Genomic DNA, 57,671 nt, shown 5'->3' on the forward strand with positions numbered 1-57,671 from the left:
GCATGCCTGAGCTCCCGGAGGTGGAGGCCCTGCGCGGCTTCCTCGCCGACGCCTGCGTCGGCAAGACCGTCGCCCGCAGTGAATTGGCCGCCTTCACGGCGCTGAAGACCTTCCGGATCCCGCTCAGCGCCCTGAACGGCCTCGAGGTGGACGGGGTGGAGCGCCGCGGCAAGTTCGTCTGCCTCTCGATCGGCGGGCTGTGGCTGGTGTTCCACCTCGCCCGGGGCGGCTGGCTCACCTGGAAGGACGCCATGCCGGTGGCGCCGGCGCGTCCGGGACGGGGGCCCCTCGCCGCACGGGTGGTGTTCGACGACGACACCGGGTTCGACCTCACCGAGGCCGGCACGCAGAAGCGGCTGGCGTTGTACGTGGTCGACGCGCTCGACGAGGTCCCGGGGATCGTCACGCTCGGCCCGGACCCGCTGGGCGACGACTTCACGGCGCAGACGCTGGACGGCATCCTCTCGGCCGCCGGACGCGCCCAGCTCAAGGGGGTGCTGCGCGACCAGCGGATCATCGCCGGCATCGGGAACGCCTACTCCGACGAGATCCTGCACGCCGCCCGACTCAGCCCGTTCAAGCCGTCCAACGGCCTGGACGACGCCGAGCGCGCCACCCTGTACGCCGCGATCCGCACCGAACTCGCCGATGCCGTGGCCCGCTCGGCGGGGCTCGCGGCCAGGGAACTCAAGGGCGACAAGAAGCTGAACCTGCGGGTGCACGGCAAGACCGGCCAGCCCTGCCCGGTGTGCGGAACCCCCATCGCAGAGGTCTCCTTCGCCGACCGCTCGCTGCAGTACTGCCCGGGCTGCCAGACCGGGGGGAAACCGCTCGCCGACCGCCGGCTCTCGCGGCTGCTGAAGTAGCCGCCGGGGGCAACAATCCCCTGTGCAAGGCGGGGTGCTTCGGCCTACTCTGGCGCCCACACCACTGTGGGGGGGGCGGGGATGGACGTCGAGATCGCCGAGGAACGCATCGTCGTGCTCACCGACCGGTTCAGCCTCGACCATGCCGAGGGACGCGCCTGGTCACGCCGTGCGGACGCGTTCGGCACCGTCGCCAAGCTCGGCGGGCTGCTGAACCGGGCCGCGTCCGAGGACTACGAGTGCGTGTACCGCGAGCGTCGCCTGCAGCCGTTCTGGCGCCTGCACGCCGTCGCGGTGGCCGAGTACGAGCGGGCGCGCTCCTACACCGTCGCCGTGGCGCCGAGCGTCCGCAGCGTGGAGCTGCTGGGGCAGACGGTGGCGGCCGAGCAGGGCCGGCTCCGGCTGTCCGGCGTCGAGTCCTGCCGGGACGAGACGACGCGCGAGTACCTCTTCGACGGGCTGAGCCGTGCCGAGAACCCGGCCCTGGCCGCCTACCTGCAGTTCCCCGGCGCCGCGCTGGACGCGGAGGCGCTGGCCGAGGCCGCCCGGAACGGCACGGTGGTGGTGCCACCGGAGAACAAGGCCTCGATGCTCGTGCGCGAGGTGGTGTCGTCCGCCATCGGCAAGATCGACGCCGACCGGGTGCTGGAGGAGCGGGTGAGCGTCGACGTGGTCGACCTCGTCTACCGGCCGGTGTACGCCTTCCGCTACCGCCACGGCGGCAAGGAGGCCGTCATGGAGTTCGACGGCCTGACCGGCGAGATCCGTCCCGACGGCGCGACGTTCGAGCAGTACCTGGGCAAGGTCCTCGACCCCCGCTTCCTGCTCGACGTCGGCGTGGAGGCGGTGAACATCTTCGTCCCCGGCACGCAGTTGGTGCGGATCGTCGTCGAGCAGGGTGCCAAGCACCTCGCCCAGCAACGCGACTCCGGCCAGGACGGCTGACCCTCCACATCGCGGGACGGCGCGGCCCGGCTGACACCGTCCAGCCTCGAGACCCCACCGTTATCTCGTACGGGTAGCCTGCTGGCGACGACGGGCGATTCGAGGAGACGAGGTGGCGGTGGCGGGGGTGCGGGAGCGGCTGCGCAGCATGCTCCGGGCACCGTGGACGCACAACCCCGTGCTCGGGCTGTCCCTGATCGTCGCGGCGTCGGTGGTCACGCTGGCCGTCGCCGTCTGCGGGCCGTCGTCGGTGGCGCTGAAGCTCGGGCCGCGCGTCGACCTCCTCCCGCCGTGGTACCTGCCTGTCGGCACGGTCGAGCTCAACGAGTGGGTGGCCGTCCCCGCGCTGTGGCTGGGCCTGGTGGCCGGCACCATCGGTCTGTGGATCTGCTGGCGGGCGGTCAACTCGGGCTGGCGCCCCAACAACAAGCGGCTGTTCCTGCTGGGTTCGCTGCTGAGCGTGCTCACCTGCCTCGTGCCGCCGATGACCTCCGCGGACGTCCTGATGTACGCCGCGTACGGACGCATCCAGGTGCTGGGTCTCGACCCGTACAACATCACCCCGGCCGAGATCTTCCGCCAGGAGTACGACCCGCTGCTGATCTGGACCGAGCGTCCCTGGCAGGACACGCCGAGCGTCTACGGGCCGCTGGCGTCCGGCTCGCAGTGGCTGGCGGCGTGGCTGGGCGACGGCAACATGCACAACACCGTGTTCTGGCTGCAGATGTTCGCGCTGCTGCCGTTCCTGGTCATCGGTGCGGTGACCGTGATGCTCGCCCGCGACGACCACAAGATCCAGACCCGGACGATCCTGTTCACGGTGCTCAACCCGCTGATGATCTGGTCGGTGCTGGCCGGGGCCCACAACGAGGCGCTGACCCTGGTGTTCGCCATCCTCGGGCTGCTGTTCATCCGCCGGAGCCCGTTCCTGGCCGGCATCGGGATCGGCATCGCGGGCACGGTCAAGGTCTCGCTGGTCTTCTACGGCATCGCCATGGCCTGGGGCTACCGGCGTGACTGGCGGAAGCTGGTGCAGCTGTTCGTCGGCGCGGCCATCCCGCTGGCGATCGGCTACGGCCTGATCGTGCCGCGGGCCCTGCTCGCGGCCAGCCGGAACACCGGCTACATCTCGGCCGGCTCCTGGGCGCCGTGGCTGCAGTGGCCCCTCGCCCAGGTGATCGGGGACCCGTCCTCGCGCGGGTTCATCGGCTGGGCCGGGTGGGGCCTGATGGTGGCCGTCGCGTGGATGCTGTCCCGGGTGCTGCCGTGGCGGCTGGTGCCCGGCGTCCCGGACCACGAGGACCCGCGGCGCGACCCCCTGACCATCGCGGTGCGCACGGCCGTCATCCTCACCGCGTCCTGGCTGGTGACCTCGCCCTACACGCTCAGCTGGTACGACCTGACCACCTGGGTGCCGCTGGGCCTGATGGTGGCCTCCCGGCTGGACGTGCTGATGATGTGGCGCGGGGTGTGGCTGTCGCTGGCCTACGTGACGGGCCGGTCGGTGGAGTTCAGCAAGCCCATGCAGGACGTCGCCGGCTTCGTGCGGGACGGGCTCTGCTCCGGTGCGCAGGTCGCCGTGCTGGTGGCGATCGTGTGGTGGTGGTGGACGTGGGGCCACGAGCTGCCGACACTGCCCCGCTGGTCGCTCCGCCGGCACTCGCCGGCGCCGTCCGTCCAGCCGGTGCCCTGATCCCCGGCCCGCGCCCGTTGCGGACGCCTGTTCCGGACGCCGTACGGAGCACCCTAGGCTGAGCGCCGTGCTCGGATACTTCGGCCCCGCGGGGACCTTCACCCACGAGGCCCTGCTGACCCTCTCCGAGGAGCCGGCGATCGCCTACGCCAGCGTCCCGCTCGCGCTGGACGCCGTCCGCTCCGGTGAGGTGGAGGCGGCGATGGTGCCGATCGAGAACTCGGTCGAGGGCGGCGTCTCTGCCACCCTGGACGCGCTCGCGGCGGGCAAGCGGCTGATGATCGTCCGCGAGGTGCTCGTGCCGGTGCAGTTCGGCCTCTACGGGCGCCCGGGGACCACGCTCGACGACGTCCGCCGCGTAGTCACCCACCCACACTCCGCGGCCCAGACGCGCTTCTGGATGGCCGCGAACCTGCCGGACGCCGTGGTCACGGAGGGCGGCTCGAACGCCGCGGCCGCGCAGGCGGTCTCCGACCCCGCCTCCGGCTACGACGCCGCCATCTGCGGGCAGGTCGCCGGGGAGCTGTACGGGCTGGTGCCGATCGTGGACGGCATCTCTGACAACAGCTCCGCGGTCACCCGCTTCGTGCTCGTGAGCCGGCCGACCGAGCCCCCGCGTCCGACCGGGGCGGACAAGACGACGCTGGTGGCCTACATGCACACCGACCGGGCCGGTGCCCTGCTGGAGATCCTCGAGCAGTTCTCCGGCCGCGGTGTCTCGCTGTGCCGCATCGAGTCGCGTCCCACCAAGACCGGGATGGGCAACTACTGCTTCAGCATCGACGCGGAGGGCCACATGCGCGAGCCGCGCATGGCCGAGGCCATGCAGGGCCTGCACCGCATCTGCGAGGACGTGATCTTCCTCGGCTCGTATGCCCGTGCCGACGGCATCCGTCCCGAGGTGGCCCGCGGCTTCACCGACCAGGACTTCCGCGCCGCGCGCGAGTGGTACGCGTCCCTGGTGAACCCCGAGGACGAGTAGCCGTCCGGCCCTCCGTCCGCACACTGGCCGGCCCCGGCCCTCACGGCGCCACCGTCGGTTCACCCGGCGCTACTGCCCGTCCACCCGGCGCTACAGTCCGTCCACCCGGCGCTGCAGTCCGTCCACCCGGCAGCTCGGCCGTCTGGTCAGCGAGGGCCAGCCTTGTCGCCGAGGGCTCGACCCCAGGTGCTGGCCCTCGGCCGCAAGGCTGGCCCTCGAGCGGGGCGCGGGCAGCGTGGCCACCGCCGACCGGACGACCCACACGTGCTGCCGACCCACACGTGCTGCCGACGCCGACTCCCGCGACCCGCCGCGCTCTCGCTGCCGAAGGCAACTCTCGCTACCGGAATTCCGGTAGCGAGAGTTGCACTCGGCAGCAAACGCGGGAGGGAGGGCCGTGGGCGGGCGGACGCGGGCCGCGCTCGTGCGGGGCGATAGGCTTTCGCCTCGTGATCGACCCGAAGCTGCTGCGCACTGATCCCGACCTCGTCCGGCGCTCCCAGGAGGCGCGCGGGGAGTCCGTGGAACTGGTCGACCAGCTGGTGTCGGCCGACGAGGCACGCCGGGCGGCCATCGTCGCGTTCGAGACCCTGCGCGCGGAGCAGAAGCAGCTCGGTGGCCAGGTCGCCAGGGCCCAGGGCGAGGAGAAGGCGGCGCTGCTGGCCCGCACGAAGGAGCTCTCCGCCCAGGTGAAGGCCGCACAGGCGGACGCGGACGCCGCGGCCGCCGCGTACGACGACCTGATGGGCCGGCTGCCGAACCTGGTGTTCGACGACGTCCCGCGCGGCGGCGAGGACGACTTCGCCGTCCTGGAGACGATCGGGACGCCGCGCGACTTCGCGTCCGAGGGGTTCGAGCCCCGCGACCACCTCGAGCTCGGTGAACTGCTCGGGGCCATCGACATGGAGCGTGGCGCCAAGGTTTCCGGCTCCCGCTTCTACTTCCTCACCGGGGTGGGCGCCCAGCTCGAGCTGGCGCTGATCAACCTCGCGCTCACCAAGGCGATGGGCTGGGGCTTCACCCCGATCCTGCCGCCGGCGCTGGTGAAGCCCTCAGCGATGGAGGGCACCGGCTTCCTCGGCCAGGCTGCTCAGGACGTGTACCACCTGCCGGCCGACGACCTCTACCTCGTCGGCACGTCCGAGGTGGCGCTCGCCGCGTACCACTCCGAGGAGATCCTCGAGGCGTCCACGCTGCCGCGACACTACGTCGGCTACAGCCCCTGCTACCGGCGTGAGGCCGGCTCCTACGGCAAGGACACCCGCGGCATCTTCCGCGTGCACTGGTTCGACAAGGTCGAGATGTTCGTCTACTGCGACCCGGCGGACGCCCACGCCGAGCACCAGAAGCTGCTCGGCTTCGAGAAGGACTTCATCACCGCGCTGGAGATCCCGTTCCAGGTGCTCGAGGTCGCCTCCGGTGACCTCGGCCTGAGCGCCGCCCGCAAGTACGACTGCTACGGCTGGCTGCCGACCCAGGGCAAGTACCGCGAGATCACCTCCACCAGCAACTGCACCGAGTTCCAGGCACGTCGGCTGAACATCCGCCTGAGGGACGCGGACGGCGTCCGCTCTGTCGCAACGCTGAACGGCACCCTGTGCGCGATGACCCGGATGATCATCATGCTGCTGGAGAACCACCAGCAGGCCGACGGCTCGATCTACGTCCCCGTCGCGCTGCGTCCGTTCCTGGGCGGCCTGGAGTACCTGCGTCCCTGAGGTTCGGCCCGTGGCGTGAGCACTGTTCGTGTGGTGTTCACCGCCCTGTCATGGCGGCGAGCTACCGTAGAACCCAGATGAATACACAGGAAATGGCGGCCTGGAGGCCGCAGGTGGTCGCACTCGACATCGACGGGACGCTCGTCGACCACGAGGGAGTGCTACCCCACGAGGTGCGTCGATCGGTTCGACGCGTGGTGGACGCCGGGGTTCCGGTCGTCCTTACGACAGGGCGCAGCTGGCATGCCACCCGCCCGGTCTTCGAGCAACTCGGGCTGCCCTCGGGCCCCGCGGTTGCGTCCAACGGGGCGGTGACGGTGACCTTCCCGCCCTTCCAACTCGAACAGGTGGTCACCTTCGACCCGTCCGACGTGGTCGAGAAGGTGCTGCGCGAGCACCCGACGGCTGCCCTCGCGGCCGAGGTGGTCGGCCAGGGGTACCGCGTCACCAAGCAGTTCCCCGAGGACGAGCTCTCCGGCGTGATCGAGGAGGTGAGCGTCGAGGAACTGGCGGGCAGCGATGTCACCAGGATCGTCGTGCGCGACCCGAACGCCTCCGACGAGGAGTTCATCCGGCTGGCCGACCGGCTCGGACTGCACGGGGTGAGCTACTTCGTGGGCTGGAGCGCCTGGCTCGACATCGCCCCCGAAGGGGTGAACAAGGCCTCGGCACTGGCCGACGTGGTCGACGGGCTCGGCTTCACCGCCGGTGACGTGCTCGCGATCGGCGACGGTCGCAACGACATCGAGATGCTCACCTGGGCCGGACGGGGCGTCGCCCTCGGCGACGCGTCCGCAGAGGTGCGCGCGGCGGCGGACCACGTCACCGCCCCCTTCGCCGAAGGGGGCACCGCGAGGGAGCTGGACCGCTGGTTCGGCACCCGTGCCCGGCGCGCGGCGCGCGAACTGAGCGTGCTGGCCTCCTGAGCCGGCGCGCCCCCACGCCCGCGACCCACGCCCTAGGGTGGGATCGTCCCGGCGGACGTCGCCGGGCGATGCGCCCGGGGGTGGGGGTGGACGAGGAGCTGCACACGCGCCGGTTGCTGCTGCGGCGGTTCCGGGCGTCCGACGGACCGGCCCTGCACGACTACCTGTCGCGCCCGGAGGCCGTCCGCTTCGAGCCCTATCCGGTGCAGGGTGCCGACGACTGCGCGCTCCTGGCGTCCCAGCGGGCCGCGGACCCGGACTTCTGGGCTGTCTGCCTGGCCGGCGGCCCCCTGGTGGGCAACCTCTGGCTCCACCGTGACGAGCCGGCATCCTGGCTGACCTGGGAGCTGGGCTACGTGTTCCACCCCGGGCACTGGGGGAACGGCTACGCGTCCGAGGCGGCGTCCGCCCTGCTCACCACGTGTTTCGGCGCGTGGGGAGCGCACCGGGTGCACGCGGAGTGCGATCCGCGCAACACCGCGTCCTGGCGGTTGCTCGAGCGGCTGGGGTTCCGCAGGGAGGGCCACCTGCGCGCCAACGCCAGCTTCGCCACCGCGCCCGACGGCGCCCCGGAGTGGCAGGACACGTACCTCTACGCCGTCCTGGCCGGCGAGTGGGCCGCGCCCGCCGAGCAGGACGCGCGCGCAGGCATCGGCGAACCTGCGCCCGACAAGCCGTGATCCGGGTCTACCCTGATCCGGTACATCGAAACAGGGGGGTCCAGGGTGGTGCATCCCTACCTGCGTGAGCCGGAGTTCCTCACGCAGCTGAAGGACGGCACGGTCAAGCAGCTCAACCCGTTCAGCGGGACGGAGGTGTGGACGGTCGCCGGGCGCGGCAACCGTCCCCTCGGCGTCGTGCTGCCGGACCCGGTGCCGATCGACCCGGCACAGCACGGCCGCCACTGCGCGTTCTGCGAGGGACGCTACCTCGACACGCCGCCGGAGAAGTCACGGGTGGTGCGGCTTCCCGACGGTTCGTGGGAGACGCGCTACCGCGTCGCCGCGGAGGACCTCGAGTCGACCGTGGCCGAGTTCCGGCGCATCCCCAACCTGTTCGAGATCCTCTCCTACGACTACTGGCACGCGAACTACGGCTACGAACTGCCGGCGCGCGTCCGTGACCGCAAGTCCGCCTACCTGGCCTCCCCGGCAGGTAGGCAGCACGTCCTCGCCGTCGTGCGCAGCAAGCTCCGGGCCGGTGGACGCAGCGACGCCGCCATCGACGCGATGGGCGAGGACGGCCAGCTCGAGGCGGCGTCCGGCTTCTTCGGAGGTGGGCACGACGTGATCGTCGCCCGGCGCCACTTCGTCGACGGCGCCACGGACAACACCCAGCTGTGCGCCTCGGGCACGCTGACGCCGGAGGAGCACTCCCAGTTCATGGCGTTCACCGCGGAATCGGTGGCCGCGCTGTTCGACCTGAACCGGTACGCCCGCTATGTCGCGGTCTTCCAGAACTGGCTGCGTCCGGCGGGGGCGTCGTTCGACCACCTGCACAAGCAGCTCGTGGCGATCGACGAGCGCGGCGTGCAGCACGAGCTGGCGATGGAGCGGCTGCGCGGCAACCCCAACATCTACAACGAGTACGGGCTCAACTACGCCAGCTACAAGAACCTGGTGATCGCGGAGAACGACCACGCGGTGGCGTTCGCCGGTTTCGGCCACCGCTACCCCACGATCGAGGTGTACTCGAAGTCGGAGGCGTGCGACCCGTGGAACCACACCCCGGAGGAGATGCGGGGGATGTCCGACATGGTGCATGCCATGCACGCAGCCACCGGGGTGGCGGTGCCCTGCAACGAGGAGTGGCACTACCGTCCGGTCGACACCGACCTGGCGATGCCGTGGCGGGTCATGCTGAAGTGGCGCACCTCGACCATCGCCGGCTTCGAGGGCGCGACGAAGATCTACCTGAACACGATCGACCCCTACGGGTTGCGCGATCGGGTGGTGCCGCAGCTGTTCGCCCTGCGCGACGCGCGCGCGATCGCCGACATGCGCATCGCCACCGAGTGCCCCTGCCGGCCCAACTCGTTGCGGTACCGGGCCAACCGCTCCTGAAGAACCCCGAAGGAGGAGCCCGGACCCGGCCCAGGCAGGGGGAGATCCCGGGACGTGCGCGGTGTCGGAGCCGGTGGTTAAGGTGGCCGGGTGCCTGTGATCGAAGCCCGCGAACTCACCAAGACCTACGGCGAGTTGAGGGCCGTGGATGCGATCTCCTTCGAGGTGAGCCCCGGGGAGTCCTTCGGCCTGCTCGGGCCGAACGGCGCCGGCAAGTCCACGACGATGCGGATGATCGGCGGCACCAGCCTGCGTTCGTCCGGGACGCTGCTGGTGAACGGCCTCGATCCCGAGGTCAACGGGCCGGAGGTGCGAGCGAGCCTCGGCGTCGTGCCGCAGCAGGACAACCTCGACAACGAGCTGCGCACCCGCGACAACCTGATCATGTACGGGCGCTACTTCGGCCTGCCGTACCGGTACCTGCGCCCGCGTGCCGATGAACTGCTCGAGTTCGCCCAGCTCACCGAGAAGGCCGGGGAGAAGGTCGACAACCTCTCCGGCGGCATGAAGCGACGCCTCACCATCGCCCGGGCACTGGTGAACGAGCCGCGGATCCTGCTGCTCGACGAGCCCACCACCGGCCTCGACCCGCAGGCCCGCCACATCCTGTGGGACCGCCTGTTCCGGCTCAAGGAGCAGGGCGTGACGCTGATCGTCACCACGCACTTCATGGACGAGGCCGAGCAGCTCTGCGACCGGCTGGTGGTGATGGACCACGGGAGGATCGTGGCCGAGGGCAGCCCGGCCGACCTGATCCGCCGCTTCTCCACCCGCGAGGTGCTGGAGGTGCGGTTCGGATCCGACCGCAACGCCGCCCTCGTCGACCGCCTCCGGGCCTTCGCCGACCGCATCGAGCCGCTGCCCGACCGCGTCCTGCTCTACACCGACGACGGGGAGCGCGCCCTGGAGGCCGTCCGCCACGCCGGGCTCACGCCGCTCACCTCGCTGGTGCGGCGCTCGTCGCTGGAGGACGTGTTCCTCCGGCTCACCGGACGGAGCCTCATTGACTGACTCCCGGGGCTCCTCCCTCACTCCTCGTCAGGACTCCCCGCTCCGCGGCCGCGGCCGGCCGCGGGGGGTGTCGTCCGAGCTCGTCGACTCCAACGACCTGGCCTACACCGGCCGGGCGATCGGTGCCGGACGCCAGGCGGCGCTCGTGCGGCGGTGGGGGTGGTGGTTCCAGGCCGAGTGGCGGCTGGCCTCCATGAAGGCCTACTGGACGACCGTTGTCGGCTACGCCGGGCTCACGCCGCTGCTCTACGTGGTGGCCATGGGGGTGGGCCTGGGCACGCTCGTCGACGGCGCGTCCGGTGGCATCGGCGGGGTGCCGTACCTGACCTTCGTCGCACCCGGACTGCTGGTGAGCACCGTGGTGATGTCGGCAGGCAACGAGTTCATGTGGCCGGTGCTGGACGGTTTCAAGTGGGGCAAGCTGTACTTCGCGCGGGGCACGTCGCCGGCGACGCCGGGCCAGGTGGCCGCGGGCGAACTGGTGGCCGTCGGCATCCGGATGGCGGCAGAGGCGACGCTGTTCTGGCTGGTGCTCGTCCTGCTCGGCGCGACCGATCCCGCGTGGTCGTGGCTGATGATTCCGATCGCGACCCTCGGCGGCATGGCCCTCGGCGCCCCGATCATGGCGTTCTCCGCCACCCGCGAGGAGGAGGGCTTCGAGTTCTCGATGATCCAGCGGTTCGTGCTCATGCCGATGTTCCTGTTCGCCGGCACGTTCTACCCGTTGGAGACGATGCCGGCCTACCTGCAGTGGATCGGCTGGATCTCGCCGATGTGGCACGGCACCCAGCTGTCGCGGGCGGTGAGCTTCGGGCTGCCGCTGGGCGGTGCGGAGGTTGCGCTCCACGTCGGCTTCCTCGTGGCGCTGCTGGCCGTGGGCGCGACGCTCGCGGTGCGCAACTTCCGCAGGAGGCTGACCCGATGAGCGTCTCCACCAGGGTGGCCGCCCCGAGGGCGGTGCGGGGCTGGCTCGCCGCCAACTCCTCGGGGAACGTCGGAGCGGTGATCGAGCGCGGGTTCGCGGTGATCCGCAACCAGAACTGGGTGATCATGGTGTCCGGCTTCTTCGAGCCGGTGTTCTACCTGCTCAGCATGGGCATCGGCCTGGGCGGACTGATCGGCACGGTGGCCGGTCCTGGCGGGCGTCCGATCTCGTACGCGGCGTTCATCGCGCCGGCGCTGCTCGCGTCCTCTGCGATGAACGGGGCGCTGTACGACTCCACCTGGAACGTGTTCTTCAAGCTGCGGTTCGCCAAGCTCTACCAGGGCATGCTGGCCACCTCGCTCGGGCCCCTCGACGTGGCGGCGGGGGAGATCTTCATGGCACTGTTCCGGGGCTTCCTCTACGCCGTCGGCTTCACCGGGGTGATCGCGGTCCTTGGCCTGGCGACGTCGTGGTGGGCACTGGCGATGATCCCGGTCGCGCTCCTGATCGCCCTCGGGTTCGCGGCCCTCGGTATGGCGGTGACCAGCTACTTCACGACCTTCCAGCAGATGGACTGGATCAACATCGTGCTGCTGCCGATGTTCCTGTTCTCGTCGACCCTGTTCCCGATCAGCGTCTTCCCCGAGGCCGTGCAGTGGTTCGTCATGGCGATGCCGCTGTGGCACGGAGTGGAGTTGATGAGGCAACTTTCGGTCGGCCACTTCGAGGCCAGCACCGCCGTGCACCTGAGCTACTTCCTGGTGATGTCCGTGCTGGGCGTCGCGTTCACGACCCGGCGGCTGCGCTCGCTGTTCCTGCGCTGAGGACCACGCGCCGGGCCTGCTCGCCGGCGTCCACCCGGAACGGGGCGGACGCGGTGGGAGCGGCGGCCGGTGACACGGCGTACTCCCCGCGGAAGCCGCGGACGCCCAGCCGTCCGTCCGCGTCGGTGCGGGCCGGCGTGGGCGCGACCCACCACTGGCCCTTGAGCAGGTCCCGCAGCGCGTGGAAGGAGGGCTTCGCTGTGCCGTCCGCCCGGACCAGCCCGATTGGGGCGCCGAGCCATGCGCCGCGGTCGGTGATGCCCCAGTAGGTGACCGCCTCGACCGCCGGATGGGAGAGCAGGCTGCGGTAGTGGCGCACCAGCTCGTCGGCCTGGCGGGCCTCGCCCTCGGGCGTGCTGGGCCAGGAGTCGACGACGTGGTCGTTCAGGTCGACGATGTGCGCGGGCATGAGCTCGCCGGAGACCAGCGAACTCTCGGTGAAGTGCAGCGGCAGCCCGTACCGGGCGAACCGCTCCACGATGCCGAGCACCTCCTCCTCGCCGCGGTAGCCCTGGTGCATGTGGGTCTGGAGCCCGATGGCGTCGATCGGCACCCCGGCCTCGAGCAGCCCCTCGATGAGGCACTCGTAGGCGCTGGAGAGGTCGAAGTCGTTGATGAGCAGGGTGGCCGCCGGGTTGGCGGCGCGGGCCTCCTCGAAGGCCAGCCGGACGGCGGCGAAGCGTCCCCGGGCACGGGAGAAGCGGGTGACGGCGTTGTCCTCGGCGGTGAACACCGGCAGGATCACCACCTCGTTGATCGCGTCCCAGGTGTCGACGAGGCCACGGAAGTCACCGACCTCCCGCCGGACGCGCTCACGCAGGCGGCGCTCCACCTCGGCCACGGGCCGGTCGAGCAGCCACCGTGGCGCGAGGGTGTGCCAGACGAGCGGGTGGCCCTTGAGCCGGACGCCGTGCCCGGCGAACCAGCGGGCGGCTGCCTGCAACTCCGCCGTGCGCGGCGCGCCGGGGGTGGGCTCGAAGTCCCGCCAGTAGAACGGCAGCGTGGCGGTGTTGAACAGCTCCAGCCACTGTCGGGCGAGCTCGTCGTCACCGTCGGACGGATGACCGTTGGCGAGATCGACCAGGTCGAAGCCGATGTTGCCGAAGGCGAAGTCGTGGCGGCGCTGCGCCACGATGACGTCGGCGCCGCAGAGAGGGCGACCCTCCCCGTCCACGACCTGCACGACGGCCTGCCCCACCAGGTGGGCCGGGGTGGTGTCCGGCGCGCTGACCTGCTGCACGTTGAAGACCCGTCAGGCCCGGCTCGGGCCCTCCCACAGGTTGATGCCGCCGTCGGTGGCGTAGCCGTCGATCTCGGCCAGCTCCTTCTTGCTGAACGCCAGGCCGCGGAGCGCGTCCAGGCTGTTCTCGAGCTGGGCGACGCTGGAGGCGCCGATCAGCGCGGAGCTGACGCGCTTGTCCCGCAGCACCCAGGCGATGGCCAGTTGCGCGAGCGTCTGTCCGCGGCCCTTGGCGAACTCGTTCAGCGCCCGGATGTGGGCGAGGTTCACCTCGTTGAGCCAGTGCGTCGAGAAGGACTTGTTCTGTGCGGCCCGGGAGCCCTCCGGGATGCCGTCGAGGTACTTGTCGGTGAGCATGCCCTGGGCGAGCGGCGAGAACGCGATGCACCCCAGCCCGGTCTCGTCGAGCGCGTCCAGCAGGTCACCCTCGATCCAGCGGTTGAGCATCGAGTAGGAGGGCTGGTGGATCACGAGTGGCGTCCCCAGGTCGCGGGCGATGGCGACCGCCTCCCGCGTCCGTGCCCCGGAGTAGGAGGAGATGCCGACGTACAGCGCCCGCCCGGACCGGACGGCGGTGTCCAGCGCCAGCATGGTCTCCTCCAGCGGCGTGCTGGGGTCGTAGTGGTGGTGGTAGAAGAGGTCCACGTAGTCGAGGCCCATCCGCTCCAGCGACTGGTCGAGGGATGCCAGCAGGTACTTGCGGGACCCGAGGTCGCCGTACGGGCCGGGCCACATGTCCCAGCCTGCCTTGGTGGAGATGATCAGCTCGTCGCGGTAGGGACGGAAGTCCTCGCGGAAGTGGCGGCCGAAGTTCGTCTCCGCGGCGCCGTAGGGCGGGCCGTAGTTGTTGGCCAGGTCGAAGTGTGTGACGCCGAGCTCGAACGCCCTTCGCAGGGTCGCGCGCTGCGTGGCGAACGGGACGTCGTCGCCGAAGTTGTGCCACAGGCCCAGCGAGATGGCCGGCAGCCTGAGGCCGCTGCGGCCGACCTGGCGGTACGGCATGCGCCCGTCGTAGCGCTCGGGATCGGGACGGTAGGTGTCGAGGATCGGCATTGATCTGGCCTTTCTTGGTCCTCCCTGATCCTAGGCCTCCGGGAGGCGCGTTGCGTCCGCTCGTTCGCGCCGGTGCGCCGTCCCTTCCCTCCTCCTCGAGGGCCAGCCTTGTGGCCGAGGGCCACGACGCCGGTGCTGGCCCTCGGCGTCAACGCTGGCCCTCGCGCGTGGGGGCTGGCCCTCGCGGGGGGCGGGTGCCCGTGTGGGGCGGTGGCCCGTGGGGGAGGCTGGCCCTCGGTGGGCGTCTTGATGGGAGACGGGGGGCCGGGTGGACGGGGGCGCCTCAGCACTCGATGACGTTGAGGGCGAGGCCGCCGCGGGCGGTCTCCTTGTACTTCACGCTCATGTCGGCGCCGGTCTGGCGCATCGTCTTCAGCACCGAGTCGAGGCTGACGATGTGACGGCCGTCGCCGCGCAGTGCCGTCCGGGCGGCGGTGACCGCCTTCACCGCCGCGATCGCGTTCCGCTCGATGCACGGGATCTGGACGAGCCCGCCCACCGGGTCGCAGGTGAGTCCGAGGTTGTGCTCCATGCCGATCTCCGCGGCGTTCTCGACCTGACCCGGCGTCCCGCCCAGGACGGACGCCATGCCGCCGGCGGCCATGGAGCAGGCGGCCCCGATCTCTCCCTGGCAGCCGACCTCGGCGCCACTGATCGACGCGAGCTCCTTGATCACGACGCCGATGGCGCCGGCGGTGAGCAGGAAGCGGACGACCCCCTCGTCGCTCGCCCCGTGCACGAAGCGGCGGTAGTACATCAGCAGAGCCGGTACTACGCCGGCCGCACCGTTGGTCGGTGCGGTCACCACGCGCCCCCCGGCCGCGTTCTCCTCGTTCACCGCCAGGGCGTAGAGGGTGATCCAGTCCATGCCGCGTAGCGGGTCGCCGGTGTCGGTCTCCACCTGGAGGCGGTGCAGCAGCTCGGGCGCCCGCCGTCGCACCTTCAGCCCGCCGGGCAGCACCCCCTCGGTGGTCATGCCGTGGTGGATGCACTCCTGCATCACGTCCCACACGTGCAGCAGGCCGGCGTCGATCTCCGCGTCCGTGCGCCAGGACCGCTCGTTCTCGCGCATCAGCCGCGCCACCGAGAAACCTGTCGCCGCGCAGTGCGCGAGGAGTTCCTCCCCGCTCCGGAACCGGTAGGGCAGCGCCGTCGCGTCGGCGACGATCCGGCCCGGACCGGTCTCGGACTCGTCGAGCACGAACCCGCCGCCCACCGAGTAGTAGGTCCGCTGCGCCAGCTCGGCGCCCGCGGCGTCGCGCGCGGTGAACAGCATCCCGTTGGAGTGGACGGGCAGCGTGCGGCGCCGGTGGAGCACCAGATCCTCTTCGGGGTCGAAGGCGATCGTGGGGCCGCCGGCGAGGGTGAGGAACCGGGTGTCGCGGACCGCGTCCACGAGCGGGCGGACGGACGGCGGGTCGACCGTCTCCGGGTCCTCGCCCATCAGCCCGAGGACGACCGCCGCCACGCTACCGTGGCCGTGCCCGGTGGCCCCGAGTGAGCCGAAGAGCTCCACCCGCACCGAGCCGACCCGCTCGAGGTGCCCGCCGTCGGCGAGGGCGGCCACGAACCGCCGCGCGGCCTTCATCGGCCCGACGGTGTGCGAGGAGGACGGTCCGATGCCGACCCGGAACAGATCGAAGACGCTCAGCGCCATGCTCCGACCCTAGTCCCCGTCCGGCGCCGGCGCCCGCAGCCCCGGAGCACCCGTCCCGGGCCTCCCGCGCGCACCGGCCACAATGGGTGCATGACCCGCTACGCGATCGATGCCGGCACCGCGCTGCGCCTGGTGGGCGACGGCGCCCGGGCCCCCGAGGACCACCAGTTGGTGGGCCCGTCCCGGCTGCGCTCCGACGTCATGGTGAGGCTCTACGCGATGGTGCGCTCCGGCGAACTGGACGACGCCGTGGCCCGGGTGCTGCTGGACCGGCTCGCCTCGTTGCGGATCCGCCTGCTGGGTGACCGGGTCTCCCGCGCGGTGGCGTGGACGATCGCCCGCGACCACGGCTGGGACGACCCCGGCCCGGCCGAGTACCTGGCCGTGGCGAGGCTCCAGGCCGATCGCCTGGTGACGACGGACGCGACGCTCGCTGCCGCTGCGGACGTCCCCGTCGCGCCGATCGAAGAGCTCTACGGGCCGCCGGGGGAGTCCGGCGGGGGAACGGGGAACTGATGGAGATCCTGATCGCCCTGGTGATGGTCGGGGCTGCGGTCGGCGTGCTCGTCGCCGCGCGCCGGGCCGACCGGGACGAGGTGTTCGCCGGGCTGACCCCGGGACTGCTGCCGGCCCCGGGGCAGGAGGTCGAGCGGCGGCCGTTGGAGGGCGCGGGACCGCCGGTCGCGGTGCGCTTCGAGCCGCCAGCGGGCCTGCGCCCGGCCGAGGCCGGCGTCGTCGTGGACTCCCGGTACGACCCGGTCGAGCTCTCGGCCACCCTGATCGACCTCGCCACGAGGGGCTGGCTGGTGCTGCACCCCGTGCCGGGTGCGGCCACGCCCGCGGGCCCCACTCCGCCGTCGGACTGGGAACTCCACCGCGTCGAGCCCGCGCCGGACGAGCCGCTGGGTGCCACCGAGCGGGCCGTGCTGGACGCGGTCTTCGCCGACGGCCCCCGGACCACCCTGGCGCGGGTGCGCGCCGACCACCGGCTCGGCGCGGCCATGGCCGTGCTGGAGGCCGACGTCGAGCGGCGCGGCTGGTTCCGCGAGCGGGGCTGGCCGGCGATGGTGCGCCCGGCGGGCGCGGTCGTGGTGCTGCTCGGTGGCTGGCTCTGGGTGACCGGCGGCCCGGTCGCCGGACTCGCCACCGTTGCCGCCGGCGCGCTGCTGCTGTTCGCACCTCGTCGACAGGGCCGCCCGCTCACGGCGGAGGGGTCCGCCGCACGCACGCAGGCGCTCGGCTTCCGGCAGTACCTCGCCACGGCGGAGGCCGACCAGCTCCGCTTCGAGGCCGGCATCGACCGGTTCAGCCGCTACCTGCCGTGGGCGATGGTGTTCGGCGTCGTCGACCACTGGCGCCAGGTCTTCGCGGACGCGCTGCGCGCCGATCCCGACGCGCTCGCCGGCCTGCCCGCCTTCGGCTGGCTGGCGGTGGACGATGTGCTGACCACCGTCCTGCTGCTCGACCTGCTCGACGGCGGGCTGTTCGACAGCCTGGCCGGTGACTTCGGCGGTCTCGACGGCTTCGACGGCGCCGCCCTGGACGCAGCGGACGCGTCCGTCGCCGACGGCGGGGACGGCTCCGGCTGGGGCGGCTTCGACGGGTGGGGCGACGGCGGCGGCTTCGGCGACGGCGGCGGGTTCGACTTCGGCGACTAGGGACGCGGGCGTCGAGGGCGCGGCGGTCGACGTCGGGCCCGCGGCGGCGAGGACGGGGCCGGCCAGAGCCCGACGTCCTCCTCGCGGTGCTGCGCGGATCGTCCCCGCGGACGACCCGGTCCGCCGACAGGGAGGACGCGCGGGGCCCCGTCCGGTTCCTAGCGTGGCACCGTGACCATCTCTGCTCCGACCCTGCCCGACCAGATTGCCGCGGCGACCGACCTGACCAAGACCTACGGCGCGGGTGAGGCCGCCGTGCACGCCCTCGACGGCGTGACCGTCGGCTTCGAACGCGGCTCGTTCACCGCCATCATGGGACCGTCCGGCTCCGGCAAGTCCACCCTCATGCACTGCCTGGCCGGGCTCGACCGGCCGACCTCGGGCGATGTCGAGCTGGGCGGGAGGACGATCACCCGCCTCACCGAGCGCGAGCTGACCGCGGTGCGCCGCGACCACGTCGGCTTCGTCTTCCAGGCGTTCAACCTGCTGCCCACCCTCACGGCGGAGCAGAACATCGTGCTGCCGCTCGACCTCGCCGGACGCCGTCCCGACGCCGGCCTGCTGGCCGAGCTGGTCTCGTCCCTGGGGCTCGAGCGCCGCCTGCGGCACCTGCCGTCCCAGCTCTCCGGGGGCCAGCAGCAGCGCGTGGCCATCGCCCGGGCGCTGATCTCGCGTCCCGCCGTCGTGTTCGCCGACGAGCCGACCGGCGCCCTCGACTCCACGTCCAGCCACCAGTTGCTGGAATACCTGCGCCACACCAGCCAGGCGTATGCGCAGACGATCGTGATGGTCACCCACGACCCGAACGCCGCGGCGTACGCCGACCGCACGCTGTTGCTCAGCGACGGCCGGATCGTCGACGACCTCGTCGCGCCGACGGCCGACACGGTGCTGGCCGCGATGAAGCGGCTGGGGTCCTGATGCTGCGCCAGGCATGGTCGGAGGTGCGCCACCACCCGGGCCGGTTCCTCTCCACGATCCTCGCGATCGCGATCTCGGTGGCGTTCCTCAGCGGATCCGCCGTCCTCGTCGCCACCGAGGGACGGGCCCAGGGCAAGGCCATGAACGTGTCGATGGCCGTGGCCGACGTCGTGGTCAGCGTCCCCCGGGACACCGCGGTGGCCGGCGTCGGCGACGTGATCGCCGCCACCGCGGGCGTGGCCGCGTTCGCCCCCGTGCTCAGCGAGTCGGAGGTCGTGAGCTCCGGCGTGGTCTCGCAGGCCCTGCAACTGGTGAACGTCCCACCCGCGGAACTGCGCTGGGCGAACCTCACCGCAGGGCGCTGGCCGACGGCCGCAGACGAGGTCGCCCTCAGCGGTGGTGCTGCGGGCGCACTCGGCGTCGTGGTCGGTGGGCCGCTCACCCTCGAGGGCCGCGACCAGACGGTGAGGGTGGTGGGCATCACCGACGAGCCGAGCGGGCTGTTCGTCAAGACCGGCTACGCCGCGGACGCGCGCTTCGCGCAGGCCGGCGCGACGGCGGAGACGGCGTCCACCTGGGTGGTCCGGGCCGCCCAGGGGGTGGACGCGGACACCCTGTCCGGGCGCCTCGACGGTGCGCTGAAGACGCTCTCCCCCGCACTCTCCGCGAAGCCGGCCGCCGGCGTCCGCGCCGAGGCGGTGGCGAAGCTCGCCAAGGACTTCGACGTGTTCGCCAACGTGCTGTGGGCCTTCGCCGTGGTGTCGCTGGTGGTCGGCATGATCACGATCGCGAACACGTTCTCGATCACGCTCGCGCAGCGTCGCCGCCAGATCGGGCTGCTGCGGGCCGTCGGGGCCTCCGGTGGCCAGGTGCGCCGCCGGTTCGGGTTCGAGGCGGTGCTGCTGGGCGTCGCCGGTTCCGTGCTCGGCCTCGGCCTCGGCATCGGGATCGCCGTCGCGGAGACCGCCTGGAGCACGGCCCTGTTCTGGGGGCTCAGCCTGCCGGCGGGGCAGCTCGCCCTCGCGGTGGGACTCGGCATCCTGGCCACCGTCGTGGCGGCGTCCGTGCCGATCCTGCGGGGCGCGCGGGTGGCGCCGCTGGAGGCGCTCCAGCCGGTGCTCACCGGTGAGGAGCGGCGGCGGGCGTCCGTGGCACGGGCGGTGGTGTGCGGCCTGCTCCTCCTGGCCGGCCTCGGGCTGGCCGCGCTGTCGGTGGCCGCGCCCAACCCCAACGCGCTGCTCATCGCCATCGGCGCGGGGGCGCTGATCTCGGTCGGCGTGCTCTTCGGCGGTCCCCTCTTCGTCCCGTCGCTGCTGTCCGCGTCCGGGCGCCTCTTCCGCCGGACGGGGACGGTGCCGCGGCTGGCTGCGGGCAACGCCGAGCGGAACCCGCGGCGGGCGACCGCGACGGCCACGGCCCTGATGCTGGCGGTGGGGCTGATGGTCACCCTGCAGGTCGCGACGGCGAGCGTCCGGCTGACCGTCCTCGATCAGCTCGCGCAGCACTACCCGGTGGACCTCCAGGTCTCCTGGGGCGACGCGGACGGCGGCGTCGGCGCGATCCCGCACGACGTGGCCGCCCGGCTGGACCGCGTCCCCGGCGTGGAAGGGAGCGTGCGCCTGGCCGCGGCCACCGGCTCGGTGGGCGAGCACCCGCTCACCCTGCTGGGCTGGGACGCGCGGATCCCGGACGTGACCGGGGTCGACGACCGGGTCGGCGACGACCGCGTGCTGGTGAGCCCCTACCTCGCCGAGGACCTGCCGGCCACCGTCACCGTGAAGGGCCCCACCGGCCCGGTAGAGCTCACCGTGGTGGCCTCCCAGCTGACCGGCTACGAGCAGGCCATGGTCAGCGCGGCGACCCTCTCGCGGCTCTCGGCGCCGATGGCGGGTGCGGTGATGTGGCTGTCGGTCCCCGACCGCGGACGGGCCGTCGACGTCATGGTCGCGGTGAACCGGATCGTCGGCTCCGGCGACCGGCTCAGCGGGTCGGTGGTCGAGGCGGCACTGTACGAGCAGGTGATGGACCTGCTCCTCGCGATCACCACCGGGCTCCTTGCCGTGGCCGTGCTGATCGCCCTGATCGGCGTGAGCAACACCCTCAGCCTGTCGGTGATGGAGCGCACGCGGGAGTCGGCGCTGCTGCGCGCGCTCGGGCTCCAGGCCCGCTCGCTGCGGGTCATGCTGCTGATCGAGGCGCTGCAGGTCGCCGTCGTCGGGATCGTCGTCGGTGTCGTGGCGGGCGCAGGGTTCGGCTGGCTCGCGGTGACGGCCCTCGGCCGCAGCGGCGGGTTCGACACGGTGCGCTTCGCCGTCGACGTGCCGACGACGGCGGGCATGGTCGGGGTGGCGGTGCTGGCCGCGGCGCTGGCGTCCGTCCTGCCCGGACGGCGGGCAGCGACCGCGGCACCCACGGAGGCGCTGGCCGACATCTGAACGGCCTAGCATGACGGCCATGACCCTCCTCCCGTCCGGCACGGCACTGCGGGGACGATTCGTCCACCTCGCCCCCGTGGTGGCGGACGACCTGCCGGCACTGGCCCGGATCCTCGCCGAGCCTGCCGTCTACGCGTCCGGGTTCGTGATGTGGGGACGTCCCCAGGGCCCGGCCGCCGCGCTCGAACTCGCCCGACGGTTGTACCTCGACCCGCCGGCCCCCGACGGGGACGGGCGCGGGCGCGTCGCGTACGCCGTCCGGCTGGCCGGGACCTCCGCGCTCGGGGACGCCGGTGAGGTGGTGGGGACCACGTCCCTCGGCGAGGCCCTCCTCGCCCACGAGCGGCTGCACCTGGGCTGGACCCTCTACCACCCCCGCGTCTGGGGAGGAGTGGTGAACCCCGAGGCCAAGTACCTGTTGCTGCGGTACTGCTTCGAGGACCTCGGCTTCGGCCGGGTGAAGCTCCAGACCGACGCGCTGAACACCCGCTCGGCGGCCGCCATCGAACGGCTCGGCGCGCAGCGCGAGGGCGTGCTGCGGCGCCACACGCGCCGAGAGGACGGCAGCTTCCGCGACACTGTGGTGTTCAGCGTGGTGGCCGACGACTGGCCACGCGTCCGCGACGGCCTGCTCGCGCGCCTGCCGGCGCGGTGATCCTCAGCTGGAGAAGAACAGCCCGGACAGTCCGCCGCGACGGTAGCGGTGCCCACCGTGCGTGCCCCAGGACGGCCCGTAGCCGGGCTGCGGAGGCGGCTGGGCGGCGAAGCGGCTCTCCAGCTGGGTGAGGTGCTCGAGCTCGCCGAAGTCGAGGAACACGCCCCGGCAGCCGGTGCACTGTTCGAGGTGGATGCCGTTGCGCTCGTAGGTGCGCATCGAAGCGCCGCACTTGGGGCAGGTCATCGCGCCGGCCCCACCGTAGGGCTCGTAGCGTTGCGGGTCCATCGGTTGGGTCATGCCCTCAAGAGTGCATGCGCCGGCAAGCCGCCAGCAGTTCTTCGGCTGTGCCGTCGCTGTGCGGCGTCCGCAGCGCCTGGATGGTGGCCACCACCACGGCGGCCCGCGACGGCAGGTCCAGGGTCGGCCACGGGTCGCCGTCCGGCGGGACGGCGGGCCCGCCGGCCTCGCGGTAGGCGTCCAGGAAGGTCATCCACGCGTCGTCGTCGAGCAGCCCTGCGGCCCAGAAGCCGGCCGGCCGGGCGAGGTCCCAGGCAGGGTCGCCGACGCCGAAGTCGTCGACGTCCAGCAGTTTCCAGCTGCGGCGCAGCGGGGTGTGGCCGAGCTGGCCGAGGTGGAAGTCGCCGTGGGCGAGGGTCACCTGGCGCGGCGTCTCCAGGCGCGCGGCGAGGCTGTCGCCGAGGTCGGCGAGCCAGGCGAGGTCTGCGCGTCCGCTCTGGCGGAGGTAGGCGACGCCCCTGGCGAGCCGCGAGTGCCCGCCCAGGCGGGGGAGCTCGTCCGTCTGGGGCATCCGGTGCAGCCGGGCGAGCAGCTGGCCGATCTCGAGCCAGGGCGGACGGTCGATCGTCGACAGCACGGTGACCCGCGGCCAGATGGTGGCCAGGCGGTCCCCTGGCGCCGGGATCGCCGCGTAGCGCAGCGGCTGGATCCAGAGCCTGTCCATGTCCGGGGCGCCGATGCCGCGCAGGCGCAGCGCGAGCCGTCCCGGGTGCGTGCCCGCGCCGTGCAGCTTCACGATCACGCCCGCGCAGATGAACACCTGGGAGTGTTCCGGCGCCAGCGGACGGGTGGGCAGGCCGCGGGTGACCAGCGGGACGACCGGGGTGCTCTCGACGACGCGCGGGTCCTGCGTGGCCGCGATGCCGCGGACCCAGGCCTCGAGGTCGGTGGGGAGCGTCGGCATGGCTGTCGGCGTCCTCCGTCCTGCGACACTCCCGGTGCGGCCCGGCCGAGCCTACCGCCCGGGCCGCCTCGCCGCGGGTCAGGCGGCCTCGGCGACCTCCGCGGCGACGTGGGTGCGCGAGCGCAGCCGGCGGACGTCGGCGAAGGACAGCGCGAACAGGGTGGTCACGATGCTCACCACCCCGGTTCCGATGAGCGCGACGTGCGGGCCGAACACGGCGGCCGCGGGGCCGGCCAGCAGCAGGCCGAGGGGCCCCAGCATCAGCGAGCCGAGGGCGTCGTAGGACGCGACGCGCGACAGCGACTCGGCGGGGACCTCGTGCTGCATGGTGGTCATCCACAGGACCCCGAACAGGTCGAACCCGACGCCCATGAGGAACATCGCGACCATCACCACCCACAGCGGGGCACTGAACCCCAGCAGCAACTGGGGTGCCGCCGCGGTGAACGTGAGCAGGGTGGCGACGAGGATCGGCCGGCGCGGGCGCCACACCATCGCGATCACGACGCCGACGATCGCGCCGACAGCCTCGCTGGCGAGGACGGCCGTCCAGCCGCGGGCCCCGCCGAGCTCCGCCTGCGCCACGACCGGGCCGAGCACTCCCTGGGACGCCTGGAGCACCATCAGCAGGACGGCCCACTGGATGACGCACACGAACAGCCACTGCCGGCTGCGGAACTCGCTCCAGCCGTCCCTCAGCTGGCGAAGGGGGTTCTCCTCGGGCTGGGCGAGCGACCCTCCGCGGGGCAGGAACCCCGACAGCACGGCGGAGACGAGGTAGAGCGTGCCGGCGCCGACCATCGCCCAGCCGCCGCCGAGCCACACGACGACCGCTCCGCTGGCCACCAGGCCCACGAACCGGGCGGCGCTGGCCCCCATCGAGAGCCACGCGTTCCCCTGCTGGAGCAGGTGGGGCGGCACGAGGTCGGGGATGATCCCGCTGAGCGCCGGGTAGACGGTCGCGCCGGCGAGGCCGGCGAACGCCGCGGCCAGGCACAGCAGCCACAGCGGGGTGTGGCCGCTGAGCATCATGATCCCGATGGACGCCCACGCGGCCGCGGCCACGATCTGCCCCCAGCGCAGGACGAGCGCGCGGGGGTAGCGATCGGCGATCACGCCGCCGACCAGCATGAACGCGACGAGCGGGATGGTCTGGGCCGCGAGGACGATCGAGAGGGTTCCGGCGTCGGCGCCGGGCATCGCGAGCACGCCGAACGCGAGGGCGACGGGGGCGAACGCCATGCCGAGCATCGAGACCGTGCGCGCGGCCAGCAGCACCATGAAGGGCGGGTCGGCGAGCAGTTCTCTGGTCTGGAGCGAGGCGGGCATGAGGAGTTCCTGGCGGGCAGTGGGCAGCCTTCGATGATCGCACCGCCCGTCCGTGTCGCGCAACTCGCGCCGAAGCACGCTGCGACCGGGGCGCGTCCCCCCGGTTCGAGGGCCAGCCTTCCGAGGTAGGGGCCAGCCTTGTGGCCGAGGGCTCGTCCCCTGGTGCTGGCGCTCGGCGTCAAGGCTGGCCCTCGTCGGGTGGGGTGGGGGACGGTGGCGAGGCGTCCGCCCGGGCCCGCGCACCGGGACCGTGCTCCACGCCGCTCCCGCGGTGCGTCCCCGTGAGTGAGGGCCAGCCTTCTGGCCGAGGGCTCGTCCCCTGGTGCTGGCCCTCGACGTGAAGGCTGGCCCTCGAGGACGGGGTCTGGCCCTCGAGGACGGGGGCTGGCCTTCGAGGACGGGGGCTGGCCGTCGAACCGGGGGCTGGCCGTCCAACCGGGACGCTGGCCCTCGGGCGGGCGGCGGTCGCTCGACGCGTGATCCCCGGTGGGGGTGGACGCGACACCCGCGCGGCGGTTCGATGGAGCCATGCTGATCGTGCACGTGTCCGTCCATGTCCTGCCCGAGGCGGTGGAGGCGTTCATCGACGCCACCCGGGCCAATGCGCACGCGTCCCGACTCGAACCGGGCGTCGTCCGCTTCGACGTGGTGCAGTCGCTGGACGACCCGACGCGGTTCGCGCTCGTCGAGGCGTACCGCGACGACGCCGCGGCGGCGGCCCACAAGGAGACCGCGCACTACGCCACCTGGCGCGACACCGTGGCCCCGATGATGGCCGAACCGCGCACGTCCCAGCGCTTCGCGGACGTCGACTACCCGGGCTGAGGGACGCGGCCGGAGCGGTCGCTGGCGCCGGCGGCCCACGATCTGAAATAGTCAAGCTCGGAGTTGCGAAATAGGGCGTTCCCGGAAGATAGTTAGGTGAGGCTCACCTAACATCGAGGAGACGGACGTGCTGGGCAACTTCCTGATCGGGTTGCGCGAGGGGCTCGAGGCGAGCCTGGTCGTCAGCATCCTCATCGCCTACCTCGTGAAGACCGGACGCCGTCACCTGCTGCCCAAGGTCTGGGCCGGCGTCGGCCTCGCCGTGGCCATCTCGCTCCTGTTCGGGGCGCTGCTCACCTTCGGTCCGAAGGGCCTGAGCTTCAGCGCCCAGGAGTTCATCGGCGGGACGCTGTCGATCGCGGCGGTGGGGCTGGTCACCTGGATGATCTTCTGGATGGCCGGGGCAGCCCGCACCATCGCCTCCGACCTGCGCCGTCAGGTGGACGCAGCGGAGGGCTCGGCGTGGTCGCTGCCGCTGATCGCGGCCCTGGCCGTCGGGCGCGAAGGCCTGGAGACCGCGCTGTTCGTGTGGGCGGCCACCAAGTCTGCCGCCGCCGAGGGCGGGACGACCGCCGGCCCGCTGCTCGGCGCGCTCGCCGGACTGCTCGTCGCGATCGCGCTGGGCTACGCGCTCTATGCCGGCGCGGTCCGCATCAACCTCGGACGCTTCTTCGCGATCACGGGCGGCTTCCTGATCCTGGTCGCGGCCGGCGTGCTCGCCTACGGGGTCCACGACCTCCAGGAGGCCGGCTTCCTGCCCGGGCTGAACAACCTGGCCTACGACGTCTCCGCTGCGGTGCCGCCCGGCGGCCTGCTGGGCACGATCCTCAAGGGGATCTTCAACTTCTCTCCCGCGGCCACCGTGCTCGAGGTGGTCGTCTGGGTCACCTATGTGGGCATCGTCGGGACGCTGTTCCTGCGCAAGGTCCGCACCAAGGCACCGGCCCCGGCGCCGGCAGCCGAGTCCGTCGTCGCGTCCGCCTGACCGGACCCGTTCCTTACCCGAAAGGCACCATGAAGTACCGCGCCCTCGCCCTGGTCGTCCCTGCCCTGATGGCGGCCGGATGCACCGACAACGCCCCCTCCGCGGGATCCTCCGCCGGTGGGGACGGGGCCCGCACGCTCACCGTCCAGGCCTCCGACACCGCCTGCACGCTCAGCGCCACGACCGCGCCGTCGGGCACGCTGACGTTCTCGGTGACCAACACCGGCACCCAGGTCAACGAGTTCTACCTGCTCGCGGCGGACGGCCTGCGGATCGTCGCAGAGGTCGAGAACATCGGCCCGGGCCTCACCCGCGACCTGGTGCTCAGCGCGCCGGCCGGCGACTACATCTCCGCCTGCAAGCCCGGCATGGTGGGGGAGGGCATCCGGGCGGCCTTCCGCGTCACCGAGTCGGGCGAGCCGGTCGGCCCGACCGGCGACGACGCGGCGCTCGTCGAGGCGGCGAACGCCGCCTACGCCGGCTACGTGCGCGACCAGGTCGACCAGCTGCTCGCCGGCACCCGCGAGTTCGTCGCCGCCTACGCCGCAGGCAGGGACGACGAGGCGCGGGCCCTCTACGCGTCCACCCGCGTGCACTGGGAGCGGGTCGAGACCGTCGCGGAGTCCTTCGGCGACCTCGACCCCAAGATGGACGCCCGGGAGGCCGACCTCGAGGAGGGCCAGGAGTGGACCGGCTGGCACCGGATCGAGAAGGACCTGTGGCCCGCGCGGGCGAAGGGGTACACCCCGCTGACGGCCGCGCAGCGCGCCACCTACGGCGACGACCTCCTCGCGAACACCGAGGTGCTCCACGAGCGCACCCGTGACCTCACCATCACCGTGGACGTGATCGCCAACGGCGCGAAGGGCCTCCTCGACGAGGTGGCCACCGGCAAGGTGACCGGGGAGGAGGAGTACTGGTCGCGCACCGACCTGTGGGACTTCCAGGCGAACGTGGACGGCGCCCGCGTGGCGTGGGAGGGCCTCCGCGACCTCCTCACCCGCAAGGACCCGACCCTCGACGGCCAGATCGAGACCCGCTTCGGTGAGCTCCAGGCGCTGCTCGACCAGCACCGCTCCGGGGACGGCTTCGTCACCTACGACACGCTCTCCCCCGCCCAGGTCAAGCAGCTGTCGGACGCCGTGAACGCGTTGTCCGAGCCGCTGTCGAAGCTCGCCGGAGCCGTGCTGTCATGACCCGGCGGGAGGACGCCCCGGACGCCGCAGCGAGCCGCGGCGGGCTGTCCCGGCGCGGGCTGATCGGGTCCGCCGCCGCCGGTGGGGCCCTGGCCGTCGCCGGGGCCGGGGCGATGGCGGCGTCCGCGCCGGCGGCGGCCGCATCCGCGCCGCAGTGGAGCACCGTCCCGTTCCACGGCGCCCACCAGGCCGGCATCACCACCGCGGCCCAGGACCGGCTGCACTTCGCCGCCTTCGACCTGCTGCCGTCGGCAACGAGGGACGACGTGGTGGGCCTCCTGCGCGACTGGACGCGGGCCGCGGCCCGGATGACCCAGGGCCTGGGGGCCGGTCCGGCGGGCCCCCTCAGCGGTCCCTACGACGCGCCGCCGGACGACACCGGCGAGGCCGTCGGGCTCGACCCGGCAAACCTCACGATCACGATCGGCTTCGGGCCCACGCTGTTCCGCGACGCCGGGGGCGCCGACCGCTTCGGGCTCGCCGACCGGCGCCCCGTGGCGCTGGCCCGGCTGCCCCACTTCCCGGGGGACAAGCTCGACCCCGCCGGCAGCGATGGCGACCTGTGCGTCCAGGCGTGCTCGAACGACCCCCAGGTGGCGGTGCACGCGATCCGCAACCTCACCCGGATCGCCTTCGGGAGGGCGGCCGTACGGTGGTCGCAGCTCGGCTTCGGCCGCACCTCGTCCACTGCGCGCGACCAGGCCACCCCGCGCAACCTCTTCGGGTTCAAGGACGGCACGGCCAGCCTGCGCGCGGAGGACACCGACGACCTCGACGCCCACGTGTGGACGGCGCCGTCGGGCGATGCCCGGACGTCCTGGCTGGACGGCGGCAGCTACCTCGTGGTGCGCAAGATCGCCATGCACATCGAGACGTGGGACCGCAGCAGCCTGCGCGAGCAGGAGCGGATCGTCGGGCGGACCAAGGCCGAAGGAGCGCCACTGTCGGGCGGGGACGAGTTCACCGCCGCGGACTTCTCCCGTCCGGGACGCGGCGGCACGCCGCTGGTGGACGCGCACTCGCACCTGGCGCTGGCCCACCCCGAGCACAACGACGGCGTCCGGATGCTGCGCCGCGGCTACAACTACGTGGACGGCAGCACGAGCCTCGGCCGCCTCGCCGCCGGGCTGTTCTTCATGGCGTACGTGACCGATCCCCGGACGCACTACATCCCGATGCAGGCCGCGATGGCGTCCTCCGACCTGCTCAGCGAGTACCTCCAGCACATCGGCTCCGGCCTGTGGGCCGTGCCCGGGGGCGTCCGCGAGGGCGAGTTCGTCGGTCAGGCCCTGTTCAGCTGACGCTGTTCAGCTGACGCCGGCCAACCGAACGTCCGCGAGGGGCTCAGCGACGCGTGCCCGGGTCGGAGTGCCCGCAGCAGTACCAGTCGACGTCGAGGGTCCGCAGCCGGGCCAGGTCGGCCAGTGCCTGCCCCGGGCTGGTCATCAGCAGCGCGGGTGGCGACTCCAGGCGTCCCTTGGCCAGCACGGCCGCGTCGCCGGCGAACAGCACCCGCCCGGCGCGGAAGGCGTGATGACCCGGGGTGTGGCCGGGCGTGTGCAGCGCCGAGAGCCCCGGCCACAGTTCCGCGTCACCGTCCAGCAGCCGCAGGTTGCCCGGAAGTTCCGCGCGGCCGATGCGCGAGGTGACCTGCCGGAGCGGGGTCGTCGCGGGCACGGCGCCGGTGAGGATCGCCGCGTCCGCGGCCCCGATCCAGGCGCGCGCCCCCGTGCGGCGCTGCCATTCCGCCGCCGCGCCGGTGTGGTCGATGTCGTAGTGGGTGAGCAGGATGTCGGTCACCTCGTAGGGTGAGCGCCCGGCCTCCCGCAGTTCGCGTGCGACGCGGTTGAGGCCGGCCTTCATGCCGGGGTCGATGATGGCCACCCGTTCGCCGGCGTCCAGCCAGTAGCAGCGCGCCCCGACCGCCGTCTCGAGCCAGAACACCGACGCGGTCAGTTGCTTCATGATTCCTCCTGCGCGCGGCGGCGTCCGAGCGTGAGCCCCACGATGCGGGACACCGCGACCGCCAGGTACAGCATGCCCGCGATCTGCTGCACCATCACGACCGCCCGCGCCACGGGCCGCACCGGCACCACGTCCGACAACCCGGTGCTGGTCATGGTCGTGGTGGACAGGAACAGCAGTTCCAGCCAGGTGCGCGGGGCGTCCGGGTCGACGGCGGCGAGGAACGAGCCGGGAGCGATCGTCTGGACGGCGGAGTAGGCGTACGCCCACAGCCACACCGCGACGGTGAAGGTGGCGCCGATCGCCCAGATCTCGTCGGGTGTCACCACCTCGTCGGCGAACATGTAGCGCAGCAGGCCGATGAGCGTGTAGCCGTAGAACGCCACGTGCACGAGGTCGGACGCGAGGTGCCACGCCGGGTCGCCGGTGGCCCAGTCGACGACGGTGAGGGCGACGGCGGGGAGGCCGATCAGCACGCCCAGCCAGGTGTAGGTGGGGGTGGCGCGGACGACCCCGAGCGCGAGCACGACGACGACCATCCCGAACAGGGTGAGCAGGAGGCGGCCGAGCGAGTCGGACGGGCTGTCGTCGACGAGCGCGTAGAGCAGGATGCCGAGCAGTTGCGCGACGAGCAGGGTCGCGGACGGGTTCGCGCGCACCACCGCCCACGTCCGGCGCATGCTCTCCATGCCCTCACCCTATTCGTGCGGACGCGCGCCGGCCGGGGAGGCCGGCGGTCTCCCGTCCGCCCGTCGGGCATGGGGAGGCGGACGACCCCCGTCCACCGGGCCCTCGGCGGGCCGGGCGGACGGGGGCCGTCCCGAGGCCGGTCAGGTGATCGTCAGGGTGAGCACCTTGAGGTCGGCGGGCTCGGCGTTGCTCGAGGAGACGAGCTTCGCCGTGGCCACGACCGTCCCGCGTCCGTAGCGGCGCAGGTCGGACTTGGTGAGCGTGATGCGCTTGGTGCCGAAGTTCCACCGGTGCAGGGTCGTCTTCGCGACGACGCGGGAGCCGATGTAGACCTTCACCGTCCCGGTCACCCAGACGCCGGCCCCCAGCGGGGCGGTCTGCACGCGGAACGTGACCGGCGTGCCCTTGCGGACCTGCCGGGACTCGTTCTTGCCGAACGCCGTGACGGTGGCCTTCTGGATCGTCACCGGCACCGTCACCTTCGTGCCGGATGGACGCGCCTCGATCACGACGGCGCCGCGGTTGGGCAGCGTGATCGTGACGTCGGCGGCGCCGTCGGTGACCGCGACGTGGTTCGCCACGGTCCTCCCGCCCACGGTGATCTTCAGGCTCGTGTTCTGCGGCGAGCCGAGCGAGGTGAGGTTGAGGTTCGAGATCGAGATCGGGTACTCCTGGCCCACCGTTGCGGTCGGCGCGGCCTGCACCTGCACGGCGTGCTTGGCGAAGGACGGCTTCACCGGCGACTGCTTCTTCAGGTAGTCGATCCACGCCTGGTAGTCGACGAGCCCGGAGTCCCGGGTGTCGGTGCCCTTGGCGAAGGTCTTGAAGTTGTCACCGCCGGCCAGCAGGAAGCTGAACCCGCCCACCCGGAAGGTCGCGGTGTCCGTCACCCGCTTGCCGTTGACCCAGATCCCGGTGATGCGCGAGCCCCGGTCGGCGGACGCGTCGTAGGTGTAGCGGACGTTGGCCGACAGCCCCAGCTGGAGGTACGGGCGCTGCGCGCCGTCCGGCTGCCACTGCTCCTCGAGGACGGACTTCAGCTGCGCCCCGGTGAGCGTGGTGGTCCACAGGTTGTTCACGAACGGGAGGACGGAGTTCGCCTCGGCGTAGGTGACCACGCCCTTCTTCTCCGCGCCGCTCGGCGCGTAGGTGAGTTCCGCGCGCAGGCCACCGGGGTTCACCACGCCGATCTGGGCGCCTCCGACGGTCTTCGACTTCAGCGTCTTGAGCAGGGCGTTGGCGACCAGGTTGCCCAGAGTGGACTCCTTGGAGCGGTCGTCGCGGCTGCCGCCGGTGTAGACGCCGTTGGTGTAGGCGCCACCGCTGAAGGCGGTGGTGATGTCCCGCGTGACCTTCGCGATCGGCGTGTCGCCGACCTTCGCCGCGTGGGCGAGCGCCGCGGTGACGATCGTGTTGACCTCTGCGACCCGCGGGTAGGCGGCCACGAGGTCGCCGGGGGCGTCCGTCGTGCGGGTGATCAGCGACTGGCTGTGGTCGACGACCTCACCGGTGGCGGGGTCGACGTCCAGCAGCACCTGCCCGACCTTGTCGCTGTAGGAGGCGGCCTGGACCACGGGACGGGTGCCGCCGCCGGCGACCGGCGCCGACAGCGCGTAGCTGGTGTGGGTGTGGCCGTTGAAGATCACGTCGACGGCCGGCGAGGTGTCCTCCACGATGTCGGCGAAGGCGCCACCGGCGGCGACAGCCTCGTCGAGGGTGGCCGGGGGCGCGTTCAGCGAGGAACCCTCGTGGTACTCGGCAACGATCACCTGGGCCTCGCCGTTGGCGGCGTTGCCGTCGCTCAGCCGGGCGGCCACCCGGTTGACGGCCTCGACCGGGTCACCGAAGGTGAGCCCCTGGATGCCCACCGGGGAGACGAGGGACGGGGTTTCGCCGGTGACCGCACCGATCACGCCGACGGTGATGCCGTCGACGGTGTAGATCGCGTACTCGGGCAGCACCGGGGTGGTCGTCCCTGAGGTGTAGACGTTGGCGCCCAGGTAGTCCCAGGCCGCGTTCCGGCCGGCGCCGCTGCCGATCACGCGGTCGCGCAGGTCCGCCCAGCCCTTGTCGAACTCGTGGTTGCCGACGGCGGCGGCCTTCAGGTCGAGCGCGTTCAGCACGTCGATCGTGGGCTGGTCGTTCTGGGTGGCGGAGGCGAACAGCGAGGCCCCGATGTTGTCGCCGGCCGACAGCAGGATCGTGTTGTCCTCGCCGTACTGGGCCCGGGACTTCTCGATCGTGCCGGCGAACTGCACGGTGGTGTTCGCGGCGATCCGGCCGTGGAAGTCGTTGAAGTTCAGCAGGTTGATGGTGACGGTGTCGGCTGCCGCGGCGGGTGGTGCGGCGAGCGGTGCGAGCGTGAGGCCTGCGCCCAGGATGGTGGCGAGCAGGAGCCGTCCGGCTCTTGACGTGTCTGTGGTCATGCTTCTCCTTGTCGGTTCACTTCGACAGATCCGGGAGTGTGGCGGCGCGACCGGAGCCTAAGGAGCCAACGTAATCGACGGGAGTGCCCGAGGTGAATGGGCAATGGATGGTCGATGTCGATCGTCCTCCCGCGGACGCGCGACCGGGCCCGTCAGCGGCGCTCGCGGGGGCGGCGCCCCCTGCTGCCGGGTGAGGCGCCGAGCGGGGCGACGGGCGCGCCGTCGTCGGTGGGGGCCAGCCCACCCTGGCAGGCGGGGCAGTAGAACATCGTCCGCTCCCGGGTCGGCGGACCGATCGGGGCCACCCGGATGGTCGTACCGCAGCGGCGGCAGGGCCGCCCCGAGCGGGCGTGGACGTAGGTGTTCTCGCCGTCGCGCCGGACACCGGTCGAGGCCTGGACGGCGTGCGGCAGCGCCGCGGTCATCAGCCGGCGGGCCCGGGCGACGACGCGGGACAGCTGCGCGGGCGGGAGGCCGCTCGACCACGGGTTCGTCCGCTCGAGGAACAGGCTCTCGCTCGCCCACAGGGTGCCGATGCCGGCGAGGTTGCGCTGGTCGAGCAGGGCGGCGCCGATCGCCGTGTCGCTCGCCGCGAGGTTCGCCACGGCGACAGCCTCGTCGAAGGCGGGGTCGAGGATGTCCGGCCCGAGGTGACCCACCAGCGTGTGCTCGTCCGTGGTGCGGACGAGGTCGAGGCGGCCCAGCCGCAGCCCGACCGCCGTCCACGCGTCGGTCACCAGGACGGCCCGCGCGTCGGCCGGGTGCGCGGTCGCGCCGCGCCGGTGGTCGTGGTGGTGGCCGTCGGGCGGCGTCCGCTCGATCCGCCACTGGCCCTCCATCTTCAGGTGCGAGTGCAGCGTCCAGCCGGAGTCCAGGTGGATCAGGATGTGCTTGCCGCGGGGGACGACCTCCGAGACCGCAGAGCCCGTCAGCGTGGCGGTCGACAGGCCGGGCCAGCGGAGTTCTGCCGTGCGCAGCACCCGTCCCGCCAGCGCCTCGTGCAGGCGCGCGCAGGTGCGGAAGACCGTGTCGCCCTCGGGCACGGCTACCTCCGCAGCCTCAGGCCGCGCGGGGTGAGCCCGAAGCCGGCGGTGGCGAGGGCCCGGGCGAGCGGCTGGTCGGAGCCGAGCACGGACTCCCCGTCCACCCGCTCGACGGTGAGCTTGCCGAGCGCACCGGCGTGGACGGCTCCGGCCAGCGCGACCGCGGCCGGGGTCAGCAGGGCGTCGTCGTCGGTCCAGGAGAGCAGCGTGCGGCCGCCGCGCTCGACGTAGAGCACCAGGCGACCGTCCACCAGCACCACCAGGGCGCCGGCCTTGCGGCCCGGGAGGTGCCCGCCGCCCTCCGCCCTGGCCGGCCAGACGAGCGCGGCGCCGTACGGGTTGGCCGGGTCGGCGGCGGCGAGCACCAGGGCGGGGCCGCCCGACGCGCCCGTTTCGAGGGGACGGGACGCCGCGCGCAGCCGGTCGACCGCGCCGGCGGCACCGAACTGCGCTGCGCCGAGGCCTTCGACGAAGTAGCCGCGGCGGACCCGCCCGGACTCCTCTGCCGTGGCCAGCACGCGGTAGACCGCGGCGAAGCCGCCCGGGATCTCCTCGGCACCGACGCTGCCGCGGGTGACCACCCCGTAGCGGTCGAGGAGCAGCTCCGCCCGGGCGACCGCGCGGGCGGTGGCGTCGGCCTCGGGCAGCGGCAGTGCTGACCAGCGGCCCGCCGCCTCGGGCGGCCCTGTGCGCCGGGGCAGGGGGGCGCGGGGAAGGCTGCGGCCGTAGCGGCCGCGCGCCGGCGTGGCCTGCCGGGCGCGGTGTGCCGGGCGTCCCTGACCCAGCAGCGCACGCAGGGGAGCGAGGGTGTCGTTCGCGAGGTGCCCGCTCCACACCAGGCCCCACAGGGCGTCGACGAGTTCCGGGTCGGGCACCCCGAGCTGGTCGGCCAGGGCGCGGAAGAAGTAGCCGCCGCCGCCGATCGTGTCCAGTACGGAGGCGCTGAGGCCCTCGGTGAGCGGGTCCGGCGGTGTGAGCGTGAGGGGGGCCAGGTCGGCGGTGTGCAGCGAGACCCACCCGTCGGTGCCCGCCAGCGACCCGTGACCCTGCCAGAGCACCTCTCCCGCTGCGGTCAGCTCGTCCAGCATCGCCGGCGCGTAGTCGCGGACGCGGGCCGGCAGGATCAGCGACTCCAGGGCGCTGGCCGGCACGGGGACCCCGCTGAGCTGTTCCGCCGCGCGCAGGACACCGTCCACCCCACGCCCCTCGCCCACCCCCTGCCAGGAGGGCAGGAAGCGCGCGAAGTCGAGGGCCGCGACCGGTTCGACCGCCTCGCGCAGCGCGGCGAGGGAGCGTCGGCGCAGCAGCCGCAGCACACCCGCGTCGCAGAACTGGGTGGGTTCGTCGGGGCGTCCGGACGGGACCGTCGCGCCGGGCCCGCCCGCGTCCGGCGGCGTCCAGCCCACGGGACGCAGGTCGCCCTCCACCAGGCGGCCGGAGGAGGTGAGCCGGCGCAGGACGTCCCTGGTGACGGCGATCCCGAGCTCGAGCCAGGTCGCCGCCTCCCCCGCGGTGAACACCGCGTGGGTGCGCGCGTAGCGGGCCAGCAGGTCGCCGAGGGGGTCGGGGACGGGCGCCAGCAACGCCTCCGGCACCCCCTGCGGCAGCGGCACGCCGAGGGCGTCGCGCAGGCGTCCGGCGTCCTCCACCACGGCCCAGCGCGGGCCGTGGGCGCCCGGCAGCTCCAGCACGCGCCGCTGCCGGACCAGCTCGGCGAGCCACGCCTCCGCGCGGTCGGGCTCGGCGCAGCGGGCCCGTGCCCCCGGGGTGTCCAGCGGGCCCACCGCGCGCAGCACGTCGTTCAGGTCGTCGGCGTCGCGCGCGCGGCGTCCCTCGTGGAGGTGCTGGAGCTCGCGCTCGGTGCGGGTGAGCGCCTCGGGGTCGAGCAGTTCCGCCAGCGACAGGCCCTCGGTGGTGCCGAGCAGTTCTGCGAGCAGCGAGGGGTCCAGCGACAGGGCGGCCGCGCGTCGCTCGGCCAGCGGGGAGTCGCCCTCGTAGAGGAACTGGGCGACGTAGCCGAACATCAGCGACGAGGCGAACGGCGACGGCTGGGCCGTCTCCACAGCGACCGTCGCGACCTCCCGCGACCGGACCCCGCGCAGCAGCTCCACCAGCCCCGGCACGTCGAACACGTCGTTCACGCACTCGCGCACGGCCTCCAGCACGATGGGGAAGCTGGGGTACTGGCTGGCCACCTCCAGCAGCTGGGACGCCCGCAGTCGCTGCTGCCACAGCGCCTGCCTCCGGTCGGGGCGCCGCTTGGGCAGCAGCAGCGCCCGTCCCGCGCACTCCCGGAACCGGGACGCGAACAGCGCGGACCCGCCCACCTCCTCGGTGACCAGTCCGGCGACCTCGTCCGGGTCGGGGAAGACCAGCTCGAGAAGCTCGTCCATCGGCCCGGACGCCGCCCGTCGGGACCGCGCGGCAGGGGTCGGCGCCTCGGCGTCCTCGTCGAGCCAGTCGGTGTCGGGGAGCCGGAACACCAGGCCGTCGTCGGCGTGCATGGCCTGGACGTCGACCCCGTAGCGCTCGCGCAGCCGCGCGGCGACGATGAGTGCCCAGGGCGCGTGCACCTGCGCCCCGTAGGGGGAGTGCACCACCACCCGCCAGTCGCCGATCTCGTCACGGAAGCGCTCGACGACCAGCTGGCGGTCGTGCGGCAGGCGTCCGATCGCCTCGGACTGCTCGGCGAGGTAGCCGAGCAGGTTGTCGGCCGCCCACGCGTCCAGGCCCGCCGCGCGCACCCGTTCGCGGGCACCGGCGGCCGGCAGCGCGGCCACCTCCCGGACGAACGCCCCCACGGCCGCGCCGAGCTCTGCGGGGCGTCCCAGCGAGTCGCCCTTCCAGAAGGGCAGCCGCGCGGCCACCCCCGGGGCGGGCGTGACCAGCACCCGGTCGTGGGTGATGTCCTCGATGCGCCAGGTGGACGTGCCGAGGGCAAACACGTCGCCCACCCGGGACTCGTACACCATCTCCTCGTCGAGCTCGCCGACGCGGCGTCCGCCGGTCGCCGAGCCCTCGGCCCCGGCGAGGAACACCCCGTAGAGGCCGCGGTCGGGGATCGTCCCGCCGCTGGTCACCGCGAGGCGCTGGGCGTTGCGACGGCCGGTGAGGGTGTCGGCCGTCCGGTCCCAGACCAGGCGGGGTCGCAGCTCGGCGAACTCGTCGGACGGGTACCGTCCGCTGAGCATGTCCAGGACGGACTCCAGCACCGGTCGGGTCAGCCCGGAGAACGGCGCGGAGCGCCGGACGAGCGCCTCGAGGTCCGCGACCGTCCACTCGTCCATCGCGACCATGGCGACGATCTGCTGCGCCAGCACGTCCAGCGGGTTGGCCGGGATCCGCAGCGACTCGATGCCCCCGCTGCGCATCCGCTCGACGATGACGGCCGTCTGCACGAGGTCACCCCGGAACTTGGGGAAGAACACCCCGCGCGAGACTGCTCCCACCTGGTGGCCGGCGCGTCCCACGCGCTGGAGGCCCGAGGCGACCGAGGGCGGCGCCTCGACCTGCACCACGAGGTCGACCGCGCCCATGTCGATGCCCAGTTCGAGGGAGGAGGTGGCCACCACGGCCGGCAGGCGTCCGGCCTTCAGGTCCTCCTCCGTCTGCTGGCGCTGTTCACGGCTCACCGAGCCGTGGTGGGCGCGGGCCAGCACCGGCGGCGCGCCGCGGGCGATCGCAGACTGGGCCATCACCTGCGCCGGCGCCCGCCCGCCGTTCACCGGCGGACCGGCCGGCGGCCCGGGCGGGGGCGGGGCCGCCACCCCTTCGCCGGAGGGCGCGTCGAGGGCCTCCAGGCGCTCCAGCCACAGCTCGTTCAGCCGGGCGGTGAGGCGCTCGGCGAGGCGCCGGGAGTTGACGAACACCAGCGTGGAGGAGTGCGCGGCCACCTGGTCGACGATCCGCTCCTCGACGTGCGGCCAGATCGACGTGCGCTCGGGGTCGCCGGCCGCGGGACCGGACAGGTCGCCCATCGGCTGGCCGATCGCCCCGAGGTCGGGCACCGGGACCACCACCTCCAGGTCCCACCGCTTCTCGCTGGGCGGGGTGACCAGCGCCACCTCGCGTCCGCCGGCCAGGAACCGGGCCACCTCCTCGACCGGCCGGACGGTGGCCGACAGGCCGATGCGCTGCGCGGGGCGCTCGAGCAGGGCGTCCAGGCGTTCGAGGCTCAGGGCCAGGTGCGCGCCCCGCTTGGTACCGGCGACCGCGTGCACCTCGTCCACGATCACCGTCCCGATCCCGCGCAGCGCCTCGCGCGCCGAGGACGTGAGCAGCAGGAACAACGACTCGGGGGTGGTGATCAGGATGTCGGCCGGCTCGCGGGCGAACGACCGGCGCTCGTCGGCAGGGGTGTCGCCGGAGCGCACCGCGACGCGCACGTCGGGGCGGGGTAGCCCGAGCCGGGCGGCCGCGTGGCCGATGCCGACCAGGGGCGAGCGGAGGTTGCGCTCCACGTCGACCGCGAGCGCCTTCAGCGGTGAGATGTACAGCACCCGGCAGCGTTTCCGCTTCTCCGGGAGCGGTTCGGTGGCGAGCCGGTCCAGCGCCCAGAGGAAGGCAGACAGCGTCTTGCCGGAGCCGGTCGGCGCCACCACGAGGGTGTGCCGTCCCGAGGAGATCGCCTCCCACGCGCCCTCCTGGGCCGCGGTGGGCGCGGCGAAGTTGCTCCGGAACCACTCCCTGGTGGCCACGGAGAACCGCTCCAGCACGCCCCCCGCCATGGTGGGACCACTCTGCCACGGCGATCCGACACCGGGCCCGTCCGGCGCCGTGCACCGTTCTTGACCGACTTCGGTCGCAAACGGTGCGGGTTGTCCACAGGCCGGGGGTGACGTGACGCCTTTGGCTGCGGGCTGCGGAGAGTGAGGGCATGATTCCTCGTCTCGCCCTGCCTGCGGAGGTGCTCGCGCTGGCGCAACAGCAGGCGGGAGCGATCTCGCGTGAGCAGCTCGTGGGCAGCGGCGTGAGCGACCGCGTGATCCAGCGGCTCCTCGGCGAGGGCCGCTTCGAGCGGGTGTGCCACGGGATCTACTCCACGGCGGCGGGCGGGTGGCTCCAGCAGGCCTGGGCCGGCGTGCTGATCGGCGGTCCGACGGCGGTGCTGGGCGGTGCTGCCGCGGGGTATCTCACCGGGCTGGTCAGGGAGCCCCCCGCGCAGGTGGTCGTGTACTCGTCGAACTGGCGAGGGAGGGACGAGCGCTGGCGGCTGGTTCGGTCGCAGAGGACGGGGTCGGGCGAGCCCCCACGCACCCGCCCCGCGCAGACGGTGGTCGACCTCTCGGCAGAACTCGGCGCCGACGCGATCGTGGCCCTCGTCGCGGAAGCGGTCGGTCGCCGGGGTGTGCGACCGCAGGAACTCCTGGCTGCGCTCGCGGCAACCACCCGCCATCCCCACCGGCGCCTCCTCCAGGAACTGGTGGGCGAGGTCGCGGCCGGGTCGCGGAGCCCCCTCGAGTGGCGCTACGCCCGGGACGTCGAGCGCGCCCACGAACTCCCTCGTGCCGTGCGTCAGCAGAGTCCGCTCCCCCAGTACCGCGGCGACGCCTGGTACCGGGAGCACGGGGTGCTCGTCGAACTGGACGGGCGGGCGTTCCACAGCGGGGCCGCCGTCTACGCCGACATGGACCGCGACAACGACCACCGGCTGCTGGGGCTCGTCACGCTGCGCTTCGGATGGCGCCAGGTGACCTCGACGCCCTGTCAGGTCGCGACAACGGTCGCTGCCGCGCTGCGCCACGGCGGCTGGACCGGCTCACCCACGGGCTGCCCGCGGTGTCGTGCACCGTTGTGAACCGAGTTCGGTCAACAACGGTGCACGATACGGGCGTCAGGCTTCGGCAGGCGCTGCTGCGGCGGCTTTGCGGGCGGCGCGCCTGGTCGCCCGCTTCTCGCGCCAGGTCTCCAGCAGGTCGTAGAGCACCGGGACGAGCACCAGCGTCAGCAGCGTGGACGAGATCAGGCCGCCGATCACCACGATCGCGAGCGGCTTGGAGATGAACACTCCGCCGCCGGTGAGCCCGAGGCTCATCGGGATCAGCGCCATCACCGTCGCGAGGGCGGTCATGATGATCGGCCGCACCCGCAGGCGCGCGCCGGCCTGGATGGACGCGTCCACCCCGAGCCCGGCGCGGCGCTTCTGGTTGATCAGGTCGATCAGCACGATCGCGTTGGTCACCACGATGCCGATCAGCATCAGCAGGCCGATCATGCTCGGCACGCCGAGGGCGGTGTCGGTGATCAGCGAGAGGCCGAGCGCGCCGGTGGCGGCGAACGGCACCGACACCATCAGGATCAGCGGCTGCAGCAGCGAGCCGAACGTGGCCACCATGATCAGGTACACCACGAACAGGGCCACGAGCATCGCCAGCCCGAGCTGGGCGAACGACTCGGCCTGCTGCTGCGACACCCCGGCGATGCGGACGGTCACGCCGTCCGGCAGGTCGAGTGCGTCGACGCCGGCCTTCAGCTGGTTGGTGGTCGCGCCGAGGTCGGACGACTCCGAGCTCGCCGACAGCGTCGCGGCGCGCGCGCCCTCCACCCGCGTGATCATGGCCGGGGCGTCGACGAGGTTCACCTCGGCCACCTCTGACAGGGTCACGGGGTCGGCCGTCGCGTCCTGCGCCTCCTTGGACGCGTCGGTGATCGCCTGCTGCTTGTCCTGGGCCTCCAGGGTCTTCTGCCGGGAGGTCCGCAGCCCGTCCAGCTGCTTGGACGCGGCGCTGGAGCCGGCCTGGGTCTGCGCGAGCGCACTCGAGAGCTGGGCGAGCTGCATGCTCAGGCCCGAGATCTTCTGGGTGAGGCCGAAGATCGTGGCGGTGACGACCGGGTCGGCCGGGTTGGGGTTGGCCTGGGCGTCGGCCAGGTCGGCCTGTGCCTCCTTGAGGCTCTTCTTGACCGCCGCCACCTGCCTGGACAGGCTCGCCGCCGCCTTCTTCGCGCTCGCCTTCGACTTCTTCAGCGCGCTGACCTGCTCGTTGTAGGCGTCGGTCTGCTGCGCCTTCGCGTCCGCCTGGAGCGCCTCAGAGGCGTCGGCGACCTTCTCTGCGGCGTCCTTCTTGGCGTTGCCGTTCATGACCTGCGTCACCGGCAGCGTGATCGCCCGCAGCTCCTCGATGTCCTTCACGGGCTTCTGTGACCGCAGGTACACCGGCAGCGTGGTGTCGCCCTTGGTGAGGCTGCCGATCTGCTGGCCGCGGACGGCGCGGGCGACCGCCTGGCCGATGGACGCCTGCGTCATGCCGAGTTCTGCGGCCTTCTTCTCCTTCACGTCGACCGCGAGCATCTTGCGGGCGTCGGTGAGGTCGCTGGTGACGTTGGTCAGGCCGGGGACGGCCTTCATCATGGCGAGCACCTGGTCGCTGGCCGCCGCGAGGTTGTTCGGGTCCGAACTCTCGACGTAGAGCACGACGGCGGTGGAGCTGTTCGGGCCGTTGCTGACGCCGATCTCCACGTCGCCGACGGCCTCACCGAGGTCGGCAATGCCCTTGCGCAGCCTCGACGACACGTCGCCGGAGACGGCCCCGGGCTTGAGCTGCACGGTGTAGAGCGCCTGGTTGGTGTCGGCCTGGCTGCCCATGAACACCGACGTCGTCCCGCCGATGCTGGTCGTGTACGACTTGATGTCGGGGTCGGCCGCGTAGAGGGTCTCCAGCTTGCGCGAGGCGGCGTCCGTCTCGGACAGGCCCGTGCCCGAGGGCAGCTTCTGGGTGACCGTGAGCGACTCGTTGCCGCTGTTGCCGATGAAGTCGGTCTTCAGTTGCGGGGCCAGCGCCAGCGTCCCCGCGAACACGCCGAGGGCGATGAGCAGGGTGATCCACCGGTGGGCCAGCGACCAGTTGAGCACAGGGAGGTAGGCCTTCTGCAGCCAGGTGTCCTTCTCCTCGCCCTCGTGCACGGTCGCGGCGAGCTGCCGGGCGCTCGGCTTCATGAACCAGGACGCGAGCACCGGCACCACGGTCAGGGAGACGAACAGGGACGCCACCAGCGCGACCGTCACGGCCACGGCGAACGGACGGAAGATCTCGCCGGCCTGCCCGCCGACCAGGCCGATCGGCAGGAACACCGCCACCGTGGTGAGCGTCGAGCTGGTCACGGCCCCGGCCACCTCGCGGACGGCGTTGGTGATCGACTCTGGCCCGAACTCCCCGTAGCTCTGGTGTCGCTTGATGTTCTCGATCACCACGATCGAGTCGTCGACGACGCGCCCGATGGCCACGGTGAGCGCGCCGAGGGTGAGGATGTTGAGGGTGTAGCCGCCCACCCACAGGCCGATCAGCGCGATCAGCAGGGACAGCGGGATCGAGACGGCGGTGATGATCGTCGGCCGCACCGACCCGAGGAAGATCATGATCACGAGCACGGCCATGGCCAGGCCGATGCCGCCCTCGACGCTCAGGTCGTGGATCGAGTCCTCGATGTAGGGCGCCTGGTCGAAGACCACGTCGAACTTCGCGCCGTTGCCGAGTTGCTGGGCCAGCCCGTCCAGGCTGTCGCTGACGAGGTGGGAGACGGTGACCGAGTTCGCGTCCGAGGTCTTGGTGATGGTCAGCGCGAGGGCCGTGGCGCCGTTGACCCGCGAGATGCTGGTGGTCTCGACCGGCTGCTCGGACACGGTCGCGATGTCGCCGAGCTGCACCGGGCCGTCGGTGCCCGGCACCATCAGCGTCGCGATCTCGTCCGCACTGGAGTAGGTGGTGCCGGTCTGGACGTCGTAGTTCGCGGTGTCGGTGCGGATCGTGCCGGACGGGATCGCGGTGGAGTTGGCGCCGAACATGCCGGCGATGGTCGTCGGGTCGACGCCGTACTTCTCGATCTTCGACTGGCTGTAGGTGATGATGATCTCGCGCTTCTGCAGGCCGGAGATCGAGACGTCGCGGACGCCGTCCAGCGTCTTCAGGGCGGGGGCGACGATCTCCTCGACCTTGTCGGAGAGCACCTGGACGTCATCGTTGGAGGTGACGGCGACGGCGAGGACGGGGATGTCGTCCGTGCCGCCGGTCAGCACGCGCGGGTCGACGGAACTGGGCAGGGTGCTGGAGATCGAGTCGATCGCGCTGCGGATCTTGGTGGCCATGTCGTCGGCCTTCAACCCGTAGTCCCACTGCGCGGTGACCTGCGAGACGCCGCTCGAGCTGGTCGAGGTCACAGAGGTCACGCCCTCGACCGACTTCACGGCGGTCTCGATGGGCTTGGAGACCTGGGCCTCGACGACGTCCGGCGCCGCGCCGGGGAAGACCGTCAGGACGCTGCCGCGGGGCAGGTCGATGGACGGGATGAGCTCCTGCTTGAGGGCCGTGGCGGCGAACACGCCCAGCCCGATGGTGAGCAGGCTGAGCAGCAGGACCACTGTGCGCGAGGCCAGGCTGAGCTTGGTGAGGCGAACCACGGTCTTTCCCCTTCTGTGTCCGTCACGGCTGGCCGCTGGCTGCCGCATCCGTTAGCATACTCCTAACTATTAGTCGCCAACGAAAGCGATGCCGGGTGTATTCCTTTCCCTCCGTAGGGCTCGACGAGGAGCGCGCGGCGCTGGCCCGTGAGCTGTTCGACCTGAACTCGCGGGTGCACGACCGGGCGATGGGGCTGGTCGGTCCGATGCCGGCCCCGCCGGACCTGACCATGCAGCAGGTGAGGGTCCTCGGGCACGTCGCGAGGCGCCCGGGAATCGCGGGCCACGAGCTCGGCGACCTGCTCGGCGTCAGCGCGCCGACGGCCAGCGGCCTGGTCGAGCGCCTGGTGGAGAAGGGGCTGATCGCCCGCGTGGACGACCCGGACGACCGCCGGCTCCGCCGGCTGCATCCGACCGAGGCGGGGCTCGACGTGATCCGCCAGATGGACTCGATGTTCGGCCGGGCTCTGGGCGTCGTGCTCACCCGGCTGTCGGCGGCGGACCTCGAGCTGCTGTGCCGGGGTGCCCGCGCGATGCTGGACGCCCTCGAGAAGGCGCACGACGAGCAGGACGGCCCGTCCTGAACCCACCCTGGGACGAGTGTGTGTCACCGGTTCCGTCCGTCTGGTATCGGTTGTCACGCGACACGCCGACGACACGCCGGTGTTTGCGGAATTGGTGGAGAAAGTTCCGCTAAACCTCTTGCGGTCCAAATCGTGGAGGACTAGAAATACGTCTTGCCGGGCCACTTCGGTGGTTCGGAGATCGAAAGCAGGAAGTCGGTTTGCCGGTGGGTTCGCCCGCTGGGAGTCCTGGTGATGCGGGGCTGGGTCGGCTGGTGGTTTTCGATGTGACGCGGTCATCACGCCGGGTCGACCAGAGGGCCCCGGTGACTCATACTCCCCGGGGCCCTCGCCTTTTCTCCTCCCCGCCCGCGGCCACCCCGCCGGTCGCCCGGCCCGACGACGGCCGTCGATACTGGCCCCATGGCAGACAGCGAACGCAGCGTCCGGATCAGCCGGGCCGGCACCCACACCTTCACCGCCCACAACGCCCGCGGGGGCACCCTGCGCTTCGGCGAGGGAGACGACGCCGACTTCACTCCGGTCGAGCTCCTCCTTGTGGCACTGGCCGGGTGCAGTGCCATCGACGTGGAGTACATCACCGTGAGGCGGGCAGAACCGGTGCGCTTCGAGGCCACGGCCTCGGCCACCAAAGTTGCCGATGACAACGGCAATCACCTCGACGACCTCGCCCTGGACTTCGACATCGCCTTTCCTGACGGTGAGGACGGCGACCGGGCGAGGGCGATCCTCGAGCGCGCGGTCACCCGGTCCCGCGATCGGCTGTGCACGGTGTCACGGACGATCCAGCGGGCGACGCCCGTGGAGTACCGGATCGACGGCGCAGGCGTCTGAGGGCGTCCGCAGGACGGGACGGGCCAAGGCCGGGGCGGGGTCACGCTGGAGTGTCCCCGTCCCGGTCACGCCCCCCGGTAAAGGCGAGGGCCCCGGGGAGTATGAGTCACCGGGGCCCTCTGGTCGACCCGGCGTGATGACCGCGTCACATCGAAAACCACCAGCCGACCCAGCCCCGCATCACCAGGACTCCCAGCGGGCGAACCCACCGGCAAACCGACTTCCTGCTTTCGATCTCCGAACCACCGAAGTGGCCCGGCAAGACGTATTTCTAGTCCTCCACGATTTGGACCGCAAGAGGTTTAGCGGAACTTTCTCCACCAATTCCGCAAACACCGGCGTGTCGTCGGCGTGTCGCGTGACAACCGATACCAGACGGACGAACCCACCCCCTGACCGGGTCCCACGACCCCCGGTCAGGACGAGGCAAGGGAGACCAGCCAGCTCGTGGTGTGCCGGTACTCCTCGCCCGGCCTCAGCACGATGCTGGGGAACGTCGGGTGGTTCGGGGCGTCCGGGAAGCCCTGCGCCTCCAGGGCCAGGCCCGCGCGGCGGACGTACGGCACGCCCGACGTGCCCACCTGGGTCCCGTCGAAATGCTCGCCGCCGTACACCTGGAGGGCGGGCTGGTCGCTCACCACGGTGAGCGTGACCCCGTCCGCGCTGGTGAGCCGGCAGTGCTCCCGCAGCCCGGTGCCGTCCACCACGAAGTTGTGGTCGAGGCCCCGGTTGCGGGCGATGCCCTCGGCCTGCACGCCGTCGCGCGCGTCCCCGAGGCGCCGGCCCGCGCGGAAGTCCACCGCCGTCCCGGCCACGTCGCGCACCTCTCCGGTGGGGAGGCCGTCGGCGTCGGTCGGCGTGAAGCGGGACGCGTGCACGACCAGCACCTGGTCGTCCGTGGTGCCCGAGGCCTCGCCCGCGACGTTCACGTACGGGTGCGTGGTGAGATTGACCACCGTGGGGGCGTCGGTGGTGCCGCGGTAGGTGACCTGTGCGCCGCCCGGCACCAGCTCGTAGCGGGCGGTCAGCCGGAGGGTCCCGGGGAAGCCGCCGTCGCCGTCGGGGCTGGTCAGGGCGAACTCGACCCAGTCCGGGCCGCGGCCGGCGATCGTCCAGTCGCGCGCGTCGTAGCCGTCGTCGCCGCTGTGCAGGGTGTTCGGTCCCTCGTTGGCGTCCAGCCGGTACTCGGTCCCGTCCAGCAGGAACCGGGCACCAGCGATCCGGTTCGCCACCCGGCCCACCGTCGCGCCTATGTACCGGTTGGGGCCGCGGTAGGCGTCCACGTCGGGGGCGCCGAGCATGATGTTGCGCCAGCTGCCGTCGGCGAGGCGCACCTCGAAGCGGCACAGGGTGGCGCCCAGGGGGAGCAGTTGCACGCGGAGGTCGTCGGACTCGAGGAGCACCGATGCGTCAGGGTCGATCACGCCGGAGACGCTAGCAGCGCGCCGCCCCGCTACAGGTCCTCCATCGGTTCGTAGGCAGCCGCGTCCTCCGGCCCCCGGGGGACGGCGGGCGCGACGGCGAGATGGCGCCGCCAGAGCAGCCACCCGCTGCCGATCAGCACGAGGGAGCCCGCCGCGAGCGCCCACTGCGAGAAGCCGAGGGCGGGGGCGATCGCCCCGGAGATCACGGTGTTGCCCAGCAGCGCGAGGAAGTTCTGCACCGAGGAGGCAGCGCCCCTGTTGTCGGGGAACAGGTCGAGCATCGCGAGCGTCAGCACGGGGAACGCCAGCGCGATGCCGAAGGTGAGCACCGGCAGCGGCAGGACGGCCCACGGCAGGGCCCTGGTCGCCGGGACGAGGCTCAGCACGAGCTTGGCGCCGACGGCGACCAGGCTGATCCGGTAGCCGAGGCTGGCCAGCCGGCTGCCGCTCATCCGCCCGGCGAGCCGTCCGCTCACCCACGAGCCGATCACGAGTCCGGAGATCAGCGGGACGAAGAGGACCCAGAAGTCGTTCTCGCCCAGGCCGAGGAGGTTCACGACGAACAACGGCGCGGACGCCACGAACAGGAACATCGCCCCGTTGTTGAGCATGGCCGTGAACGCCAGCCGGCGTCCGTGGGGGTTGCGCCACACCGCGCCGATGCCCGCTCCCAGGGCGCGGACGTCCAGCCGGCTGCGGCGCTCGGCCGGATGGGTCTCCGGCATGAACGCCCAGACCAGCACCAGCAGCACGATGCCCAGCCCGACCAGGGCCCAGAAGATCCCCCGCCACCCGCTCCAGCCGAGCAGGAGGCCACCGGCGATGGGGGCGAGCGCGGGCGCGAGGCCGAAGATCATCGCGATGTGGCTCATCACGCGCTGTGCCTCGTGGTCGGCGTACACGTCGCGGACCATCGCCCGGCTGACGATCACCCCGGCCCCGGCGCTCAGCCCCTGGAGCGCGCGGAACACCAGCAGCACCGGGAGTGAGGGTGCGAGCGCGCAGCCGACGGACGCGGCGATGTAGGCCACCGTGCCCGCCACCACCACCGGCTTGCGGCCCAGCGCGTCCGACAGCGGGCCGTGCACGAGGCTCATCACCGCGAAGAAGAGCATGTACACGCTGACCACTTGCTGCATCGCCAGCTCGCTCGCACCGAATTCCGTCCCCATGCGCGCGAACGCGGGGAACATCGTGTCGATCGAGAACGGGCCCACCATGCCGAGGCCGGCGAGGATCACCAGGAACAGCCACTGTGGACCCACCTCGGCCTGGAGCCCGGACGCGCCGGACGGTCGGGGAGCTGTGGGGGTCACCGCAGCATCCTGCCACTCCGCGGGGGCCTGCCCGCACGCGGCTAAGCTCCCCTGCGTGTCAGGCTCGCTCCGCATCCTCTTCGTCTCGATGCACACCTCCCCCGCCACCCTCCCGGGAACCGGTGACGCCGGCGGCATGAACGTCGTCGAGCGCTGCCAGGCCGAGGCGCTCGCCGCGCTCGGGCACCGGGTCGAGCTGGTGACGCGCCGCTCCTCGCCCGACGACCCGGACGAGGTGGAGCTGCTGCCGAACGTGGTGCTGCGCCACCTGGACGCCGGCCCGCGCACGCCGCTGGCCAAGAGCGCGATCGACGAGCACATCGACGAGTTCTCCGCCGGCCTGGCGCGCCTCGCTCCCCCGGACGTCGTGCACTCCCACCACTGGATGTCCGGCGTCGCCGCCCTGCCGGTGGCCGAGTCCTGGGGTGTGCCGCACGTGCAGAGCTTCCACTCGGTGGCGGCCATGCCCGGCTCCCCGCTGTCGGCGGGCGAGCCGCCCGAGTCGCCGCGCCGGGTGCCCGGCGAGGCCCTGGTCGCCACCCGTTCGCAGGCGGTGGTCGCGATCTCCGCCGCCGAGGCCCAGACCGTGATCGACCGCTGCGGCGCGGACGCGGAGCGCGTGTCGATCGTCTCCCCCGGCGTCGACCACGACCAGTTCCGCCCGCTCGGACCCGACGAGCAGCCCTGGCAGTGGCCCGCGTCCAGCCCGCAGGCCTGGCCGCACGGCTACGTGCTGGTGGCCGCCCGGCTCGAACCGCTGAAGGGCCCCGACCTGGCCGTCCAGGCCCTCGCGCAGGTCGACCCCGAGATCCGTCCGCACCTGGTCGTCGCCGGGGACGCGTCCTCGGCCTTCGCGAGCTACGAGCGCGACCTCCAGGTGATGGTCACCGAGCTCGGCCTGGCCAGCCAGGTCACCTTCGTCGGCGCCCAGCCGCGCCCGGAACTCGCCCGACTGCTGCGGGGCGCCCGGGTCGTGCTGGTCCCCTCGCACTCGGAGACCTTCGGGCTGGTGGCACTGGAGGCGGCCGCCAGCGGGACGCCGGTGATCGCTGCGGCGGCCGGCGGCCTGCGCGAGGCGGTCGCGCACGGCGTCACCGGGCAGCTGATGGACTCCCGTCGCCCCGAGGACTGGGCCCTCGCGCTCACCCGGCTGCTGATGGTTCCCGGCCTGCTGGACCGGATGAGCCGGGTCTCGCGGGTGCACGCCCGGCGGTTCGAGTGGACGTGGGCCGCGCAGCGGCTGGTCGCGGTCTACCGCGAGCTGCTCGGGGAGTCCTGATGCTGCCGGCCGGCTCCCGGGTCGTGTTCCTGCACGCCCACCCCGACGACGAGACGCTGGCCACCGGCGTGCTGCTGGCCGCCCTGGTGGACGACGGCCACGCTGTGGCGGTCGTGACCGCCACCCGCGGCGAGCTCGGCGACGTCGTGCCCGGCCCGCTGGCGCGGTTGGCGGGCACACCCGCGCTGGTCGAACACCGGGTCGGCGAGCTCGCCGGTGCCCTGGCCGAACTGGGGGTTCGCGACCACTGCTTCCTGGGGACGCCGCCCGCGCGGGCCGCCGGCCTGGCACCCCGCCGCTACACCGACTCCGGCATGCGCTGGCTCGACGAGGACGAGACCGTGGCCGGGCCCGGCGGGCAGGCCGGCCCCGACAGCCTCGCGCTCGCCGACGCGGGGGAGGCCGCCGCCGACCTGGCGGCCTTCCTCGGCTCGTTCGGGACAGACGTGCTGGTGTCCTACGACGAGCTCGGCGGCTACGGGCATCCCGACCACGTCGCCTGCCACCACGTCGCCGTCGCCGCCGCGGCCCTGGCCGGCGTCCCGCTGGTCGAGGTGGTGTCCGAGCCGCGTACGTCGGTGGAGGGCGCGCAGGCGTTCGCCCTCGAGCGGTACCTGCCGCGGGTGAGGGACGCGCTGGCCCACCACGCCAGCCAGCTCAGGGTGGACGGCGACGAGGTCGTCCACGTCGGCGGGCAGCGCCAGCCGATCCTGACCACGGTGCGGCTCTCCCGCGCGGAGGCGTAGCCACGGCGGCACCGCAGCGGCCACAATCGCAGGCATCGGGCGTGCCACGGGAGGGGCGTTGATGGGCGAGCAGCGACGCGTCGCGATCGTGGGCGCGGGCCCGTCCGGGCTGTTCACCGCCGCCGCCCTGCTGGCGCAGGCCGCCGAGCCGCCCGCGATCGACATCTTCGACCGCCTGCCCACGCCGTTCGGCCTGCTGCGCTACGGCGTCGCACCCGACCACGCCTCCATCAAGGCGGTGGCGACCACGCTGGCGCGGGTGTTCGAGGCGCCGGACGTGCGCTTCCTCGGGCTGGTCGAGTTCGGCAGGGACGTGACCGCGGCCGAGCTGCGCAGCGGCTACGACGCCGTCGTCTACGCGGTCGGGGCCGCCGACGACCGCCGGCTGGGGATCCCGGGCGAGGACCTGCCGGGGAGCCGCTCGGCCCGCCAGTTCGTCTCCTGGTACTCCGGCCACCCCGACGCGGAGGCGCAGCCGCTGGACGGCGTCCGCTCGGCCGTCGTGGTGGGTGTCGGCAACGTGGCGGTCGACGTGGCCCGCATCCTGCTGAAGGACCCGGCCGACCTGAGCGCCACCGACATGCCGGACGCGGTGCTCGCCGAACTCCGCGCCGCGCGCATCGAGGACGTGTGGCTGGTCGGCCGGCGCGGCCCCGAGCACGCGGCGTTCACGACCCCGGAGCTGCGGGAGCTGCTGGAGACCCCCGGCATCGCGGTCACCCTCGAGGGCTGCGACCTCGCCGCGATCGACGACGCCGGGCTCGAGCGGCACGCCCGGGCGAACCTCGCCGCCATCGGACGGGCGCTCGCCGCGTCCCCTGCGTCCGCGCTCCGACGGCTGCACCTGCTGTTCTGGCACCGCCCGGCCGAGCTGGCCGGCGATGGCCGGGTGCGGGCGGTCCGCTTCGAGCCGACCGGTGGCGGCGGCGCGCCGCTCACCGTTCCGGCAGAGCTCGTGCTGCGCTCGATCGGGTACCGCGGCGTGCCTCTGCCCGGCGTCCCCTACGCCGAGGGGCGCATCCCCAACCTCGAGGGACGCGTGCTGGAGCCCGACGGCTCGGCCCGTCCCGGCGAGTACGCGGTCGGCTGGATCAAGCGGGGCCCGGTCGGCCTGATCGGCTCGAACAAGAAGGACGCCGCAGAGACCGTCGCCGCACTGCTCGAGGACCTCTCCACCCTCCCCCGCCGCGAGCCGGCCGACCTCGACGCGCTGCTGGCCGCGCGCGGCGTACGTCCCAGCACGCTGGAGGACTGGAGGCGCATCGACGCCGCGGAGATCGATCGTGGCGGCCTCCGGGGCCGGGAGCGCACCAAGATCGAGGCCTGGCACGAGCTGCTCGGCCTGGTGTGGGGGGCTCCGTCCGTGCACCGGGACGGCGACGTCCGGCCTGCGTAGGCTGTCCGCCGTGATCAAGCACATCGTGATGTGGACCTTCGCCGACGAGGCCGGGGGCGCGGGCAAGAAGGCCAACCTGGAGACCGCCCGCGACCGCCTGCTGGGCCTGCGGGGGCTGGTGCCGGGGCTCCTCACGCTCGAGCCCGTCATCCCGGTCGACCCCTTCGAGCACAGCTACGACCTCGTGCTCTACTCGGAGTTCACCACGCCGGAGGCACTGCGCGACTACGCGACGCACCCCGACCACGTCGCCGTGGGTGCGTTCATCCGGGCTGCGGCGACCACCCGGGTCTGCGTCGACTACGAGGCCTGAGCCCTACCGGGGCGGCGGGGGAGGCCAGCCGCCCTGCGGCCCCCAGCCCTGCGGTCCCCAGGAGGGCGGCGCGACCGGTCGCGTCCGTGCGCGGTAGACCACCGTCGACATCACCGCCAGCAGCGGCACGGCGACCGCCTGCACCAGCGTCCCCGCGAGCGCGCTGACGGCGACGGCCGGCAGGCTCTGGTCGACGGCGTCCTGGAGCCCGCCGAGGGTGCTCCCGGGGTCCCCGCCGAGGGGGGCCGCGGCGATCTGCCCGACCATGCCGTTCACGATCGAGAGCACCACCCCTGTGACGAGCTGGACGCCGAACACCGTCCACGCGACGTCCCCGGTGAGCCGCCAGGACCGTCCGAGCGCGACGAAGCCGGACGTCCGCTCCAGGGCGACGACGGGCAGGAAGCAGAACCAGCGGGCCGAGAGGACCGCCCCGACCACGGCGGCCACGAGGTAGCCCGCCAGCAGGAGCAGCAGGAAGGTCAGCACGGTGGACGCCGCCGTCGTGCGGTCGGTGCGCGCGGCAGCCACCACCTGCTGGAACCAGGCCAGGACGCCGCCGACGGCGAGAAGGACGCCGGCCGCGGCCAGCAGGTAGGGCACGAGGACCCGGGTCAGGACGCCGCGCGTCGCCCGCGCCGCGTCCGCGAGTTCGGCCGGGCGCCCGGCGGCGACCGATTCGGTCAGGTGGACGACCATCGCACCTGCCTGTGCCTGCACCAGCCACCCGAGGAGGGTGGCCGCGGTGACGGCAACGGTGAGGTTCACCAGGACGCCGCTGAGGTTGAGGCTGGCGAAGGCCACCAGGAAGGGCGTGGCGAAGGCGGCGTACAGCCCGATCGTGATCCCGGCGTTCACGACGCCGACGCCGAGCCCCAGCAGGGCCATCGGACCGAAGCCCCTGCGCAGCAGCGCGATGCCGTCGCCGAGGATCGTGGAGAAGCGCAGGCCCGCGGGCGGCCCGTACGCGGGGTGCGGGGGATACCCGCCGAACCCGGCGGGAGGCGGCAGGCTCATGGCCGCGATGGTACTTCCGCTCCCGGTGTTCCTGTGGATCGGCCGTGAAGCAGCGGGCCGCGCGGACGCCTGTCCGGGACGGAGCGCGCGCACCCCTACCATGGTGCGGGGAGCACGCGCCCCCGGCCGCTCGGCCAGGTACAACGGAGGAACAGATGGAACCGGTCACTCGTCGCGCAGCGGTGCTGGGCGCCATGGGCGTCGCGGGCGCAGCCCTGGTGGGTTGCTCCACCGAGTCGAACGCCCTCACCCCACCCTCGGGCACCCCGACGACCGCGCCCGGGACGGCGTCCGCCACCCCGACCCCGACGGAGACCGTCGACGCCACGCCCCGCTGGCCGCTGACCGGCGAGCCGCTGAAGAACCCCGACGACGCCCGCCACATCGCCGTGGCCGTGAAGGTCCCGGACAACAAGAACGAGCACCCGCAGATCGGCCTCGACAAGGCCGACATCGTCTACGTCCAGCTGGACGGCTACCCCGCGGCGGTGGGCAGGTCCAGCACCCGCCTGGTGCCGGTGTTCCACTCCGAGTTCGCCGACACCGTGAACCCCGTCCGCTCGATCCGTCCGGTCGACATCCCCATGCTCAGCCCGATCAACGCGATCATCGGCAGTACCGGCGCCTATCCGTGGGTGCTGAAGTACGCCAAGGAGTTCGACGACATGATCGTGTCGAGCAAGCAGTACATGACCACCAAGGGCACCGGGGCCTACAGCATCCTCGGCAACCGGGTGCGCACGCTCAACGGCGTCACCTACTACGACCGCGCGGTCGCCTGCCACCCCAAGGTGCTGGCCAAGCAGACCAAGAAGTTCCCCGACGGCCCGCAGCAGATGTACTTCCCGTGGGCGGCCAGCGACGCGGAGGTGAGCACGGAGGTCGCCGGCGAGGACGCGCGCACGATCGTCGTCCCGTGGATGCGGAAGAACACCTACCCGATGACCTACACCTGGAGCGAGAAGGCCGGCCGCTACCTCCGCTCGATGCCGTGGGGCAAGCACGTGATGGCCGACGGCACCCGGATCTCCACCGACAACGTCCTGGTGATCAAGGCCAAGCAGGTCTTCGGCAAGATCTACGCCAGCGGCAAGATCAAGACCACCGGCCCGTACCACATGGAGCCCATCCACCAGATCATCAACGCAGAGGGCGACTTCTACTACGCCCACGGCGGCAAGGTCGTGACCGGCACCTGGAGCAAGGGCGAGGTGGACGAGGTCTTCCAGTTCACCCTCGAGGACGGCTCGCCGCTGAAGATGGCCCCCGGCAAGACCTGGGTGGAACTGCCCAACAGCACCGCCCGGATCACCATCAAGGCCTGAGTCCCACCCGCCCCGCCCCGGCGGGACGACGTGCCGCGTCGTGGGCGCGGCGCCCGGGTCGTCGTTGTGCGATGCTGGGTCGAGCGCCGCGGGCGCGTCAGCCGATACGGAGTGCCGATGACTGAACCGACGGGACCGGGACAGCCCGAGCCCCGGAAGCGCGTCCTGTTCCTGTTCTCCGACACCGGTGGCGGGCACCGCTCCGCCACGGAGGCGATGATCGAGGCCCTTGAACTGGAGTTCCCGGGACGCTTCGACGCTCGGATGGTCGACTTCTTCCGCGAGTACTACCCGAGCCCGCTGAAGTTCGCACCGGAGATCTACCCGCCCATCTCCCGCGTGCCGCAGGCCTGGGGCTTCACCTTCCGGGCCTCCGACGGACGCAACCGCTCGCGCGCGGTCACCCAGATCTCCTACCCCTACGTCCGCAAGGGCGCCCAGCGGCTGATCCGGGAGAACCCCGCCGACCTGATCGTGTCGGTCCACCCGCTGGTCAACTCCCACCTGATGCGGGCCATGCGGAAGTCTCCCCGTCCGTACCTCACCGTGGTCACCGACCTGGTCTCCACCCACGCGCTGTGGTTCGACCGGCGCGCCGACCTGGTGGTCGTGGCGACGGACGAGGCCCGGGAGAAGGCCATCGAGTACGGCATCGCTGAGGGCAACCTGCGGGTGATCGGCCTGCCCGTGGCCGAGCGGTTCACCCACCCGATGCCCGACCGCCTCGCCTGGCGGCAGCGGATGGGCTGGCGGACCGACCTGCCGGTGATCCTGCTGGTCGGCGGCGGGGACGGCATGGGCCCGCTGAAGCGCGTGGCGAAGGCCATCAACGAGGCACGGCTCGACGCCACCCTGGTGGTCATCTGCGGCCGCAACGCCGAGCTGAAGGCGGAGCTCGAGCGCGTGGACTGGCGGATGCCGGTGCACCTGTACGGCTTCACCACGGAGATGCCCCAGTTCATGGCCGCCTCGGACATGCTCGTCACCAAGGCCGGCCCGGGGACGATCAGCGAGGCGTTCATCAGCGGCCTGCCGCTGGTGCTGTACGCCCGCCTGCCCGGCCAGGAGGACGGCAACGTGACCTACGTCGAGCAGCTGAAGGCCGGGGTCTGGGCACCGCGCCCGCGCGAGGTGGTGGCAGCCCTGCGCGGCTGGGTCGAGAGCCCCGAGGCGCGCCGGGCCGCCTCAGAGGCCAGCCGGCGGGCCGCCAAGCCCGACGCCGCGCGCCGCATCGCGCGGCTGATCGCCGACCAGGTCGGCGTCCACGACTGAGCCGCTCCGGGGCCCGCTGGGCGACCTTGGCCGGGTTGGCTACCCTCGAGGGTCGGACTGTTGAGGGATGTGACGCAGGTGCAGGACAAGGGGCACGAGCCCGAGGGGCGGGAGCCGATCAAGGTCAGCTTCTCGCTCCCCCAGATCGCGGGCGGGGCGCTCGCCGCGGCGACCGCTGCGGCGATCGGCTCCCAGCTGGGGGTCGCGGGCACGATCTTCGGTGCCGCGGTGGCGAGCATCGTCGGCGGCATCGGCGGCACCCTCTACAGCGCGGGCATCGACCGGACGCACCGCCGGGTGACCGAGGCCATCCAGCGCGGGTACGAGAGGGTGCGCACCGGGGAGGCGGACGGGACGCCGCTCGCCGCCGACGGCGGCGACACGGCGCTGCTCCCGGCCGTCGACGGTGAGAGGACGGAGATCCTCGACTCGGTCTTCCGCGCACCCCGGGACGAGACGGCCCCCGGGGCAGCGGCCGGGGACACCGACGTGCCGCCACCCGGCCGGCGACGGAGAAGGACCTTCTGGGCGGTGGCGGCGATCACCGTGGGATCGATCTTCCTCGTGGCGCTGGCCGCCATCACGGTCGTCGAGCTCGGGCTGGGCCGTTCGCTCAGCGGGAACGACGGGACCACCGTCTCCCAGGTCGTGCCCCGCTCCCGCACGAGCAGCACCCCGACCCCCACGCCGACAGCGACGGTGACGACCACGCCGACGCCCACCCCGACGGACCCGGCCACGCCGACCCCGACGCCGACGGCGACCACGACGCCGACCCAGACCACGCCACCGACCGACGCCCCGACCGTGGCCGCCACCGAGGTGCCGGGCGCGACGACGACGCCCTGATCGTTCCGGGACGACCGTGTCGTGAACCCGTGCCGTCCGACCCGTGTCGTGAACCGGGCGGGGGCGCTCAGTCGAAGGTGTTGACCATGAACGCCGCCGCCCGGGTGACGTACTCGCGGAACTCCGACAGCTCCGGCTCCGGCAGCGCGAGGGAGTCCAGGGCGGCGTTCATGTGCCGCAGCCACCGGTCCCGCATGTCGGGGGTGACGGCGAAGGGCGCGTGACGGATCCGCAGCCGGGGATGCCCCCGGGTGTCGGAGTAGGTGTGCGGGCCGCCCCAGTACTGCTCGAGGAACAGCCGCAGCCGGTCGGCGGCCGGGCCGAGGTCCTCCTCCGGGTAGAGCGCCCGCAGCGGCGGGTCGGACGCGACGCCCCGGTAGAACTCCGCCACCAGTCGGACGAAGGTCTCGTGGCCGCCGACGCGGTCGTAGAGCGGGGCATCGGGCTGCATCCGTCCATTCTCGCCCACGCCCCGGCGGTCCGGGAGGCCGGGCGCGCGCGGGTGAGCGCCGCCGGCGTGCCGCGGGGGTGGAGGTGATCTACCCTCGAGACATGTCCAGGCAGTGGCGGTCCGTCGTCGTCCTGGCAGGGGTCTCGCTGCTCTGCGGCCTGTGGCAGCCGGTTTCCGCGGCCCCTCTGGCCTCGAGCGCCACCGTGGCCGCCTGGCGTCCGGCCCCCGTCGACGCGCGCCTCGGCGGCACCGGGCTCCCGGCCGCCGTGGACGGCGCTCCTGCGCTGGTCGCCGACCCGACGCCGGACCCCGGCGCGGCACCGGCCGACGACACCGCACCGGTCGCCGGCCAGGGGCCGGTGGACTGCGCGAAGCTCGCGTGCGTCGCGCTGACGCTCGACGACGGCCCGGTCGGCGGTACGTCGCACCTGCTCGACCTGCTGCGGCGCAAGGACGCGAGGGTGACCTTCTTCGTGCTCGGCGAGCACGCGCGGGCCCATCCCGGCATCGTCCGCCGGATGGTCGAGGACGGGCACGCCGTGGGGAACCACTCCTGGAACCACCCGCAGTTCTGGCACCTGTCCCGAAAGCAGTTGCGCTCCCAGCTCGCCCGCACCGACGCCGTGCTGACGCGGATCGCCGGCACGCGGCCGCGGCTCGTCCGCCCGCCGTTCGGCCAGGTGGACGGGGACGTGCGGGCAGTGGCGAGGGCCCGCGGGCAGGCGCTCGTGCTCTGGAACGTCGACCCGCTGGACTGGAAGGACCACACGGCGTCCACCGTGGCCCGGCGCGTGGTCGCGCACGCCCGGCGCGGGTCGATCATCCTCACCCACGACGTGTGGCCCAGCACCCGCCACGCCTACGCCCGGATCATCGACGGGCTGAGGGCGAAGGGGTTCACGCTGGTCACCGTCCCCGAACTGCTCGGGTCCTCGCCGAGGCCGGGGCGGGTCTACACCCGGGGCTGACCGGCCGTCCCGCCCGGACCCGCACCGTCAGCGGCGCTGGTAGCGGGCGAGCGCCTCGAGGCGCTCTGCGGCGTGGTCGAGGATGGGACGCGGATACCCGTGCGCGTAGCCGTCCGCGACGTCCCACGGCCGGTGCACCGCAGCCCCCCGGACGTGGGCCAGCTCCGGCACCCAGCGACGGACGTAGTCGCCGTGCGGGTCGAACTTCTCGCCCTGCGTGACGGGGTTGAAGACCCGGAAGTAGGGGGCCGCATCCGTGCCGGTACCGGCCGTCCACTGCCAGCCGTGCGTGTTGGAGGCGAGGTCGCCGTCGATCAGGTGGTCGAGGAAATGGCGGGCGCCGACGGGCCACCACAGGTGCAGGTCCTTGGTGAGGAAGCTCGCCGTGATCATCCTCACCCGGTTGTGCATCCAGCCGGTGGCGAGAAGCTGGCGCATGCCTGCGTCCACGACCGGGAAACCGGTGCGGCCGTCCCGCCAGGCCTCGAAGCCCTCGCCGGGCTCGTCGTAGCCCACGCCGAGCGGGTTCAGGTCGCCGGCCAGCGACGCCGGGTGGCGGTGCAGCACGTCGGCGTAGAACTCCCGCCACGCCAGCTCTGCGGTGAACCGCTCGACGGCCTTTCCGGTGCGCCCCTGCAGGTCGGCGAGCAGCGTCCGCGGGTGCACCACGCCGAACTTCAGGTACGGCGAGAGCCGGGACGTCGCGGCCAGGTCGGGGCGGTCGCGGTCGGTGTCGTAGCCGGCCAGCCCCGACCCGAGGAACTCCGCCCACCGGGCCCGGGCGGGGTCCTCGCCCGCCGGGGGGAGGGGGATCGGGCACGCGGTCAGCGCGGCGTCCACCCGGCGCCAGGCCCCGGGGTCGCCGTCGGCGGCCAGGAGGCGAACGCCGTCCGGTTCCACCGCCGGGCCCCGCCAGCCGTGCTCGCGCCACGCCCTCAGGAACGGCGTGAACACCTTGTAGCCCTCCCCCGACTGGTTCACCACCCGTCCGGGGGTGACGGCGTAGGGCGAGCCGGTCTCCACCCAGTCGACGCCCGCCGCCACGAGGTTCGCGCGCACGGCCGCGTCCCGCGCCGCGCCGCCGGGCTCGGTCTCGGTCGACACGTGGACGGACGCCGCCCCGACCTCGCGCACCAGCTCGGGGATCACCGTGGCCGGGTCGCCCGCGCGCAGGCACAGCCGTCCCTCGTACGACGCGTCCAGGGCCCGCAGCGTCGCAGCCAGCCAGCCCTGGCGCGCCGGTCCGGCCGCCTCGAAGAAGGCGGGGTCGA

The 57,671-nt window shown here is 72.8% G+C and carries 48 protein-coding genes and 1 pseudogene (2 of these 49 cut by a window edge); 32 read left to right on the top strand and 17 right to left on the bottom strand.

Annotated features, from left to right (window positions below; all coding sequences use genetic code 11):
• From aat to ACFQQJ_RS11980, 12 genes are all read left to right on the top strand, one after another.
• Positions 1-10, top strand: partial view of a leucyl/phenylalanyl-tRNA--protein transferase gene (gene aat, locus ACFQQJ_RS11925; RefSeq protein WP_377106749.1) — the 3' end only. Its footprint begins 680 nt before the window's first position; only the last 10 of its 690 coding nucleotides appear in the window; its start codon lies off the left edge, out of view; the stop codon is at positions 8-10.
• The gene (locus ACFQQJ_RS11930; protein ID WP_377106750.1) at positions 3-866 is read left to right on the top strand and encodes an Fpg/Nei family DNA glycosylase; all 864 of its coding nucleotides are present in this window, start codon (positions 3-5) and stop codon (positions 864-866) included. The genes aat and ACFQQJ_RS11930 overlap by 8 nt, the downstream gene beginning before the upstream one ends.
• Before the next feature lie 81 nt (positions 867-947).
• Positions 948-1,811 carry a hypothetical protein gene (locus ACFQQJ_RS11935; RefSeq protein WP_377106752.1) on the top strand — a complete coding sequence of 288 codons (864 nt, stop codon included), beginning with the start codon at positions 948-950 and terminating at the stop codon, positions 1,809-1,811.
• A 112-nt stretch (positions 1,812-1,923) separates the two neighbouring features.
• The gene (gene mptB / locus ACFQQJ_RS11940; protein ID WP_377106754.1) at positions 1,924-3,504 is read left to right on the top strand and encodes a polyprenol phosphomannose-dependent alpha 1,6 mannosyltransferase MptB; all 1,581 of its coding nucleotides are present in this window, start codon (positions 1,924-1,926) and stop codon (positions 3,502-3,504) included.
• A gap of 67 nt (positions 3,505-3,571) precedes the next feature.
• The gene (pheA, locus tag ACFQQJ_RS11945; protein WP_377106755.1) at positions 3,572-4,486 is read left to right on the top strand and encodes a prephenate dehydratase; all 915 of its coding nucleotides are present in this window, start codon (positions 3,572-3,574) and stop codon (positions 4,484-4,486) included.
• Positions 4,487-4,935: 449 nt separating this feature from the next.
• Complete coding sequence (gene serS, locus ACFQQJ_RS11950) at positions 4,936-6,204, top strand: serine--tRNA ligase (protein ID WP_377106756.1); 1,269 nt, start codon at positions 4,936-4,938, stop codon at positions 6,202-6,204.
• Positions 6,205-6,317: 113 nt separating this feature from the next.
• Entirely contained in the window at positions 6,318-7,130 is an 813-nt protein-coding gene (locus ACFQQJ_RS11955) for an HAD family hydrolase (RefSeq protein ID WP_377107058.1), read from the top strand.
• Between the two features lie 68 nt (positions 7,131-7,198).
• On the top strand, positions 7,199-7,810 hold the full coding sequence (locus ACFQQJ_RS11960) for a GNAT family N-acetyltransferase (RefSeq protein ID WP_377106757.1): 612 nt from the start codon (positions 7,199-7,201) through the stop codon (positions 7,808-7,810).
• Positions 7,811-7,855: 45 nt separating this feature from the next.
• Complete coding sequence (locus ACFQQJ_RS11965) at positions 7,856-9,193, top strand: DUF4921 family protein (protein WP_377106758.1); 1,338 nt, start codon at positions 7,856-7,858, stop codon at positions 9,191-9,193.
• A 90-nt stretch (positions 9,194-9,283) separates the two neighbouring features.
• Positions 9,284-10,204, top strand: a complete 921-nt coding sequence (locus ACFQQJ_RS11970) for an ABC transporter ATP-binding protein (protein WP_377106759.1) — start codon at positions 9,284-9,286, stop codon at positions 10,202-10,204.
• Positions 10,197-11,129, top strand: a complete 933-nt coding sequence (locus tag ACFQQJ_RS11975; RefSeq protein ID WP_377106760.1) for an ABC transporter permease — start codon at positions 10,197-10,199, stop codon at positions 11,127-11,129. The genes ACFQQJ_RS11970 and ACFQQJ_RS11975 overlap by 8 nt, the downstream gene beginning before the upstream one ends.
• Positions 11,126-11,953 carry an ABC transporter permease gene (locus tag ACFQQJ_RS11980; protein WP_377106761.1) on the top strand — a complete coding sequence of 276 codons (828 nt, stop codon included), beginning with the start codon at positions 11,126-11,128 and terminating at the stop codon, positions 11,951-11,953. Before ACFQQJ_RS11975 ends, ACFQQJ_RS11980 begins: the two co-directional genes overlap by 4 nt.
• Here the strand turns inward: ACFQQJ_RS11980 and ACFQQJ_RS11985 are convergent.
• The 3 genes from ACFQQJ_RS11985 to ACFQQJ_RS11995 all read right to left on the bottom strand — a co-directional run bounded on the left by ACFQQJ_RS11985 (position 11,916) and on the right by ACFQQJ_RS11995 (position 15,903).
• Complete coding sequence (locus ACFQQJ_RS11985; protein ID WP_377106762.1) at positions 11,916-13,193, bottom strand: endo-1,4-beta-xylanase; 1,278 nt, start codon at positions 13,191-13,193, stop codon at positions 11,916-11,918. The two genes, ACFQQJ_RS11980 and ACFQQJ_RS11985, sit on opposite strands and share 38 nt — an antisense overlap.
• Before the next feature lie 12 nt (positions 13,194-13,205).
• Entirely contained in the window at positions 13,206-14,246 is a 1,041-nt protein-coding gene (gene mgrA / locus ACFQQJ_RS11990; RefSeq protein ID WP_377106763.1) for an L-glyceraldehyde 3-phosphate reductase, read from the bottom strand.
• A 283-nt stretch (positions 14,247-14,529) separates the two neighbouring features.
• The gene (locus ACFQQJ_RS11995; RefSeq protein ID WP_377106764.1) at positions 14,530-15,903 is read right to left on the bottom strand and encodes an L-serine ammonia-lyase; all 1,374 of its coding nucleotides are present in this window, start codon (positions 15,901-15,903) and stop codon (positions 14,530-14,532) included.
• A gap of 90 nt (positions 15,904-15,993) precedes the next feature.
• On the opposite strand from ACFQQJ_RS11995, the gene ACFQQJ_RS12000 reads away from it, so the two are divergent.
• From ACFQQJ_RS12000 to ACFQQJ_RS12020, 5 genes and pseudogenes are all read left to right on the top strand, one after another.
• Entirely contained in the window at positions 15,994-16,419 is a 426-nt protein-coding gene (locus tag ACFQQJ_RS12000; RefSeq protein ID WP_377106766.1) for a hypothetical protein, read from the top strand.
• The gene (locus tag ACFQQJ_RS12005; RefSeq protein WP_377106767.1) at positions 16,419-17,561 is read left to right on the top strand and encodes a DUF2207 domain-containing protein; all 1,143 of its coding nucleotides are present in this window, start codon (positions 16,419-16,421) and stop codon (positions 17,559-17,561) included. The genes ACFQQJ_RS12000 and ACFQQJ_RS12005 overlap by 1 nt, the downstream gene beginning before the upstream one ends.
• 207 nt (positions 17,562-17,768) lie before the next feature.
• Positions 17,769-18,482 (top strand): annotated as a pseudogene (locus ACFQQJ_RS12010) (ABC transporter ATP-binding protein); the annotation flags it as partial.
• Positions 18,482-20,917, top strand: a complete 2,436-nt coding sequence (locus ACFQQJ_RS12015; RefSeq protein WP_377106769.1) for an FtsX-like permease family protein — start codon at positions 18,482-18,484, stop codon at positions 20,915-20,917. The pseudogene ACFQQJ_RS12010 and the gene ACFQQJ_RS12015, both read left to right, overlap by 1 nt.
• 19 nt (positions 20,918-20,936) lie before the next feature.
• The gene (locus ACFQQJ_RS12020) at positions 20,937-21,572 is read left to right on the top strand and encodes a GNAT family N-acetyltransferase (protein ID WP_377106770.1); all 636 of its coding nucleotides are present in this window, start codon (positions 20,937-20,939) and stop codon (positions 21,570-21,572) included.
• 3 nt (positions 21,573-21,575) lie between these two features.
• On the opposite strand, the gene ACFQQJ_RS12025 is transcribed toward ACFQQJ_RS12020, so the two are convergent.
• The 3 genes from ACFQQJ_RS12025 to ACFQQJ_RS12035 all read right to left on the bottom strand — a co-directional run bounded on the left by ACFQQJ_RS12025 (position 21,576) and on the right by ACFQQJ_RS12035 (position 24,105).
• Entirely contained in the window at positions 21,576-21,872 is a 297-nt protein-coding gene (locus ACFQQJ_RS12025; protein ID WP_377106772.1) for a zf-TFIIB domain-containing protein, read from the bottom strand.
• A 4-nt stretch (positions 21,873-21,876) separates the two neighbouring features.
• Entirely contained in the window at positions 21,877-22,776 is a 900-nt protein-coding gene (locus tag ACFQQJ_RS12030) for a phosphotransferase family protein (protein WP_377106774.1), read from the bottom strand.
• A 78-nt stretch (positions 22,777-22,854) separates the two neighbouring features.
• A complete protein-coding gene (locus ACFQQJ_RS12035) occupies positions 22,855-24,105 on the bottom strand; it encodes an MFS transporter (RefSeq protein ID WP_377106775.1) in 1,251 nt (416 codons plus the stop codon).
• Between the two features lie 528 nt (positions 24,106-24,633).
• On the opposite strand from ACFQQJ_RS12035, the gene ACFQQJ_RS12040 reads away from it, so the two are divergent.
• From ACFQQJ_RS12040 to efeB, 4 genes are all read left to right on the top strand, one after another.
• Positions 24,634-24,930, top strand: a complete 297-nt coding sequence (locus ACFQQJ_RS12040) for a putative quinol monooxygenase (RefSeq protein ID WP_377106776.1) — start codon at positions 24,634-24,636, stop codon at positions 24,928-24,930.
• Positions 24,931-25,057: 127 nt separating this feature from the next.
• Complete coding sequence (gene efeU / locus ACFQQJ_RS12045) at positions 25,058-25,915, top strand: iron uptake transporter permease EfeU (protein ID WP_377106778.1); 858 nt, start codon at positions 25,058-25,060, stop codon at positions 25,913-25,915.
• Positions 25,916-25,944: 29 nt separating this feature from the next.
• Complete coding sequence (efeO, locus tag ACFQQJ_RS12050; RefSeq protein ID WP_377106780.1) at positions 25,945-27,111, top strand: iron uptake system protein EfeO; 1,167 nt, start codon at positions 25,945-25,947, stop codon at positions 27,109-27,111.
• Positions 27,108-28,412, top strand: coding sequence for an iron uptake transporter deferrochelatase/peroxidase subunit (efeB, locus tag ACFQQJ_RS12055; protein WP_377106782.1), 1,305 nt, complete (start codon positions 27,108-27,110; stop codon positions 28,410-28,412). Before efeO ends, efeB begins: the two co-directional genes overlap by 4 nt.
• Before the next feature lie 43 nt (positions 28,413-28,455).
• Here efeB and ACFQQJ_RS12060 read toward each other — a convergent pair whose 3' ends face one another.
• The 5 genes from ACFQQJ_RS12060 to ACFQQJ_RS12080 form a co-directional block, all read right to left on the bottom strand.
• Positions 28,456-29,076 (bottom strand): MBL fold metallo-hydrolase, encoded by a 621-nt coding sequence (locus ACFQQJ_RS12060; protein WP_377106784.1) that lies wholly within the window; start codon positions 29,074-29,076, stop codon positions 28,456-28,458.
• Positions 29,073-29,765 (bottom strand): ion channel, encoded by a 693-nt coding sequence (locus ACFQQJ_RS12065; RefSeq protein ID WP_377106786.1) that lies wholly within the window; start codon positions 29,763-29,765, stop codon positions 29,073-29,075. Before ACFQQJ_RS12065 ends, ACFQQJ_RS12060 begins: the two co-directional genes overlap by 4 nt.
• A 141-nt stretch (positions 29,766-29,906) precedes the next feature.
• Positions 29,907-32,192 (bottom strand): bifunctional metallophosphatase/5'-nucleotidase, encoded by a 2,286-nt coding sequence (locus ACFQQJ_RS12070; protein ID WP_377106787.1) that lies wholly within the window; start codon positions 32,190-32,192, stop codon positions 29,907-29,909.
• A gap of 152 nt (positions 32,193-32,344) precedes the next feature.
• Entirely contained in the window at positions 32,345-33,235 is an 891-nt protein-coding gene (locus ACFQQJ_RS12075; protein ID WP_377106789.1) for an Fpg/Nei family DNA glycosylase, read from the bottom strand.
• A 2-nt stretch (positions 33,236-33,237) separates the two neighbouring features.
• Entirely contained in the window at positions 33,238-37,962 is a 4,725-nt protein-coding gene (locus ACFQQJ_RS12080; protein ID WP_377106790.1) for an ATP-dependent helicase, read from the bottom strand.
• A 149-nt stretch (positions 37,963-38,111) separates the two neighbouring features.
• On the opposite strand from ACFQQJ_RS12080, the gene ACFQQJ_RS12085 reads away from it, so the two are divergent.
• Positions 38,112-39,032 carry a type IV toxin-antitoxin system AbiEi family antitoxin domain-containing protein gene (locus tag ACFQQJ_RS12085; protein WP_377106792.1) on the top strand — a complete coding sequence of 307 codons (921 nt, stop codon included), beginning with the start codon at positions 38,112-38,114 and terminating at the stop codon, positions 39,030-39,032.
• Between the two features lie 36 nt (positions 39,033-39,068).
• Here the strand turns inward: ACFQQJ_RS12085 and ACFQQJ_RS12090 are convergent, their stop codons facing one another.
• Positions 39,069-42,626, bottom strand: a complete 3,558-nt coding sequence (locus ACFQQJ_RS12090; RefSeq protein WP_377106793.1) for an efflux RND transporter permease subunit — start codon at positions 42,624-42,626, stop codon at positions 39,069-39,071.
• 95 nt (positions 42,627-42,721) lie between these two features.
• Between ACFQQJ_RS12090 and ACFQQJ_RS12095 the strand changes: the two genes are divergently transcribed.
• On the top strand, positions 42,722-43,210 hold the full coding sequence (locus tag ACFQQJ_RS12095; protein WP_377106794.1) for a MarR family winged helix-turn-helix transcriptional regulator: 489 nt from the start codon (positions 42,722-42,724) through the stop codon (positions 43,208-43,210).
• Positions 43,211-43,612: 402 nt separating this feature from the next.
• Positions 43,613-44,044 (top strand): OsmC family protein, encoded by a 432-nt coding sequence (locus tag ACFQQJ_RS12100; protein ID WP_377106795.1) that lies wholly within the window; start codon positions 43,613-43,615, stop codon positions 44,042-44,044.
• Positions 44,045-44,460: 416 nt separating this feature from the next.
• On the opposite strand, the gene ACFQQJ_RS12105 is transcribed toward ACFQQJ_RS12100, so the two are convergent.
• Both ACFQQJ_RS12105 and ACFQQJ_RS12110 read right to left on the bottom strand, forming a co-directional pair.
• Complete coding sequence (locus ACFQQJ_RS12105; RefSeq protein WP_377106796.1) at positions 44,461-45,468, bottom strand: aldose epimerase family protein; 1,008 nt, start codon at positions 45,466-45,468, stop codon at positions 44,461-44,463.
• Between the two features lie 29 nt (positions 45,469-45,497).
• Positions 45,498-46,784, bottom strand: a complete 1,287-nt coding sequence (locus tag ACFQQJ_RS12110) for a multidrug effflux MFS transporter (protein ID WP_377106798.1) — start codon at positions 46,782-46,784, stop codon at positions 45,498-45,500.
• Between the two features lie 55 nt (positions 46,785-46,839).
• Here ACFQQJ_RS12110 and ACFQQJ_RS12115 point away from each other — a divergent pair, with 55 nt between their 5' ends.
• The 4 genes from ACFQQJ_RS12115 (at position 46,840) to ACFQQJ_RS12130 (ending at position 50,518) form a co-directional block, all read left to right on the top strand.
• Entirely contained in the window at positions 46,840-48,063 is a 1,224-nt protein-coding gene (locus ACFQQJ_RS12115) for a glycosyltransferase (protein WP_377106800.1), read from the top strand.
• Positions 48,063-48,809 (top strand): PIG-L family deacetylase, encoded by a 747-nt coding sequence (locus tag ACFQQJ_RS12120; protein WP_377106801.1) that lies wholly within the window; start codon positions 48,063-48,065, stop codon positions 48,807-48,809. The genes ACFQQJ_RS12115 and ACFQQJ_RS12120 overlap by 1 nt, the downstream gene beginning before the upstream one ends.
• 61 nt (positions 48,810-48,870) lie before the next feature.
• A complete protein-coding gene (locus ACFQQJ_RS12125) occupies positions 48,871-50,205 on the top strand; it encodes an FAD/NAD(P)-binding protein (protein WP_377106802.1) in 1,335 nt (444 codons plus the stop codon).
• Positions 50,206-50,215: 10 nt separating this feature from the next.
• A complete protein-coding gene (locus ACFQQJ_RS12130) occupies positions 50,216-50,518 on the top strand; it encodes a Dabb family protein (RefSeq protein ID WP_377106803.1) in 303 nt (100 codons plus the stop codon).
• A gap of 3 nt (positions 50,519-50,521) precedes the next feature.
• Here the strand turns inward: ACFQQJ_RS12130 and ACFQQJ_RS12135 are convergent, their stop codons facing one another.
• A complete protein-coding gene (locus ACFQQJ_RS12135) occupies positions 50,522-51,535 on the bottom strand; it encodes a hypothetical protein (protein ID WP_377106804.1) in 1,014 nt (337 codons plus the stop codon).
• A 155-nt stretch (positions 51,536-51,690) separates the two neighbouring features.
• Here ACFQQJ_RS12135 and ACFQQJ_RS12140 point away from each other — a divergent pair, with 155 nt between their 5' ends.
• From ACFQQJ_RS12140 to ACFQQJ_RS12150, 3 genes are all read left to right on the top strand, one after another.
• The gene (locus ACFQQJ_RS12140) at positions 51,691-52,860 is read left to right on the top strand and encodes a DUF3048 domain-containing protein (protein WP_377106805.1); all 1,170 of its coding nucleotides are present in this window, start codon (positions 51,691-51,693) and stop codon (positions 52,858-52,860) included.
• Positions 52,861-52,977: 117 nt separating this feature from the next.
• Positions 52,978-54,132, top strand: coding sequence for a glycosyltransferase (locus tag ACFQQJ_RS12145; RefSeq protein WP_377106807.1), 1,155 nt, complete (start codon positions 52,978-52,980; stop codon positions 54,130-54,132).
• 60 nt (positions 54,133-54,192) lie between these two features.
• Entirely contained in the window at positions 54,193-54,981 is a 789-nt protein-coding gene (locus tag ACFQQJ_RS12150; RefSeq protein ID WP_377106809.1) for a hypothetical protein, read from the top strand.
• Positions 54,982-55,048: 67 nt separating this feature from the next.
• Here the strand turns inward: ACFQQJ_RS12150 and ACFQQJ_RS12155 are convergent, their stop codons facing one another.
• Positions 55,049-55,432, bottom strand: coding sequence for a globin (locus ACFQQJ_RS12155; protein ID WP_377106810.1), 384 nt, complete (start codon positions 55,430-55,432; stop codon positions 55,049-55,051).
• A 101-nt stretch (positions 55,433-55,533) separates the two neighbouring features.
• On the opposite strand from ACFQQJ_RS12155, the gene ACFQQJ_RS12160 reads away from it, so the two are divergent.
• Complete coding sequence (locus ACFQQJ_RS12160; RefSeq protein ID WP_377106811.1) at positions 55,534-56,400, top strand: polysaccharide deacetylase family protein; 867 nt, start codon at positions 55,534-55,536, stop codon at positions 56,398-56,400.
• Positions 56,401-56,427: 27 nt separating this feature from the next.
• On the opposite strand, the gene ACFQQJ_RS12165 is transcribed toward ACFQQJ_RS12160, so the two are convergent.
• A protein-coding gene (locus ACFQQJ_RS12165; RefSeq protein ID WP_377106813.1) for a cryptochrome/photolyase family protein crosses the window boundary here: on the bottom strand, positions 56,428-57,671 show its 3' portion. The gene runs 145 nt beyond the window's last position; only the last 1,244 of its 1,389 coding nucleotides appear in the window; the start codon falls outside the window, past its right edge; its stop codon occupies positions 56,428-56,430.

The sequence above is a fragment of the Propionicimonas sp. T2.31MG-18 genome, from assembly GCF_964266745.1.
Taxonomy (GTDB): Bacteria; Actinomycetota; Actinomycetes; order Propionibacteriales; family Propionibacteriaceae; genus Propionicimonas.

Bases quoted from the DNA above. Each gene is read 5' to 3' on its own strand.
- ACFQQJ_RS11930 (WP_377106750.1), top strand. From the start codon at position 3: ATGCCTGAGCTCCCGGAGGTGGAGGCCCTGCGCGGCTTCCTCGCCGAC.
- ACFQQJ_RS11935 (WP_377106752.1), top strand. From the start codon at position 948: ATGGACGTCGAGATCGCCGAGGAACGCATCGTCGTGCTCACCGACCGG.
- ACFQQJ_RS11960 (WP_377106757.1), top strand. From the start codon at position 7,199: ATGCGCCCGGGGGTGGGGGTGGACGAGGAGCTGCACACGCGCCGGTTG.
- ACFQQJ_RS11980 (WP_377106761.1), top strand. From the start codon at position 11,126: ATGAGCGTCTCCACCAGGGTGGCCGCCCCGAGGGCGGTGCGGGGCTGG.
- mgrA (WP_377106763.1), bottom strand. From the start codon at position 14,246: ATGCCGATCCTCGACACCTACCGTCCCGATCCCGAGCGCTACGACGGG.
- ACFQQJ_RS11995 (WP_377106764.1), bottom strand. From the start codon at position 15,903: ATGGCGCTGAGCGTCTTCGATCTGTTCCGGGTCGGCATCGGACCGTCC.
- ACFQQJ_RS12000 (WP_377106766.1), top strand. From the start codon at position 15,994: ATGACCCGCTACGCGATCGATGCCGGCACCGCGCTGCGCCTGGTGGGC.
- ACFQQJ_RS12005 (WP_377106767.1), top strand. From the start codon at position 16,419: ATGGAGATCCTGATCGCCCTGGTGATGGTCGGGGCTGCGGTCGGCGTG.
- ACFQQJ_RS12015 (WP_377106769.1), top strand. From the start codon at position 18,482: ATGCTGCGCCAGGCATGGTCGGAGGTGCGCCACCACCCGGGCCGGTTC.
- ACFQQJ_RS12020 (WP_377106770.1), top strand. From the start codon at position 20,937: ATGACCCTCCTCCCGTCCGGCACGGCACTGCGGGGACGATTCGTCCAC.
- ACFQQJ_RS12025 (WP_377106772.1), bottom strand. From the start codon at position 21,872: ATGACCCAACCGATGGACCCGCAACGCTACGAGCCCTACGGTGGGGCC.
- ACFQQJ_RS12030 (WP_377106774.1), bottom strand. From the start codon at position 22,776: ATGCCGACGCTCCCCACCGACCTCGAGGCCTGGGTCCGCGGCATCGCG.
- ACFQQJ_RS12035 (WP_377106775.1), bottom strand. From the start codon at position 24,105: ATGCCCGCCTCGCTCCAGACCAGAGAACTGCTCGCCGACCCGCCCTTC.
- ACFQQJ_RS12040 (WP_377106776.1), top strand. From the start codon at position 24,634: ATGCTGATCGTGCACGTGTCCGTCCATGTCCTGCCCGAGGCGGTGGAG.
- efeO (WP_377106780.1), top strand. From the start codon at position 25,945: ATGAAGTACCGCGCCCTCGCCCTGGTCGTCCCTGCCCTGATGGCGGCC.
- efeB (WP_377106782.1), top strand. From the start codon at position 27,108: ATGACCCGGCGGGAGGACGCCCCGGACGCCGCAGCGAGCCGCGGCGGG.
- ACFQQJ_RS12060 (WP_377106784.1), bottom strand. From the start codon at position 29,076: ATGAAGCAACTGACCGCGTCGGTGTTCTGGCTCGAGACGGCGGTCGGG.
- ACFQQJ_RS12065 (WP_377106786.1), bottom strand. From the start codon at position 29,765: ATGGAGAGCATGCGCCGGACGTGGGCGGTGGTGCGCGCGAACCCGTCC.
- ACFQQJ_RS12070 (WP_377106787.1), bottom strand. From the start codon at position 32,192: ATGACCACAGACACGTCAAGAGCCGGACGGCTCCTGCTCGCCACCATC.
- ACFQQJ_RS12080 (WP_377106790.1), bottom strand. From the start codon at position 37,962: ATGGCGGGGGGCGTGCTGGAGCGGTTCTCCGTGGCCACCAGGGAGTGG.
- ACFQQJ_RS12085 (WP_377106792.1), top strand. From the start codon at position 38,112: ATGATTCCTCGTCTCGCCCTGCCTGCGGAGGTGCTCGCGCTGGCGCAA.
- ACFQQJ_RS12100 (WP_377106795.1), top strand. From the start codon at position 43,613: ATGGCAGACAGCGAACGCAGCGTCCGGATCAGCCGGGCCGGCACCCAC.
- ACFQQJ_RS12120 (WP_377106801.1), top strand. From the start codon at position 48,063: ATGCTGCCGGCCGGCTCCCGGGTCGTGTTCCTGCACGCCCACCCCGAC.
- ACFQQJ_RS12125 (WP_377106802.1), top strand. From the start codon at position 48,871: ATGGGCGAGCAGCGACGCGTCGCGATCGTGGGCGCGGGCCCGTCCGGG.
- ACFQQJ_RS12135 (WP_377106804.1), bottom strand. From the start codon at position 51,535: ATGAGCCTGCCGCCTCCCGCCGGGTTCGGCGGGTATCCCCCGCACCCC.
- ACFQQJ_RS12140 (WP_377106805.1), top strand. From the start codon at position 51,691: ATGGAACCGGTCACTCGTCGCGCAGCGGTGCTGGGCGCCATGGGCGTC.
- ACFQQJ_RS12145 (WP_377106807.1), top strand. From the start codon at position 52,978: ATGACTGAACCGACGGGACCGGGACAGCCCGAGCCCCGGAAGCGCGTC.
- ACFQQJ_RS12155 (WP_377106810.1), bottom strand. From the start codon at position 55,432: ATGCAGCCCGATGCCCCGCTCTACGACCGCGTCGGCGGCCACGAGACC.
- ACFQQJ_RS12160 (WP_377106811.1), top strand. From the start codon at position 55,534: ATGTCCAGGCAGTGGCGGTCCGTCGTCGTCCTGGCAGGGGTCTCGCTG.